We start from the raw sequence: 56,825 nt of genomic DNA, 5'->3' as shown, positions 1-56,825 counted from the left end.
CGGGAGACAGGCCTCCCGCGGCATCGGCGGCGGCCTGCGGGGTCTCCTCGACGGCCGTCTCGGGGAGGCCCGCCTTGGCGGCTTCCTCGCGACGCAGGAGCTTGTCGAGTCGGGATTCCGCTTCCTCTCGGATGGAGGCGACGCGGGGAGTGACCTCTTTCTGGATGAAGCCGGAGATGGATTCGCCGGGGTGGCGGATGATCTCCCGCAGCACCGACAGCGGCATCTGGTTCTTCTTCTTCTCCTCTTCGAAGATGATCTGCGCGAGGGTGACCGAAGTCAGATCTTCTTTCGTGCGGTTGTCTACAATCCGCACCTCGGTGCCCTCCTTGATCATCGCGGCGATCTCATCCAGCGTCACGTACCGGCTCTCCACGGTGTCGTAGAGTTTTCGGTTCGTGTACCGCTTGATGATCTTCGGCTCCTTGCTCGGAGCGCCTGCTTGCTCGGCCTCGCTCATCGGTCTCTCCGCCCCTTTTGGGCTCGACTCAAAGCCAGCTTCCATGTCTGAGTCTCGCAGGGGCGAACCTCGTACCAGAGGGGTTGGAGGCGAGCAAGCAGCGAGAACCCGACTCGCGGTACCCGCCCGGTGGCCCTATACTCGTCCCCGCCCCCAGGCCTGAATGATCGTCAAGTGCGCGCGGTGCCAGACACGGTTCAAGATCCCCGACGAGAAGGTGACCGAAAAGGGGGTCAAGGTCCGCTGCACCAAATGTCAGAACACGTTCCGCGTCACCCGCGAACATGGCGGGGAGGATGCCGGTGCGTCCTCGCCTCCCTCCTCGGCCGGGCAGGCCGACCCGTTCGCTGAGTTCGGAGCCGCTCCAGACCCGAAAGGCGTGGAAGTCACACGGCCCGGCTTCTTCGCCCAGGGCGTCGCCGCCACGCGCACGGAGCCCGCGTCGTCTGGAAATCCCTCCTGGAACAGCATGGATGGGGAGCTCGACGACGGAGTCTTCCGCGAGCCCACCCGCATCGGTCCGATGCCTCGGCCGCCGCTCCAGGCCCCGGAGTCGCCCGGCGCCGGCACGGCGCGCAATGGGGGCGCTGTTCCCTTGCCCGCACCGCCCGAGGCCGTTCGTCCACCAGTGGACACATCGACCGGGCTGTACGGTGGCGCGGTGCCGCCTCCCGTCGACGAAGGCGCGGCGATGTTCTCGGGCGCGGTGCCCCTGCCAGGTGGTTCGGGCCCGGGAGTCGCTTCGCCTCGCGGTGCGTCACCGGGTGCGATGACGCGTCGGCCCATGCCGCCGCCTCCGCCCGCCGCGCTGCGCCAGGGTGGAGGGGCAGCACCAGGCTCACTGGGGCCTGGCGAGGACGACCCGTTCGCGGACTTCATGTCCGCTCCGATGCCGGGAGGGGCGGAGGATCCATTCGACTCACTGCCCGCGCCCGTGACGGGGCCGAGCATCGCCGACCGTCGACCCGTGGCTCCCGCCGCGCGGGTGGCTCCGCCTCCTGCTCCTCCCAGCGTGGAGGAGGATCCGTTCGCGTCCATCGACATCGACGACGCGACGGTGACAGGGAGCCCGCCGGTCCAGGCTCCGCCGGCTCCACCCAGTGCGGAGGAGGATCCGTTCGCGTCCATCGACATCGACGACGCGACGATGACGGGACAGCCTCCGTTCTCTTCGTCGGCGCCCCCCGCGCGTGGGGCCCTTCCGAGTGCTCCGCCCGCCGCGACCGGGGCTCCGCCGGGTGCTCGTGCCGCTGTGGCGCAAGCTCCCGCGCAGCGTGCGGCCGCCGCGGGTGTGCCTGCTTCCGACGTGCGAGCGCCGCTCGGCTCCGCGCCCCGGCCGGGAGTACCTGGGGCCGCATCCGCGCCTCGTGCCGCTCCGGCGGGTGCGGCCGTGCCTTCCGGAGTCTTGGCGGGTGCGACGGGTGCTCCATCCGCGCCCCGTGGGGTTTCGGCGGGAGCTCCACTCACCGCATCGCCCGCGCGTGCCGCCCAGTCGGGAGCCGCCTTCCTGGGGACCGAGGGCGGGACCTTGCCTGGGCGTCCTCCTCACCAGGGGGCCGCCCCGTCGGCACGTCCGGCTGGCGGCGCGGCGCCGTACTCCGCGCCCGAAGACGCGACGGTCCCCGGCCGTCCTCCGCTTCAGGCCGCGCCGAGCGACGCGGACCCGTTCGCATCTCTCGACCTCGACGACGCGACGAAGCCCGGCCGTCCTCCGCCGCAGGCGGCCCCCAGTGGCGCGGACCCGTTCGCGTCACTCGACCTCGGCGATGCGACGGTGCCCGGTCGTCCTCCGCTTCAGGCGGCGCCGAGTGGCGCGGATCCATTCGCGTCACTCGACCTCGACGACGCGACGAAGCCCGGTCGTCCGCCACAGCCGTCCGCCGGCCTGGGCCCCGCTTCACCTCCCGATGCCCAGGACCTGTTCGGCCACGCCTCGGATGGCGACTTCGGTGAGCACGCGGGCGTACAGCCCTCCGACACCGGGCGCGCCGAGCTGTTCGGCTCCTCGTCCCATGATTCGCTCGGGCTCGATGACTCCCAGGCGCACTCGGCGGGCTCGCTCCTGGACGACGTTCCTCCTCCGGACGAGGGCCTGGACTTCGGTGGCGTCACCCTCGGCCGCATTGGCGGGGCAGGGGTGGGGCAGCGCGAGGTCCTCGAGTTGGATCCGCAGATGTCCACCGCGCCCGTGGTCTCCGTGGCCAAGCCCACGGCCCGGCCGGAGGACGTCGGAATCCCCCAGGGCCGCCCGCCGAGCCGCGCGCGCAAGGTGACGGCGCTGCTCGTCAACCTCGTGGTGGCCGCCGCGCTCGTGGTGGGACTGGGCGCGGTGGGCAGCGTCTATCTGAGCGAAGGGCGACTGGACCTGTCGGTGCTGTCGCCCGAAAGCCTGCGCGCCCTCTTCGTCCCCGAGCCCAAGCCGCTGGTGGCGCTCGACGTCTCCAACGGCCTGTACGAGACGCAGTCTGGACGCCCGCTCTTCTTCATCCGGGGCGACGTGGAGAACCGGACCGGCGCGGCGACCCATGTCCGCGTGCGCGGCGCGCTCTTCGACGGTGACCAGCGCGTGCGCTCCGTCGAGGGGCTCGCGGGCCTGGTGGCCACTCCCGAGGAGCTTCACGCCGTGGGCAACGCGGAGGCGGCTCAAGCCCTGCGCAAGCGCCTGGACGCGGGAGCAGCCTCCGTCGCGCCCGGGGCCCGCGCGCCCTTCCTCCTCGTGTTCCATGAGTATCCGGCGGCCCTCGGGAGCTTCCGGCTCGAAGTCTCGGTGGAGGCCGTCCCAGCGCCCGCCGCCGAGGCCGTCCCCGCCCCCACGGAGGCCGTGCCTTCCCAGGCACCCGCCCAGGCCGCGCCCACGGAGTAAGCGCCATGCCCTCGTTGGACGACGCACGCAACGTCGCCAGGTTCCTCCACGCCCTGGGTGGAGGCGCCGAGGTGCGCCGCAAGGCCGCCGCGAGGGAGCTGTCTCGCGGCGACCCGTTCGACGCGAACGAGCTGGTGGGGCACCTCATCTCCCTCTCGCGTCAGGGCTGGGAGCCCGCCACCTGTGTGCTGTCCGACTTCCTGGCCGCGCTGGCGCAGGAGGCGGAGCACATCCCCCACGTCACCGAGCTGCGCAGGCTCGCGCATGTGCAGGCGCTCGACACGGTGGCGGACCTGTTCGCGCAAGGCCCCGCGAAGCGGGAGATGAACCCGGACGCCGCCGCGCGCGCGGACGCCAACGCCTTCTCCCAGTCACTGGGGCACCTCAAGCAGCAGGCCCGGCTCACGAGAGACCCGGACACGCTGTCCCGCCTGGCCACCGTCAGCAACCCGTCCGTGCTGCGCAACGTCCTCATCAACCCGCGCCTCACCGAGGACCTGGTGGTGCGCATCGCCGCCCGCCGTCCGGCCCGCCCGGAGCCGCTGCTGGAAATCTGGCGCTCTCCCCGCTGGTCCGTGCGCCACACGGTGCGCCGCGCGCTCGTCTTCAACCCGTACCTGCCCCCCGAAATCGGCGCGAAAATCGTTCCGCTGCTCAACACCAGTGACTTGCGCGAGCTCCACGCGAGCGCCGGGCTGCACCTGTCCCTGAGGGAGCAGGCCGCGCGACTGCTGGCGGAAGGGGCGGCCTCGCTTCAGCCCGCGCCGGAGGAAGCGTCCGAGCCCGCGAGCGGAACCCGTCACCTGCACGACTGAATGGCGGCGAAAAGAGGAGGCGGGCGGACTAGCGGCGACGCGTTGAATCCGGCTCGCTGAACTCGGCGTCCGTGGAGCCCCGGCGCGAGGACGGCAGCGACTTCGCGTCGACCAGGTCCTCGCCCTTGGAGGCCTTGCGGAACGAGTAGACGAACTTGCCCACCGCGTTGCCGAGCTGGCCCATCCGGGCGGCCGAGAAGACCACCAGCAGGATGAAGCCGAGGAGGATGATTTCGCCGAGGTGAAGGCCCAACATGATGAACTCAGAGTGCAGCAAAGGGGTAGGGGAGGCAAGCCGCGCGTCCACCCGCTGACGCCCGTCCGCACTTCTGCTGCGCGGGAAGGCTCATCCAGCGCACACTGAGCCCATGCTCCTGCTTGCCCACCGAGGCGCCTCCGCCGACGCCCCCGAGAACACCCTGGAAGCCTTCACGGAGGCCGCCCGGCAGGGGGCCGACGGCGTGGAGCTGGATGCCATGGTGTGCGGCTCGGGCGAGGTAGTCGTCTGCCACGACGAGCGGCTGGAGCGCCTGGCGCGCCTTCCCTGGGAGGTGCGCCACACGCCCTGGTGGAAGCTGCGCCGCGCGGACGTGGGGACGGCGCTGGGCTTCGCTCCGGCGCGCATCCCCTTGCTGGAGGAGGTGCTGGAGGCGCTGCCGTCGCAGTTCGTCGTCAACATCGAGCTGAAGTGCGACCGGTTCGACGACGACGGCCTCTCCCGGAAGGTGGCGGAGCTGGTGCGTCGCCTGGGGCTGGCCGAGCGCGTGGTCATCTCCAGCTTCAACCCGCTGTGCCTCTTCCGCCTGCTCGCCGTCGCGCCCGAGCTGCGGCGGGGCTACCTCATCGACCCGGACCGGCGCTGGGGCGTGCACGCGTACGCGGTGAGCCCGCTCGTCTCGTCCCACTCGGTGCACCCCTACTACGAGGACTGCACTCCGGAGCGGGTCGCCACCTGGCGCGCCGCGGGGCTGCGGGTGGCCACCTGGACGGTGGACGACGCCACGAAGGCCCGCGCGCTGGAGCAGATGGGCGTCAGCTACCTCATCACCAACCGGCCCGGCGCGCTGCGAGAGGCCCTGCGCGCCGCGGCCTGACCGCCCGCGCCTAGAAGTCCAGGCCCAGCGTGGTGCTGAAGGCGAACACCGCGGGCAGGCCCCGGTCCTCGAGCGCGTTCGGATTGTCCGCGCGAGGCGTCTCGACGCTGCCGGTGCGGGTGAGCGACAGCTCCGCGCCCAACTGGAGCACGCCGCCGATGAAGCGCACGCCGCCGTAGATGCGCTGATTCACGTTGTCGCCGAAGGACACCTTCGCGTAGTTGGCCGTGCCGTCCAGCGCCTCGCGCGAGTCGTTGCCGAGCGAGTCCTCGTAGTCGCGCGTCGGGTCGAAATCGAGGCGGCTGGTGGTGGCTCCGACGAAGCCCAGGTCCAGGCCACCGTAGGGCGTCAGCGTCACCATGCCGCCCAGCGGGAACTGCTTGCCCACGCCGATGTCCAGGCCCATCACCGTCAGGCTCAGGTCCCGGGCGCCGAACAGCTTCGTCGCGTGCCCGCGCACGCTCACGTCCGGGAGCCACGTGAAGCCCTCGTTGACGGCCCACTTCACCTCGCCGGTGGCCACCACCTGGCTGCTCTTCTCCACCCAGCCCACGCGCCCGCCCAGCTCCAGCGAGAAGGGCAGGCCCTTGCGCACGTGGAAGGAGGGGATGAGCACCGTGGAGGGCTGGTCCACGTTCTCCGTGGGGATGCGCACGCTGTCCGGCAGCGACACCACGGACAGCTCCGCGTTGATGGCCCAGGCCGAGTGCCCCGTCGTCTCCGGCGGCATCAGGTTCGCCGAGGTGATCGCGGCGCCCATGACGCGGGCGAAGGCGCGGAAGTTCGCGTTGGCGGCGGCGTTGGAGCCATCCGCCGCATTCGGATCACCAAAGTCCGAGATGCGCAGGTCGTTGTCGTCCGCGTATGCGGTCGCTCCCGAGACACACGCCGCCAGGGCGAGCCACCGACTGAACGTCCGCATTCGAGTCACCGCCTCCCGGGAACCCGCCGGCCGGGGGCGCCCCACAGCGGCGGACGCTAACGCCAGCCCGCGAGGAGCGTCAACAAAACGGGCGGCCCTTCCGACGAGTCTCTTGAAGAGGACCCACCGGAGGGGCCGCCCGGAAGGCGGCGCCGCGTGTCGTCAGACGCCTACTGCGGCTGCGGCTTCACCCCACCGGGGCTCTGGCCGGTGACCTTCTGGGCCACCTCCGCCGGACGGCGGCGGATGACCAGGGTGCGGCGGCTGGCGAAGTCGGTGCTCTCGCGAGCCACCACCAGCACGTTGTTGTTGCCTTCCTTGAGGTTGAACTCGGTGGAGAACTTCAGGGTGTTCGGCTCGCCACCCTTCGGGTCCACGCCCTTGAAGTAGACCTTCTGGTCGTTGACCAGAACGTACACGTCCAAGAGGCCGTTGGGGTCCGTCACGACGCCGGACAGGGTGAACTTCTCCCCGTTGGCGACCAGGCCGCCCGCGGACGGGTCCGCGTCCAGCTTGATGTCCGGCGGACGGCGCGTCGTCGTCCAGGCCAGCTTCGGCGCGGTGGGCTTGCCCGCCTTCACCTCCTTGGCATCCTGGGCACGCACGAAGCCGAAGCGGCCCTTCTCCAGCTCCACGCGGTAGAAGCCCTTGTTCGCGGCCTCCACCGGCAGCACCGCGGTGGCGTTCAGCTTCGCCACCGTGCGGGCACCCTCCACGGGCGAGCCGAAGACCTCGGTCTTCTCCGTGACGCGCACCGCGCCCTTCTTCGCCTCCAGCGTGGCCACGGCCGCGTCCTTCACGGGCAGCTCCATCTTCTCCATGACGAACTCCTCCAGCGGCTCGTCGATGATGGCCAGCTTCAGCGGGAAGGTGTCGCCCTTGTAGCCCTTCTTCACCTCCACCTGGAACCGCGCCGTCTTCGTCTCGCCGGCCTTCAGCTCGCCCAGCTTGAAGCGACCCTTCTCGATGAAGATGTTCGCGTCCCCGCCATTCTTGATCTGCGTGAACGAGTCCATCGCGACGCCGGGGCCCACGTTCGTCACGTCGAGCAGCACCGCCACCGTCTCGCCGCGCTGAACCGTGCCGTCGCCGTTGCAGCTGGCGCAGTCATCCACCACCTGCCAGTTGAAGGCGAAGGACGGCCGCGGCAGCTCCGCGAAGTTCAGCTCCGACACGCGCGTCTCCGGCAGCGCGCCCTGGTCATCGAAGAAGCGCACCGTCACGTCGTCGCGGCGGCTGGTGAGGTCCTTGGGCAGGCGCACCTTCACCTTCCAGGACTTCTTCTCGCCCGGGTTCAGCGCGCCGAAGAGGAACTCGCGGCGGTCCAGGAAGGCGTTGTCGCTCTCCGTCCAGGCGCGCACGCGCTTGAGCGGCTCGGTGCCCTTGTTCTCCGCCGTCACCACCATCTCCAGCAGGTCGCCGGCGTGAATCTTCGTGTCCGGCGTCGGCGTCAGCGTGCCCGTCAGCTGCACGTTCTTCGGCGTGGGACCGGCGCTCCAGTCCACACCCAGCGCGGCGATGGCGGCGTTGATGCGGGTCTCCTCCTCGCGGCGCTTCTGCTCGATGAAGCCCTTGCCCTGCTGGAGCTGCTGCTCACGGGTGGCCGCCGGGGCCTTCAGCACGTAGTCCCGCGCGAACTGCACCTCGAAGTCCTCCTTGATCTCCTCCTGGGACTCCGCGTCCAGCTGGTCGTCCAGGTCCTCGCCCTGGCCCGCCACGTCGAGCAGCGGGTCGTTCTCCCCATGCGGCTTCTTGTCGGCGGCCTTGTCCGCGACGACGGCCTTCGGATCCTTCTTCGGCTCCTCCTTCGCGGCGGTGGCCAGCTTCTCCTGCTGCTTGGGGTCCACCTTCAGGTACTTGAGGCTCTCGCGCGGCTTCTCGCGGTCCAACACGTCCTCGCGCTTCTTCGCGACGGTGGCCGAGTCCGGGTTGCCGAAGTGCTGATCCAGGTCCGCCTCGCCCATGGAGCGGCGCGACGCGAACACGTCCACGCGCTCGTCGGTGACGCGGGTGGGGACGAGCTGGATGTCCGGGACGATGCCCACCTCCTGGATGGATTTGTCGCCCGGCGTCAGGTACTTGGCGATGGTCAGCTTCAGCGCGCTGTCATCCGGGAAGTCGTACAGCACCTGCACGCTGCCCTTGCCGAACGTCTGCCGGCCGATGATGACCGCGCGGTTGAGGTTCTTCAGCGCGCCCGCCACGATTTCCGACGCGGAGGCGCTGCCCGCGTTGACGAGCACCGCGATGGGATACGTGTCCTCGCCCTCGGTGGGACGCGCGCGCTTCTCCTCGCGCAGCTTGTCCGACAGGCCCACCGTCGCGACGATGGTGCCCGTGGACAGGAACGTGTCGGACACCTGGATGGCCTGTTCCAGGAGGCCGCCCGGGTTGCCGCGCAGGTCCAGCACCAGGCCCTTGAAGCCGCCCTTGGCGTCCGCCTGCTTGCGCAGGTCACCGAGCGCCGACTCCAAATCGCGGGTGGTGTTGCCCTGGAAGTTCTTCAGGCGGATGTAGCCCACGTTGCCGGAGAGCATCTTGTGCTGGACGCTCTCGATGGAGATCATCGCGCGGGCCAGCGTCATCACGCGCGGCTTGTCCCAGCCGTCGCGCTCCACGGTAATCGTGATGCGGCTGTCCACCGGGCCGCGCAGCTTGGACACGGCCTCGTTGAGGTCCATGTTGACGGTGGACTCCTCGCCAATCTTCTTGATGCGGTCATCCTTCTGGATGCCGGAGCGGTGCGCGGGCGTCTTGGGCAGCACCTTGACGACGGTGAGGTTGCCCTCGCGCATCTGGATGACGAAGCCCAGGCCGCCGAACTCGCCCTTGGTGGACAGCTTCATCTCCCGGTACAGCTCCGGGCGCAGCAGCACCGAGTGCGGGTCCAGGGTGGACAACATGCCGTTGACGGCCGCGTACTCGATGTCGCGCGTGTCCTCGATGGGACGCATGTTCTTCGACAGGAAGTCGAACACGTCCTTGAGGGCGAAGGACATCTTCCACAGCGAGTCGACGTGGCCGATGTCGAACTCGCGCGTCTTGCCGTTGACGTTGACCGACAGCTTGCCCGTCTCCGGGTTGCCGTCCACCAGCACGTCCGGAACGCTCTTCTCCACGTACTCGAGCGAGGAGATCATCATCTCCTTCGGCTTGATGCGCTTGGGGTCGACGTAGTTTTCCTTCACGTAGAGGATGACCTTGGTCAGCACGCGAAGGCTGTTGAGGTCGTGAGGTGCCTTCTCGCCCTTGGCGGAGGGCAGGCTGCCATCCCAGGTGCCTTGTCCCTGCCCGGCCTCGGCCGCTCCCATCATCAATGGAATCGGCGCCCGGTGGTTGCCCACGAGGGCCCAGGCGCCGAGGAGCACGGCAACAGCGGCGATGCGGCGGAGAAAACGCGGCATGTGATTCATCCAAGCTGGAGCGCGTCGCCGCGCCCCGGGGTGTGGCGTGAAATGCCTAGAAAATCCGAACGTTTGAAACGGTAGCTGGGCATTGAAGCGGCCGGGCAAGCCTAATCACGGCTTTCTGGTGCTTCAAGGCATCGACTCTCCGCTGAAGAGGCAGAACGTCCCTGGCGGGCACTGCGTTCCCGTCTTGGAGAGACCGACAGTCGGTGGAGGCGTTTATTTCAGGGCAACGCCCCCTGGCTGCTCGTGGGCGGAGGCGGCAGGACGTTCGCCTCGCGCAGCCCTCGGTACAGGAGCGTCCCGGCGACGATGGCCACGGGCAGGAAGAAGGTATTCACCACGGGGACCCAGAGGAGCAGGTAGACGCCCGCTCCCAGGCCCAGGCCCAGGGCCCGGCGCTGCCTCAGCATGCGCCTCACCTCGGCGAAAGGGTAGAGGTGACGTGTCATGGGGGCGGCCAGGTACTCGCCCGCCATCCAGGTCATGGTCCACAGGCCGCCGAGCACCGTCCACAAGACACTCCCCACCCCGGGGATGAGGTGGAGCGGCAGCAGGAGCGTCAGCCCGGCGAGCAGGAAGAACAGCCGCGCCAGCGTGTGCGCGAGCCCGGTGGCGATGCCCCGCACGAAGCTGGCCAGGGTGAAGGGCGGACCGTCGCCTCCCCCACAGAGGGCCTCGGTGGCCTCGGACAGGGGGTCCTGGAGGGGGGCGAGCAGGAGCGGAGGCACGACGTTGGCCCCCACCACCCAGAGCACCAGGCCCGACAGGACGAGCACCGTGTACCAGGCCCCCCGGCCGTACCAGGACTCCGGCTGGGTCCAGAAAGAGCCCAGGGCCCCCGGGGCGTAGTGCCACAAAAGCCACGCCAGACCCACCAGGGCCACCGCGGTGACGGCGGCGCACGCGGCGGACAGGACGAAAAGGCGCCGGGAGCGGAAGATGAGGCCGAAGGCCCGGCCGAGCAGGCCCAGCCCCTGGAAGAAGTCGGTCAGGCGGGGCTGCGGGGAGATGGAAGGGACGGGGGATGGGGGGGGCATGGCGGGGCCGGTGTGCAAATCGAAAGCGGCTCTGGAGTTACACGTTATATAGGGCGCGCTCATGTCCCTCGACCTCAAGCGCGCCAACTCCGAGCCGATCACCTCCGTCGACATGCTGGTGTCGGGTTTTCGGTCCGCCGAGAAGCCCCAGGGCCACCTTCGCCTCGGTTTGGAGCACGAAAAGCTGCTCTTCCCCGTGGGTTCCGACGCTCCCGTTCCGTATGACGGGCCGTCCGGAGTCGGGGCCCTGCTCAACCGGCTGGCCCCCGACGGCTATGTCCCCTTCCGGGAGACGCCCGAGTCGCCGGTCATCGCCCTCCAGCGGGAGCGCGGCGAGGCCACCATCTCCCTGGAGCCCGGTGGACAGTTCGAGCTGTCCGGCAGCCCCTTCCATACGGCGCGAGAGGCTCACGCGGAGAACCTGGCCCACCTGAAGCAGGTGAAGGCGGCGGCGGGGGAGCTGGGGCTGCGGCTGGTGACGCTGGGGTACCGCCCCACGGGCACGACGGGGACGATGCCGTGGATGCCCAAGTCGCGATATCTGGTGATGCGGCGCACCCTGCCGGAGCGGGGCAATCTGGCGCTGAACATGATGTTGATGACGGCCACCGGACAGGTGTCGCTCGACTGGACGGACGAGGCGGACTGTGTCCGGAAGACGGTGGTGGTGGCGCGGCTGTCGCCGGTGATGAACGCGCTGTACGCCAACAGTCCCCTGGTGGACGGCAAGCCCTCCGGCTACCTGTCCTTCCGCAACCGCGTCTGGGACGAAGTGGACCCGACGCGCTGCGGCTACCTGCCCGCGTTCTTCGACGGCTCCTTCTCGTACCGGGCCTATGTCGAGTGGGCGATGAGCGCGCCGCTGCTCTTCCTGCGTCGCGAGGGCCAGTACCTGCACCCGAAGCTCACCTTCCGACAGTTGCTGGAGCAGGGCTTCGAGGGACAGCCTCCGGACCTGGCGGACTGGACGGACCACCTCTCCACGCTCTTCCCCGAGGTTCGCCTCAAGAAGGTCGTCGAGGTGCGTGGCGCGGACTGCGGGAACGCGGCGATGACGGGGGCGCTGGGCGCGCTGTGGCGCGGCATCCTCTATGACGCCACGGCGTTGGACGAGGCGGAGAAGCTGCTGCCCAAGCTCACGTACACCGAGCACCTGGCCTTCCACGACACCGCGCGCCGCGAGGGGCTGGCTGGAAAGCTGGGCTCGCGCGAGCTGTACCGGCTGGCGGAGGAGATGGTGGGCATTGCCCGTCGGGGCCTGCTGCGCCTGGACGCGGCGGATGCTCCGCTGCTGGAGCCGCTGGCGGAGGTGGCCGCGTCCAAGCGCTCCCCCGCGGCGGTGCTGCTCGAGGCGTGGGAGAAGGACCCACGCCCCGAGACGGTGCTCTCATTGGCGAGCGTGTGAAGCGGGGCGGCTAGAAGCGGCCGCCCAGCGTGAGGTTGGCGTTGAAGAGGCCGCCGCGTGCCTCTTCGTCGGTGCCCGGGCGATTCACGATGTCCTCGCCGCCGACGAGGCGATAGGTGGCCCGTGCTCCGGCGAACAGGACCTCGCCGAGGCGGTAGTCCACGCCGAGAGAGAAGGGCGTCTCGGTGATCCAGTCGTTGCGGTAGACGTCATCGGCGCCGCTGGTGGGGTTGATATAGCTCACGCCGAAGCCGACGCCCGCGTAGGGGCGCCAGCGCTCGTTGAGGGTCGGCCCGGCCTTGACCGTGAAGCCCAGGTTGTTGCGCCACAGACCCTCGCCCTCGTCATCGACGCGGCTCGTGGAGATGGGGAGCCGCTGGAGCTCCCATCCGGCTTCGATACCCACGTACTTCCAGGGATTGACGTCGGCGGTGATGCCCAGCAGCGGTCCCACGCCGACGTCCTCGCCCAGCGAGCCCGTGAAACTGCCGAGGCCCAATCGCACGTCCAGACCCGCCGTCGGGTTCTGTCGCATGCCCAGCTTCTTGGCCACGTTCTGCGCCCCCACGGCCGCCACGGCTGGAGTCGCCAGTCCGCAGGCCACCACGGCAACACCTCCCACGATCCATCGACGCATCGCATACCTCCTCGAAGTCTTGGTCAGCGCAAAGGTGGGCATCCGTTGAGTCGGTTACAGAGAGAGACCACTGGGGGGGCGGTGGTCCGAAAGGTCCGCGAGGGGCCTGACGGAGAGGCGCTCAGCGGCGACCGAAGAGCTTCTTCAAGCCCTTCAGCAGTCCACCGGGGCGCGCCTCGGGCTCGCCAATCAACGGCGAGCGGGCGACGAGCGCCTCGCGTGCCGCGTCGTCCAGGTCCTCGAGGGAGAGGGAGACAGGCTGGCGGCGAACTCCGGGCAGCGTGGCTTCCAACGAGAGTGCCGCGTCGGCGGTGAGCGCGAAGTGCAGCTCCACCTCGCCCGCGCGCTCCACGTTGAGCGAGAGCCGGCCCAGGTACTCGTTCTCCGCGGCGAGCGGCGAGGGGCCCTGGAAGAGGGCGAGCTCCAAGGGGCCTGGTGTCACGGGGATGACGAGCGTCTTGCCGGCGGGCAGCCGTGTCGTGCGCTCGAGCACCCGGCGCAGGGTGCCGCCTCGCTCGGCGACGCCAATGGGGGCGGAGAGGACTTCGGAGACAGAGGCGCCGGGCTTGCCGCCTTCGGACAGGAGGATGCCGTGGCCGAGCAGCGCGGCACCCAGGGCCACGGCGCCTCGCGCGTCGACGTCGTCGCGCACGGGCACGCCCAGGCTCTCCTCGAGCCGGCGGCGGACCAGGGGCGTGCGTCCCTGCCCGCCCACGAGCAGCACGGCGTCGAGGCCCTGGGGCGAGAGGGCGTTGGAGTCGAGCACCTCGCGCACGACGGAGGTGACGCGCTGGGCGAGGTCCGCGGTGAGGGCCTCCATGCGCTCTCGGGTGAGTGGAGGCACGGTGCCCGTGGACAGCGGCACCTCCACCTGTTCGCGCTCGGAGAGGGCCACCTTCGCGGTCTCGGCTGCGGTGCGCAGGTGGCCCCAGTCGAGCGGGTGCTCGGGGCGGGGGATGCCTTGGGCGGCGAGGTCACTGGCGAGCGCTTCCGCGATGCGAGAGTCGAAGTCCAGGCCGCCCACCATCGGGTCGCCGCCGGTGGTGATGACCTCCAGGTCATCGCCGGTGACCTGCACCACGCACACGCCGAGCCCACCGCCGCCCAGGTCCACGACGAGCACGCGCTTGCGAGCCATGCCGCGTCCGTGTCCGTGGGCGAGGGCCGCGGCGGCGGGGGCGGTGAGGATGCGCTGGGCGTCGAGCCCCGCGAGGGTGGCCGCGTCACGGAGGGCCGCGCGCTGGCGGTCCGTGAAGTGGGTGGGGGCGCAGATGACGGCGCGGGTGGCCTTGCGGCCGACGAAGGTGGTGGCGGCGTGCTTCAGCTCGCGCAGGAGCAGGGCGGTGAAGAGGGTGGGGGCGACGAGTCGTCCACCCAGTTCCACGCAGGCATCACCGCTCGGGTCGGCGGCGACGGGGAAGGGGAGCTGCGGGGCCAGGGCGCGGAGTCGGGGCGAGCGCGCGCGCAGGCCGAGCAGGCGCATGAGGCCGTGTGCGGCACGGCGGGGGGCGCGCATGGCCTCGACCTGGGCGGCGGGGCCGACGAGCAGCTCGTCGTTGCCGTCCACCGCGACGAGCGCTGGCAGTTCGTTGCCGTCAGTGCCCGGGAGTGGAACGAGTCGAGCGACGCCTTCGTGGAAGACGGCGACGCGTGCGTGCGAGGTGCCCAGGTCGATGCCGAGCACCACCTCCGGAATGGAAGGTGAGGTGGAGGGCGTGGAGACAGGGACTTCGAGGAGCGCACGGCGGCGGTTGCGCGCGGTGTCGGCGTCCTGGAGGGCAGGTGGCTCGGTGGGCTCGGCGCGCGCCTCGGTGATGGGGCGCGGGGCCGTGGTGGAAGTCGGCTCCGTGGGAGCAGGGGAGGGTGTGGTGGCCCCTGGTGATTGGGAGACGGAGCCGGCGGGACCCGTGTTACCGGCTTGAAAGGCCGGAAACACGGGGGCTTGGTCGGCCGTGGTTGCTGGCGGAGTGGAGGTGGACTCGCTGGAGTTGGCGCGGGACTCGGTTGAGCCGAGTGTGGCGAGCTCCGTGGAGGCCTGGGCGGCGGACGTTGTCGGTACACCTGTTGCCGTTGTGGAGGCGGACTCTCGGGTGTCGGTGCGCGTCTCGGCCGAGCCGGGGGCGGAGGACGTCACCGCTGCGCCTGTCGTCGGTGCGGCGGCGGACTCTCGCGTGTCGGTGCGCGTCTCGGGCGAGCCGGGCGCGGAGGACGTCGCTACTGCACTTGTCGCCGGTGCGGAGGTGGACACGATGGCGTCGGTACGCGTTCCAACTGGGCTGGGCGCGGTAGACGTCGTCGGTACACCTGCTGCCGTTGCGGAGGTGGAGGCGCTGGAGTTGTCTCGCGTCTCGGTCGAGCCCGTCGCGGAGGGCTCGTCGGAGGATGCCGTCAGTGAGCCCTGGGGCGCTGCGGACGTGTCGGTGCGTACCTCGGACGACGCGTTTTCCGTTGCGTCCTGCGCGGTTGTCAGCCCCAGGGTTGGCGTAGCCGTTCCTGCCGCTGTGGCACCCGTGTCGGCGAGCGTCCCGGGCATCTCTTGCGCGGCTGTCGCCGTGGAGGACTGCGCGGTCGGTGCGGCCGATGGCTCTGCGTGAGCTGGGGCTTCCGTGGACGGACGGGCCTCGGTGTTGGCGAGTGGCTCTATGCGTGCCGATGTGTCTCGGACCGTCGCGAAGGGCTCGTTCTCGATGCGAGACAGCGCCGCAGCCAGGGACTCCACGTCGGTATCGACGTTGGCCGCGATGTGGCCCGTGTCGACCCGGGAGGCGGCGGACGTCGACTCGATACGCGCCAGCGGGTCCGTGGACGAGTCCGCGTCAGTGGCGAAGGAGGACTCGTCACGCTCAGCGAGTGACCAGGTCGAGGTCTCTTTCGTGGCGCCTGCCACGGTGCCGCCGGAGCGGATCGCGATGCCCCACGGGTCTGTGTCGCTCGTGGCCTCGATGTGCGACGAGCCAGCCTGCGCCCCCGTCGAGGGAGTCGACTCGACGCCAGAAGAGGGCACCTCCGCGTTAACCGGTGCCGCCGAGCGGTTCTCCGTCTCGGTGTGTTCGTCGCCGATGGCCAGTGGGCTGAAGGGCGCAGGCTCGTCCTCGCGAGCTGATGCCTGTTCGGTGGACGCGTCGTGGACGGTGGGGGCGGCCACTTCGGTGGGACTGGCCTCCCACGCTGGGACCTCTGGAGTCCCGAACCAGGGAACCTCGGACGACGTGTCCTCGACAGGGTCCGACGTGTCCGTGCCAGAGAGGTCCGAAGGAGCGTCAGCGGAGACACTCGCAGAGGCCTCCCCTTCGAAACTCGAGACCGCTTCATTCCCGTCAATCGACGAGGGCTCGAAGGTCGAGGCCGCGTTCCCCGTGGCTGTGTCGTGCTCCTGGCCGAAAGCGTCGGGATTCGTGTCCGCGCCAACCACGGGTGCGCTCACCGCGCTCGCTGATGACTCCTCATCGGAGTCGAACAAGCTCGCGGTGATGTCGAAGTCGAGTTCGCGCTCGTCGTCAGCTGCGAGAGCGCTGCCCTCAGTGGGCGCGGCACTCCCCGTCCAAGCGGGCGACGCGGCCTCTGGCGTATTCCCGAAGCCCGAAGGCTCATCCGCGACCGGCGTACTCGCGTTGAGCGCCGCCGCATCTGACGGCTCACCATCGACTTGCCGTGGCGCCGTCGGTTCCGCGTCGACTGACAGACCCGCGCCGGTGTCCCCGACGTGCTGCTCACTTGAGGCGCCGTGCTGGCCCAGTGCCGTGCTGGGCGTCTCACCGTCATCGCTCGTGGGAGCGAAGCGGCCGCCTTGAGATGCCTCCGTGGCCTCGTCGGGCTCAGGTGGAAAGAGTCCACCTTGCGCCAGGTCGTCGCTCTCCGGCGCGAGGGGTTGCGCCTCCGGTGCACTCCTGGCCGCTATGAGGGCGTCCTGGGATACCGCGGGCACCTGCACGGGCGGCTCGGGCGCGCTGGGCGCAACCGGCCTGGGCGCCTGCGTCTTGCGAACCAATCCGGGGACCGTCTGCTGCGGCTCGGGTGCGGCACGACGTGCGACGACGCGGTCGACGAGCGCCTTGCTCGCGGCGTCCAGCTTCACGAAGCGCACCGTCATCCCGGTGCGCCCGGCGCCCGAGTCCACCTGTGCCTTCACCACCACGCCCTCGCCGCGCAGCAACCGGCTGCCATCCGCGAGGACGAACTCGAACGCCAGCCCGGTGCCCTCGGGCTTCAACGCGCGCGTGGCGACGAATACACCTCCGCGCGCCACGTTCGAGCCGTACTTGTCGACGAACTCCTCCTCCGTGCTGTACGGGAGGCGGATGCGCAGCGGAAGCAGCTTGGACACAAGCCCGCTCATCGCAGGGGGATCCGCACCTCTCCCCCCGTCCCTTGCATGACCAGGTGCAGGGCACCTTCCCGCAGGGCCGGCGGGGGGAGCTCGAACAGGAGGACGACGTCGGCGCGCTCTTCAGGGGCCCACGTCCGGCGCAGGGGACGAGTACCCGCGAGCACCTGCGCGTCCCTCGCCAGCACGAACGACGCGCCCTTCGCGTCCACCACCGTGGCCGACTCCAGGTCCAGCGTCACGGGCTGCGGGCCCACGTTCTGGGTGACGAGCTGCACCCGGAGGAACAGCTCCTCCGTCGTCACGCTCAGCTTCCCAGAGCCCTTCGCGGAGTGGGAGGACTCCAGCCCGGTCAGCTTCACCGCCACCGTGTCCACGTGCACCGTGTTGTTGCCCTCGGGCACGCCCAACTGCCGGGGCGCGGCATCTTCCAGTCCCGCGGCGAGTCCCGCGAGCTGCGAGTTCGGCGCGCCCCGGGTGGCCTCGGGGCCCTGGGCCGGGCGGCCTCCCTGGTTCACCCGGTCCACTTCCTGCCGCAGCTTCTGGAGCGTGCGCTCATCCGCCGTGCCCAGGGACTCGGACGAGGGCTCATCCTTCGTGCAGCCCCCGATGAAGAGGGCCGCAGCCAGGAGGCACGCCACCGGCGCCAGGGCGAGGGGAGAGCGAGCGCTCACGCGTTGCCCGCTCCCTTCACCAGCTCGTACAGCTTCTCCAGCGCGATGGGCAGCTTCGACGCGTCGGGACCGCCGGCCTGCGCCATGTCGGCCTTGCCGCCGCCCTTGCCGCCGACTTCCTTGGCCATCTCGCGCACCAGGTCACCCGCGCTGAGGCCCTTGGCCACCACGTCCTTCGTCAACGCGACGAGGATGATGGCGCGGCCGTCCTTCTCGCCGCCGATGGCGATGACGCCAGAGCGCATGCGGTCGCGGAGCTGGTCCGCCATGCCGCGGAACACCTTGTCGTCCGCCGGGTCCACCCGAGTGGCGAGCACCTTCATCCCGTTGACGTCGCGCGCCTGCTCCAGCAGGTCCTTGCTGCCCGCCGTGTTCGCCTTCACGGCCACTTCCTCGACCTTGCGCTCCAGCTCCTTCACGCGCTTCTGCGCCGCCTCCACGCGCTTGACCACGTCCTTGGGAGACGTCTTCAAGAGCTCGGCGGCCTTGCGCAGCTCGTGCTCCTGCTCTCGCACGTGCTGGAGCGCGCCCACGCCCGTGAGCGCGATGATGCGGCGCACGCCGGACGCCACGCCGCTCTCGCTGGAGAGCTTGAACAGACCGATGTCGCCGCTGCGCCGCACGTGCGTGCCGCCGCACAGCTCGGTGGACTCCGGATGCACGGTGACGACGCGAACCGTCTCGCCGTACTTCTCGCCGAACATGGCCACCGCGCCGGACTTCTTCGCGTCCTCGAGCGCCATGACGCGCGTCTCGGCCGCGGCGTTGTCGCGAATCCAGCCGTTGACCAGGTCCTCGACCTTCTCCGCCTGCTCGGACGTGACGGGCCCGAAGTGCGAGAAGTCGAAGCGCAGGAAGTCCGGCGCCACGACGGAGCCCGCCTGCTTCACGTGCTCGCCCAGCACCAGCTTGAGCGCCTTGTGCAGCAGGTGCGTCGCGGAGTGGTTCGCGCGGATGGCCTTGCGGCGCTCCACGTCCACCGCGGTCTGCACCATGTCGCCGACCTTGAACGTCCCCTCGGTGACTTCCACGGAGTGGACGATGAGGCCCGGCACCGGACGCTGAGCGTCCTTCACCTGTGCCACCGCCTTGCCGCCGTGGCCGACGATGTTGCCGCTGTCGCCGAGCTGACCGCCGGACTCGCCGTAGAAGGGCGTCCGGTCCAGCACCAGTTCCACCTTGTCACCCTGCGAGGCCTGCACCACCTCCACGCCGTCGCGAATCATCGCGCGGATGCTGCCCTCGCCCTCGTGGCCTTCACCCTCGTAGCCGAGGAACTCGGTGGTCCCGAGCTTCTCCACGAGCTTCAGGTAGACGTCGCCGACGGCCTTGTCCTTGTTGAGCTCGCCGCCCTTGCCGCGCTCGGCTTCCTTCACCAGCTCCGCGTCGAAGCCGGGGATGTCCGCGTCCAGCCCGTGCTCACGCAAGATGATCTGCGTCAAATCCCACGGGAAGCCGTAGGTGCCGTGGAGCAGGAAGACGTCCGCGCCGGACATCAGCGTCTCGCCCGCCTTCTTCATCCGGGTGACGCTCTCGTCAATCATCTTCATGCCGCGGCTGAGCGTGCGCCGGAAGCTCTCCTCCTCGTGCTCGGAGACCTTGAGCAGGAAGGGCCGGCTCTCGCGCAGCTCGGGGTACGCGTCACCCATCACCTCGATGACGCGGTCGACGACCTTGAAGAAGAAGAGCTGGTCCAGCCCCAGCAGCGTGCCGTGGCGAATCGCTCGGCGCATGATGCGGCGCAGGACGTAGCCCCGGCCCTCGTTGGAGGGCTGCACACCGTCCGCGATGAGGAACGCCGCCGCGCGACCGTGGTCCGCGATGACGCGGTGGGAGGCGCCCGTCTCCTGCGAGTACGGCTTGCCGGAGACCTCGACGACCTTCGCGATGATGTTCTGGAACAGGTCCGTGTCGTAGTTGGAGCGCTTGCCCTGCACGACGGAGGCGATGCGCTCCAGGCCCGCGCCCGTGTCGATGGACGGCTTGGGCAGCGGAATCAGCGGCGCGTCCTTCTCCTTGCGCTCGAACTGCATGAACACGAGGTTCCAGATTTCGAGCCACCGGTCGCAGTCGCACGCGACGCCCTGACACTTCTTGCCCGCCGCTTCCTCGACACAGGGGATGTCGTCACCCTGGTGATAGTGGATTTCGGAGCAGGGACCGCACGGGCCCGTCTCGCCCATGGACCAGAAGTTGTCCTTCTTGCCGAGCTTGAAGATGCGGTCGCGAGACACGCCCTGCTTCGCCCACAGCTCGAACGCCTCTTCATCCCAGGGGATGCCGTCCTCGCCGTTGAACACGGTGATGGACAGCCGCGCCTTGTCGAGTCCGAGCGTCTTCGTCACGAACTCCCAGCCGTACGCAATCGCGTCCGCCTTGAAGTAGTCGCCGAAGGAGAAGTTGCCGAGCATCTCGAAGAACGTGTGGTGCCGGGCCGTGTAGCCCACGTTGTCGAGGTCGTTGTGCTTGCCACCGGCGCGCACGCACTTCTGCGACGTGGTGGCACGCTGGTAGTCGCGCCGCTCGCGGCCGGTGAAGACATCCTTGAACTGGACCATGCCCGCGTTGGTGAACAGCAGGGTCGGGTCGTTCGCCGGCACCAGTGAGGAGGAGGGGACGCGGCGGTGTCCACGCTCCTCGAAGAACTTGAGGAACGCCTCTCGAATCTCGGAGGCGGTCAGGGCGGAAGGCATGGTGTGGGTATATGCCACAAGAGGAGGCCGCGCAGGAGTTCTTGGAGGTTGCATGAGGGGGCGGACGGCCCGGGAGGTGGGACTCCGACAGCCCGCGTCCGCCTGGACGGCAGGAGGGGTGGGGGGCGGCGAACACGCCACCCGCGCCTTGCGTGGGGTCCGCCCCTCAGTGTTCGTTCGCGGCCTTCTGCTTCACCACCCGGGCCGGGGCTCCCGCCACCACGGCCATGGGGGGCACATCCGAGATGACCAGGGCGCCCGCGCCAATCACCGCGCCGTCTCCCACCGTCACCGGACCGATGATCTGCGCGCCCACGCCCACATAGACGTTTCGGCCGATGCGGGGGACTCCCGACTCGCCGAACCGGGGCTCCACGCTGACGTTCTGGGACAGGAAGCTGCCTTCGCCCACCTCCACGCCCGGCGCCACCACCACGCCCACGCCGCCGTAGCCCAGGCCCACGGAGGAGTGCAGCCTCGCGTCGATGTCGACGTGGCAGTGCAGGAGCCGGTCACCCACGGCGGCCACCATGCCCGGAAGCATGGGCACGCCCAGGCGCTTCAGCCGCCTCGCGGCCCGGTAGAAGGTCAGCGCGTCTGGACCCATGCCCCACCCCGCGCCACCCTCCAGCGGCCCGAAGGCCCTCCGACCTTGCGGCGGTCCACGCCCTCGCTCGCCATTCCCGTGAGGGAGGCGGGGAGATGGAGGCAAGCCGTCCAGGGTGAAGGGCGCGTCGTGGCCATTGCTCCGCGCCAATCTAGGGGGCCTCCTGGCCCGGGCCAGCCACTCGGCCACACGGTCCGGAAGAGCGTCCGCCAGCGAACCCCTGCTGGCCCATGACGGCCCTGGAGTGCCACCGAGCGGACAGTCGCCTCGGTGGCTCACGGAGGGTGTTTCAGGAGGCGGCTTCCTCGCGCAGGCGCTTCAGGGCCTCCTCGACGTACTGCACGCCCTTGGGCGTGATGGCCTTTCCCTTCTTGGTGTCCTGCGCGTAGCCAGCGTGCAGGCGCAGGGCCTTCGCGGCGTTGGGTGCGGCGTAGGTGACGCCCAGCTCGCCCCAGAAGCGGGACGTCGTTCCGGACGTCACTTCCATGTCCAGCGCCACCGCGCGGGCCAGGTAGAGCGGAATCAGTGAGCGCACCAGCTGATCCTTCAGCTTGCCCGCGGAGCGCAGCTCCTCGTAGCGAGGGTGGGCCTTGAGCGCTTCCATCAACTGGTTCACGGCCTGGCCCGTGTCCGCGGAGGACGCGGCCTGGGGCGCGGGGGCGGCCTCGCCCTTCTTCTTCGCTCGGGCCTTGCTCCGGGCCGCCGGACTCTTGCCCGACCTGGCGCTGGCGGCCTTGGTGGCGGGCTTCGCGGTCTTCACGCCCCGGGTCTTCTTCGCCGCCTTCGAGGCCCGTGGAGTGGGTGGGTCGGCGGCGACGGCTTCGGCGGCGGGGAAGCTCTCCGCCTCGGCGATGGGGCGAGGGCGCGGTGTACGCTCCACGCGCGTGGGCTCTGGCGCGCTGGGAGGCGCGACGGCCACGGGAGCGGGAGACGGCGCGTCCCGCCGCTCCACCTGACGGGGTGCGGGATGGGTGGCACCGTTGTGGGAAGGGGCCTGCGGGCGCGCATAGCCCAGGCGCGAACGCACCTCTTCCACCACGCCGCTCAACCCCACTTGCTGCAGCAGACCTTCCAACCGGGAAGCGAATGACACCGGGCATGCCCTCCTGGACGTGCGCACGTTACCCCAGGATGGCCCCATGTCGGATCCACCCCGCCTACGCAAGCAGGGGAGGTGGGTGCGCGTGGACCAGGCATCCTGCAACTGTTCGTCAGCGGGCAGACGGCGCTACACTCTCCGTCGTCCCTGCCATGCGGCTGCCTGCCCTCCCCCTCCTCATGTTGCTTGTCGCGCCCCACGTGGCCCTTGCTCAGGGGGACACCCGGCTTGCGTTCCTCGGGCGCCAGCTCACGCAGGGCAAGGATCCGCGCTCCCGCTCCCAGGCGGCCCTGGTGCTGGGGGCCACCGAGGATCCGGAGGCCGTGACACCGCTGTGCGGCGCCCTGAAGGACCCGAGCGAGCTGGTGCGCGCGGCGGTCGCCAAGTCCCTGGCGAAGCTGCAGGAGTCCTCGGCGCTCCCTTGCCTGGAGGCCCACAAGACGGAGGCGGACGCGGCGGTGCAGGCGGCCGTGCGCGAGGCGGTGAGCGCGCTGAAGGAGTACCAGGCGCGACCTCCGCGCTTCTACGTCTCGCTGGAGGGGATGAAGGACCTGACGCGCTCGCTGCCGGCGGAGCTGGTGAAGGCCACCGAGGCGCGGCTGCGCTCGCGGCTGATTCGCCGGGGGGCGCTCCTGGCGCCGGCCAAGGAGTCCAAGGCGGCGGCGAAGGGCGCGCTGAAGAAGCTGGGCGTTCATGGCTATCGCATCACCCCGGAGGTCCATGCGATGGAGGGGGGCGGGTTGCGGGTGGCCATCGTCTGCCTGAGCTACCCGGACTTGTCCTTGCTTGGGCAGGTGGATGTGAAGGCCGGGGGCGCGCAGCCCGCGGACCTCCTCAAGGCGCTGGTGCCGCGCGCGGTGGAGGAAGCAGCGGAAACCTTCGAGTGGAGCAACGAGACATGACGACGAGCACGACGGCGCATGCGGCGGCCCCGAAGCGGCGCTGGCGTAACTTCCTCCTGGATACGAGCTTCCAGCTCAAGCTGACCGCGTACATGGTCGGAGTGACGGTGGTGTTGTCGGCCCTGCTGGGCGTGTTCCTGGTGCGCTCCGCCTGGGCCCTGATGCGGGAGACGGCCACGGCGGTGGAGGCCCGCTCCAAGGCCGCCGAGGTCAGCCGCGAGCTGTCCGGCGCCACCCTGTCCAACGAGCTGCTGGCGCGGATGGACGACCCGACCTTCGAGGCCACCTTCCGGGAGAAGGCGCAGGGCATCGACGCGGCCTACGAGGCGGAGCGGGCCGCCATCGTCGCCCAGAGGGCGGAGCTGGAGTGGCGTCAGCGCGCGACGTGGTGGGTGCTGGGCGCCTTCCTGGTGGGGTTCATCGCCGTGGTGGCGCTGGCCACCATCGTCGTGACGCATCGGTTGGCCGGGCCGCTGCTTCGCATCCGGCGCATGGTGGGCGATGTGCTCGACGGCAAGCTGCGCCCGCCGCAATACGGCCTGCGTGACGGCGACGAGCTGCGGGACTTGTTCGACGCGACGAGGAGCATGATGCAGAAGCTGCGGGACCAGAGCGAAGAGGATGCTCGGGTGCTGGCGAAGGCGCTGGAGACGGCGGAGCGCTCCGGCGTGCCGGGAGAGTCGCTCGACGAACTGCGCGCGCTGGAGTCCCGCTTCCGCGCGCGCCTGGAGGCCTGAGTCTCGCGACGCCGTCCCCGGTCAGTGCTTCCGGGGACGCAGCTTGCGGAGCTCGGCTTTCATCTTCGCCATTTGTTGTTCGGCGTCCTTGCGAAGCTGGTCTGCTTCCTTGAGGGCCAGTTCCAGCTTGCTCCGCAGCCGGGCCTCTGCCTGACGACGTCGACGGGCCTCCGCTTGCCTGCGCAGGCGGGCCTTCTCCATCCGGGCCTTGAGCTGGTCAATCATCTCCGTGGACTCGAGCAACAGCGTCTCGCCGGTCCACACGAACATCTTGTCGCCACGGACCTCGAACTCGAGCCCCAGCACCTTCGAGGTGAACCGTCCCTGCTTCGGCTTGAGGGGAACGTAAGTCCTGGCCTTGGCGGATTTCAGCCGGAACCCCTCCAGCCGCTCCCGGCCCGCGTCGTAGATGAAGTACTCGCGGATGCCGAGCCGCGCGTTCCGCTCCACGTTGACCACGGCGTCCTTCTTCCGGTTGCCGCCCGAGTGGACCTCCATCACCCAGTCCAGGCCCTTGCCCTCATGGCTCACCAGCCACTTCTCGCGAGAGTGTGGCTCGACGTCGAACACCACCAGCAGGTCCGGCGCGAAGCGGCGCTCCCCGGGGTAATACACGGGCAGCTCCGAGCCGACGTACGCCGTGCGCCGCCGATTTCGGAAGTGATGCCTGAGCACATCCAACACGCGGTGCTTCGCGTCCTGATGCAAGTCCCCCTCGGGCGGAGACATCTCCCGGTACGTCACCTCCGCCGGCAGTGTCTCCACCACCTGCGCCCTCTCCTCGGGCCCCATCGCGTCCCACTCCTCCTGGGTGGGAGCCCGAGGGAAGGCGTCACCACGAACTCTGTCCGCGTGCCGTCCCATGCGCCGAAAGCGTGGGGTCGGCAGCCTCGCGCGTCAATGCCCGAGGTGGATGCGCAAGGCGTGCGCCATGCACTTCCGCGCGTGTCGCGAAGCAGGAATCGAGCAATGCGCGTGAACCGTGTCCCAGGACTCCATGAAGAAGTCCACGGGAGCGGACTTGTGAAGCCTCACGGTGGTGAGGCCACGTCCACGGTGAGCCCTGTCTGCTTGAGCACCGCATGGATGCGCAGGCGCGCCTGGGCCCACGGCAGCGCCTCCACGCGATAGCCGTCGAGCGCTTCCATGAGGTGCGCGCGGTAGCTCGGGTGGCCCGGGTCCGCGACGATGACGACGCCTCGGTCCGTGGTGGAGCGGATGAGTCGACCCACGCCCTGACGCAGGAGCAGCAACGCGCGCGGCAGTCGGTACTGGAGGAAGCCCTGGTACTCGCCACCAGAGCGGGACAGCGGCTCTTCGCGCGCGGCCACCAGCGGGCGCAGCGCGGGCTCCAGCGGAAGCTTGTCGATGAAGACGCAGCCCACGCCTCGGCCGGGGATATCCACGCCCTGCCAGAAGCTCTTGGTGCCCAGCAGCACCGTGCCCGTGTCGCGCTCCTGCCGGGCCGCCAGCGAGCGACTGTGCCCACGCGACTGCCGCAGTACTTCGATGCCCAGCGGCTCCAATCGAGTCCGCGCCTCCGCGCCCACGCGCTCCATGCGCCGCGTGGAAGCGAACAGGCCCAGCAGCCGTCCACCCATCGTCTGCGCGAGGCCCGAAATCCGCGTCGCGGCCCAGTCGATGAAGGCCTCCTCGTGCGCGCGCGGCGCATCGGTGACGAGCACCACCAACGCCTGCTCATGGAGCTGGAAGGGGGAGGGTGCGCGCAGCAGCCGTGGCGCGGGCCGGTCGCCGCGTCCATCCAACCCCAGTCGCTTCAACACGAAGGGCGTCCCCGAGCCCTGGCTCGTGGGCCCCAGCGTGGCCGACGTCAGCACCAGCGCGCGCTTGTTCGCCGCGAAGTCGCGCGACACATGGAAGGACACATCCACCGGCTGCGCACCCACGCTCCAGCGCTGCCGCCGAGGCTCGGCCGTCGCGGAGTAGCACCGCCCCGCCGCTGCTTCGCCCGAGAGCTCCTGCGCCAGCGTCGCCAGCTCGCCCAGCTCCGTGGTGGCTCCGGACAGCTCGCGCTCCAGCGGGGGCATCCTCGTGGCGAGCTCCGGCAGCGCTTCCAGCACTCGCACCGCGAGCAGCGTGTGCAGCGCCTGCAGCGCGCCGCGCACCAGCTCCAATCCGTCGCGCACCGGCTCCCACGTGGGCAGCGCGCGCACCGCCTCCGTCACGCGCAGCTCCGGGGCATACGCGCCCTCGTCGGGGTCCTCGCCCGCGGTGGTGGCCGAGGGCTCACACAGCTCCGTCACCCGGGCGCCCAAATCCCGCGCCTCATCCATCAGCCGGCGCAGCGCGTCCTCCACCTGGCCCATCAACGCGCGCGACTCCTCGCGACGCGACGCCGAAAGGGCCCGGCGCAGCTCCGCGAAGAGGCCGTGGCGTCCATCGCGTCCGTGCAGTCGCTCGGTGAGCCGCTGGAACGCGAGGTCCGACAGCTCCACGGTGAGGGCCGTGGTGGCCACGTCCTCCACCTCGTGTGCCTCGTCGAGGACCAGGTGCTCCAGCTTCGGGTAGCGCGCGGGCCACGCGAAGGCGAGCGACTGGTTGATGACCAGCACGTCCGCCTCACGCGCCTGGGCCACCGCCGAGTGGTAGAAGCAACGGTGGTAGTGCGGGCACTTCTCGCCGAGCGTCGTCGCGGCCTCGGAGCGCACCGCGGGCGTCAGGCCCATCAGCACGGGGAAGCGCTCGCGGAACCAGTGGCTCAGCCGGTCCATGTCGCCATCCACGCTGCGGCGCAGGTACGCGCGCAGGTACGCGCGAGGCGCGCGCGCGGAGTGCCCCATGCCCGGCTCCACGCGAGTGGCCTCCAGCGCGCGACGTCGGCACAGGTAGTTCGACTGTCCCTTGAGCAGCGCGTAGCCGAAGGTTCCGCCCATCGCCTTGTGGAGCCGGGGCAGGTCCTTCTCCAGCAACTGGTCCTGGAGCGTCTTCGTGTGCGGAGCCACGCCCACCTTGCGCCCGTTGCGCGCGGCGAAGAGGGCCGCGGGTGTCAGGTACGCGAGCGACTTGCCCGTCCCCGTGCCCGCCTCCACCGCCACCTGCTCACCGTCCGACAGCGCGCGCGCCACCGCCTGCGCCATCTCGAGCTGCGCGGCCCGACTCCTGAATCCTTCCTCCATCCGCTCCAGCGCACCGCCCGCACCCAGCACCGCCGTCACTTCCTCGGCCCGCACCGGATGCACCGGCGCCTCGGCCTCCGGCTCGGGGAGGGACGGGACACCCGCCGCGCGTCGCCGCTCGGGCTTCCCGCGCAGGAACCCTTGAGTCTCCAGGGCCAGCGACGCGGGAGCGGCACGACAGGCCTCGCTCAGTCGCGACAGCAGCTCCAGCAGCGGCCACTCCTCGTAGTCGAACGCGCCGCCGTCCGTCTCCGGAAGGCCCAGTCGCCGCGCGGCCCGGGGGTCCAACGTGGCCAGCAGGTCCGAGACATCCTCGCCCCGGCCCTCGCGCACGAAGCGGTCCATCGTCTGCACGAGCACGGCATGCACCGCCTCGCAGTCGGACAGCGCGCGGTGCGGCTGGCGGATGCCCAGCCCGGCCCAGCGCAGCAGCGACTCCAGCGAGTGGCTGGTCAGCTCCGGGTGCAGGTAGTGCATCAACTCGCACGAGTCGAGCACCGGCGCGCGGATGGGGCCCAGCAAGTCCGGCAGGAAGCCCTTCTCGAACGGTGCGTTGTGCGCCACCACCGTCCAGCCCGTGAGCCGACTTCGCAGCTCCTCGATGTCAGTCCCGAAACGGGGCCGGCCCGCGAGGTCCGCGTCCGTCAGGCCCGTCAGCCGCCGGATGGTGAGAGGCAGGGGCCGCGACGCCGAGTAGAGCCGCGCGAAGCGGTCCACCTCGCGTCCGTTCTCGAAGAAGAGACACCCCAGCTCGATGATTTCGTCGGCACGTGGATCCAACCCCGTGGTTTCGAGGTCGAGAAACACATGCCGCGTGAAGAGCTCCGCCGCGCCGCCCATGCAGGGCCGGGAGACTAACGCTTCCCCGCGCGCTGCCCAGATTTCGGCCTACGTCTTCAGTCCACCAGGAAAACGCCGGAAATCATCTTCCCCATGGCACACCCGTAGACGAGTTTTCCGGACTCCTTGGGTGTGAAGGAGATGTCCACCGGCTGGTTGAGCGGCAGCGGCGTGTTGATGTCGTAGCCGTCCATCACCACCTCGGTGGCGCATGTCTGGTCCGTCGTGCGCGTCACCACCAGCTTCACCGGCTCGCCCTTCTTCAGCGTCACGGGGCTGGGCTCGTAGCCCTTCTCCGTCACCGTCAGCTCCACCACTCGCACGCCGTTCTCCCGCTTCTCGGGGACGGTGGGCGCGGCGGGAGTCTCGGCCGCGGCGGGCGCGCCCTTGGTGCACCCCTGCTGCGTGGCACCCACCATGGCGGCTGTCGCGGCCAGCGCGAGCCAGGGCTTGATGATGCGGGAGAAGAAGGGGCGCATGCGGTGCCTCGAGCGAACGAAGGATTGGCGGAGTTGAGAGGGGCCTGCGCCCCCGACTTCAGGGCCCTCAGGCCTCGTCGGCGGGAGCGCTCGAGGGACCCGGCTCGAACTTGAGCAGGGCGTGGAGTGGGACGAAGACCTCGTGGCCCGGCTCACCCAGCAGCAGGTCGAACCGGCCCACGTGCATCAGCGGGAGCTGGAGGGTGATGCCGTTGCGCAGCACCAGCTTCACCGTGTCGCCCAGGTGGTCCAGGAACGCGCGCGGGTCCGAGTACGGACGCTTGTCCGGCTGACGCGCCACCGTGGACGGCTTCTGCGTCAGCTTGGCATCGCGCTCCAGGCTCGGCAGCAGTCGCTCCCACTCGGCGCGGCGCGCCAGCAGCACCACCTGCAGCTTCTCCAGCCGCCCGGTGCGCTCCAGCGTGAAGGCGATGGGCTCCTCGGCGACGAGCGTGTCCAGCAGCGAGCGCTCCGCCAGGACGACGGACACCTCTACCTTGCCGGAGATGAAGCCGCCGAGCAGCTCCGCTACCACGGCGTTGTCCACCTCGCCGCGCGCCTGCTTGATGGCCGCCTTGCGCTGGGTGCGCTCCTTGCGCGCCATGAACTCCGCCACCGTCATGCCGCTCTGGAGCACGCCGAAGGCATCCCCCAGCGACAGGTCCGGCGTCTGGCCCATCAGCTCGTAGACCTGGTCGAAGCGCTTCGCCTCCTCGGCGTGCAGCTTGCGCCAGATGCGCGCCTTCATCTTCCCTTCCAGCTCACCCTTGGCGATGCGCGCGGGCACATGCTCGCGCTGCGCCAGCGCGAGGATCTGCTCGGGCGTGGGCGGAGGCCGCGGCGTGGAGGAGCGGAAGCCTCCGGGCCGGCCACCGAAGCCTCCTGGACGGGCACCGGGTCCGCCGGGTCCTCCGGGTGCTCGCGGTGCCATCGGACGGGCGCCGGGTGTCACCCCCGCCGGACGCGGCGAGGGGGCGGGAGCCACGCCGGCGGGCCGGGGAGTGGGCGGGAGCGCCGGGGGGGTGGCCGGGGCCGTCGCCGTGGGGGCGGCGGGACGGGGCGCGGGATTCACTCCCGCGGGCCGGGGGGCGGGCGGGGTGGAGGGCGCCATGCCGGCGGCAGGCCGGGGCGTGGGCGTGGGGCGCGGTGTGGGCGCCGGAGGGGCGGATTCCGAGGGGGACGGAGTCTGGGCGGCGCTGCCGGGCGTCGAGGCCGGCCGCCGGATGACTTCGACCGCGGGAACCACCCGCCGTGTCTTCCGATCGTTCACAGTCGTACGTTACCTGATGCGAGGAGCCCGAGCATGCCCGGCTTCACGGCTGGAGGGAGGCTGAGAGGTCCACTTTCCACCCAGACGGCTCACGGACCATCCGGACCTCGTGGGTGCTGCCTGACGAGCGAACGAGCACGGTCGCCTCGTCGTTCGCCTCCCGGACCAGGGAGACCTCCGTAACATCCGGAGGAGGGGGGACATTCGCGAAGAAGAGGCCCAGGGGCTCGGGTTTCACCGCGCCCCCGGAGGCGTCAGCCACCGCCTGGGCCCGCTTCGTCAGGGCCGTCTGGGTGGGCTGGGACAAGGCGCCCCAGGCCGCGCGGAACTCGCCGCGCTTCACCAGCCGGTGGAAGGACGTATACGCATCTTGCGGTGTGCCGAAGCGGGGCTGGTTGCAGCCGGCCACGCCCACCAGGAGCAGGGCCAGCAACCAGGGCATCGTCGCGGTCAGGCGCATGGGGGTGGGGTTTAGGTCAAAGCGGCGCCGGGGGAAAGCCTTGGGTGCGTCCACCTCACGGAACGTGTTGCTGGACACGGTTTCGCCCCGCTCCCTTGGCCCCGTAGAGCGCCGCGTCCGCCGCGCGCAGCAGCGCCTCCGAGCTCTCCAGGTCCGCCGAGGGCACCGTGGCCACGCCCAGCGACGCCGTCAGGCGCACCTCCTGCCGCTTCCCGTCCACGCCCACGTGCTCCACCCGCAGCTCCGCGATGGCCTCGCGCACGCGCTCGCACACCCTGAGCGCGTCCGCCGTCCCCGTCTCCGGCAAGAGCGCGATGAACTCCTCCCCGCCATAGCGCGCCAGCACGTCCACTTCGCGCAGCCGCGAGCGCGTCGTCTGCGCCACCGCCTTGAGCACCTGGTCCCCGAAGGGGTGGCCGAAGGTGTCGTTGATGCGCTTGAAGTGGTCGATGTCCAGCATCACCAGCGACAGCGGGGACTGGTAGCGCCGCGAGCGCGCGAACTCGTCGCCCAGCCGCTCCTCGAAGCAGCGCCGGTTGAACAGGCCCGTGAGCGCGTCCGTGCGGCTCAAGGCGAGCAACTCCTCGCGCCGCCGCGCCAGCTCCTTGTTGGCCTTGTCCAGCTCCCGGTTCTTCTCCACCAGCGCGTCCTGGAGCGCCTTGAGCCGCAGCATCGACTTCACCCGCGCCGACAGCTCCAGCATGTCGAACGGCTTCACCAGGTAGTCGTCCGCCCCCAGCTCCAGCCCCTCCACCTTTCCCGCCGCCTGCCGCGCCGTCATCAGAATCACCGGGATGAAGCCGAAGCCCTCCTCCCCGGAGTTCGCCTTGATGATGCGGCACACCTCCACGCCGCCCAGCCCCGGCATCTCCACGTCCATCAGGATGAGGTCCGGCCTCGCCTCGCGAATGGCCGACAGCGCCTGCGTCCCGTCATGGGCTTCCTTGAAGACGTACCCGCGCGGCGCCAGCCCCTCGCGCACGTGCGCCACGTGTGCCGGGTCATCGTCGACGATGAGCACCGTCCGGCCGCTCAGCTCGCCGCCCGACCCCGTCCGCCGGGCTACCTCCGGCGTCCTCTTCCAATCACCCTCCGCCATGCGGTTGCGCCCCCAGTGCAATCATCCCGCTCTGCCAGAATGTTTCTGATTGTCTCCCGACGACTCCAGGAAGCCAAGGGGGAGGGTAAGTCCCCGTCTTCTGGAGGCTCAGGCGGGTTTGACGAGCCGGGCCCGGTACACAGGCTCCCCCGAGGTGAGATACCGCCGCTCGCGCGTCGAAGGCACCTCCTCCGGGTCATAGGGATGGAAAACGCCGGAACCCAAGGGGTTGTGGAAACCCACGGATTCCAGGATGGAAAGCATGTTGTGGGCGCGGTCCTCGACGTCGGTGCGCATGTCGAAGCGGCCGCCGGGGGCGAGCTTGGCGAGCAGGAGGGCGGCGAAGTCGGGCTGCACGACGGCGCGCTTGGCGTGAGCGCGCTTCCACCAGGGGTCCGGGAACTGGAGGTGGATGGCGGAGAGCGAGCCGTCCGCGAAGATGCGGGGGACGGCGAAGCGGGCGTCGGACTCGACGACGCGCAGGTTCTTCATCCCGGCCTTCTGGGCGCGCTCCTGGGTGTCGCGCGCGTACTTCTTGCGCCACTCGAAGGCGACGAAGCGGACGGTGGGGTTGCGGCGGCAGTACTCCAGCGCGTGGCCGCCGGCGCCGGAGCCGATTTCGAGCTCCAGGGGGCCGGGGAAGCCGAACTCGGCGTCCCAGTCCGGAGGAGTCTCCTGGGCGATGAGGTGGAGGCCGACGGGGTCTGGCAGCAAGCGGGGGCGTGGCATGAGGAGGGCGCTCCAAGCACGGGCAAGCGGGGTCTGGCCAGGGAAAAACACTGGTATAGGGGGGACATGAAGGTCTTCCAGTCGGTGGCGGAGGCGGGCCGGGCGCTGATCGGCCGGGCGCTCGCCCTGGGCAACTTCGACGGGGTGCACGTGGGCCACCAGGCCCTCTTCGCGGAGGCGCGCAAGCACGCTTCCCCCGCGGCGTTCACCTTCAACCCCCACCCGGGCAAGGTGCTCCAGCCGGACCTGGCGCCCAAGCTGATTACGCTCCTGCCCCGCCGCCTGGAGCTGCTCGCGGACCTGGGGCTGGAGGCCACGGTGGTGCAGGCCTTCTCGCGCGACTACGCGCGCACGGGGCCCGCGGACTTCGAGGCCGCGCTCTTCGACGCGCTCGGCGTGGCGCACGTGGTGGTGGGCAGCGACTTCACGTACGGCGCGGCGCGCGCGGGCCAGGTGGAGACGCTGCGCGAGGCGGCGGCCCGACGGGGCGCCCGCGTCCACGTGGTGACGCCCGTCACGGTGGACGGGGTGGTGGCCTCGTCCTCGAGGGTGCGCGAGTACATCCTGGAGGGACGGGTGTCCGCCGCGTGCCGGCTGTTGGGCCGCCCGTTTGACTTGGATGGCATGGTGGTGGCGGGCGCGGGGCGGGGGCGGACCATCGGCTTTCCCACCGCCAACGTGGACACGCAGAACGAGCTGCGGCCCGCGCCGGGCGTCTATGCCATCCGCGTGCGCTTCCTCGCCGGCGAGGGCGTGGGGACCTGGCACGGAGGGGCGGCCAACATCGGAATCAAACCGACTTTCGGTGGCACCGAGGTCACCATCGAGGCGCACCTGCTGGACTTCGCGGGGGATATCTACGGGCGGGAGGTGCGCGTGCAGTTCCTGGAACGCCTGCGCCCCGAGCAGCGCTTCGGCTCCGTGGCGGAGCTGGCGGGGCAGATCAAACGCGACGTGGAGGCCGCTCGCACGGTGATTGCGCGGGCCGGGGAATGACGCACGCATTTTTCCCGTGATTGTTCAACGGGTTGGCGAGTCGGGGGCCCCCAGAGGGCGCCTTGACGGATGTGCGCGGCTCCCCTCTAATTCGCTGTCAGGAACCGTGCCAAAGGTGCTGTGGGGCCCCGAGGCAACGCCCCTGTCTCCCAAGAGCGAGGCGGGCCCCCGCCCGTCTCATCCTTCTGTGCCACCAGGAAGAGGCTTCACGAATGTCCGGTCGATTGGGTGAACTGCTGGTCCGCGAGAATCTCATCTCCGTCCAGCAGCTGCGCAAGGCCCAGGAAGAGCAGCAGAAGAGCGGCACGCGCATCGGCACCGCGCTCATCAAGACGGGCGCCATCGAGGAGTCGAAGCTCACCGACTTCCTCTCCAAGCAGTACGGCGTGCCGGCCATCAACCTGAAGGACTTCGATGTCGACCCGGACATCATCAAGCTCGTGCCCAAGGAAGTGGCCGAGAAGCACCTGGTGATTCCCGTCAACCGCGCGGGCCCTTCGCTGATTGTCGCCATGTGCGACCCGTCCAACATCTTCGCGGTGGACGACCTGAAGTTCCTCACCGGCTACAACATCGAGACGGTGGTGGCGTCGGAGGTCTCCATCCGCGAGGCGATTGAGCGCTACTACGCGGAGAAGGGCCCCTCGATGGAGGAGATCGTCGGCGACGTCGGCGACGACATCGAGCTGGCGAAGGAGGAGACGGAGAACATCGACGAGATGGCGAAGGCCGCGGATGACGCGCCCGTCGTCAAGCTGGTGAACCTCATCCTCATGGACGCCATCAAGAAGCGCGCGTCCGATATCCACATCGAGCCGTACGAGAAGGACTTCCGGGTCCGCTTCCGGATCGACGGCGTGATGTACGAGGTGATGCGCCCGCCGATGAAGCTGCGCAACGCGATTACGTCGCGTCTGAAGATCATGGCCTCGCTGGACATCTCCGAGCGACGCCTGCCGCAGGACGGCCGCATCAAGATCAAGATTGGCGGCGGCAAGGAGATGGACTTCCGCGTGAGCGTGTGTCCCACGCTCTTCGGCGAGAAGGTCGTGATGCGTCTGCTCGACAAGAGCAACCTCCAGCTCGACATGACGAAGCTGGGCTTCGACGCGGAGCCGCTGGCCTGGTTCAAGGAAGCCATCGACCGGCCCTACGGCATGGTGCTGGTGACGGGCCCCACCGGTTCCGGCAAGACGACGACGCTGTACTCCGCGCTCTCCAGCCTCAACGACGTCGGCACCAACATCTGCACCGCCGAGGACCCGGTCGAGTTCAACTTCGCCGGCATCAACCAGGTGCAGATGCATGAAGACATCGGCCTGAACTTCGCCGCGGGCCTGCGCTCGTTCCTCCGCCAGGACCCGGACATCATCATGATTGGTGAGATCCGCGACTTCGAGACGGCGGAAATCGGCGTCAAGGCCGCGCTCACCGGCCACCTCGTGCTCTCCACGCTGCACACCAACGACGCCCCTGGCACGGTGAGCCGTCTGCTCAACATGGGCATCGAGCCGTTCCTCGTGACGGCCTCGCTCAACCTCATCCTCGCCCAGCGTCTGGCGCGCCGCCTGTGCCCCGCCTGCAAGAAGCCGGCGGACAAGGTGGACGAGCAGGCCCTCATCGACGCCGGAATTCCTCCGGACAAGATGGGCACCTTCACGGTGTACGAGAAGGTCGGCTGCCGCGACTGCAATGACCGTGGCTACCGGGGCCGCGTGGCCATCTACGAGGTCATGCCCTTCTGGGACGGCCTCAAGGAGCTGGTCATCAACGGCGGGTCCGCCGCGGAGCTCAAGCAGGAGGCCATCCGTCTGGGCATGAGCAGCCTTCGCATGAGTGGCCTGAAGAAGGTCATGGACGGCTTCACCACCCTGGAAGAAGTGGTCGGCAACACCGCCCCGGACCGTTTCTAGTCACCCCCTCCTCCCCCAGCCTCACCGAAGGACACCCCCACCGTGGCCAACCTGCACCAGCTCCTCAAGGCGATGGTCGAGAAGGGCGCTTCCGACCTCCACATCACCACCGGTTCGCCACCGCAATTGCGCGTGGACGGTGAGCTCGTTCCCTTGAAGACGGCGCCGCTGACGCCCGTGGAGACCAAGCAGCTCTGCTACTCCATCCTCACGGACGCCCAGAAGCACAAGTTCGAGGAGGACAACGAGCTGGACCTGTCCTTCGGTGTGAAGGGCCTGTCGCGCTTTCGCGCCAACATCTTCATGCAGCGTGGCGCGGTGGCCGGAGCCTTCCGCACCATTCCCTTCAAGATTCTGACCTTCCAGGAGCTGGGCCTGCCGAACGTCGTGGCGGAGCTGGTGAAGAAGCCGCGCGGCCTCATCCTGGTGACGGGACCCACGGGCTCGGGCAAGTCCACCACGCTGGCCTCGATGATCGACAAGATCAACACCGAGCGTCATGAGCACATCATGACCATCGAGGACCCCATCGAGTACCTGCACCCACACAAGAACTGCCTCGTGAATCAGCGCGAGGTGGGTGCGGACACGCGAAACTTCAAGACGGCCCTCAAGTACATCCTGCGTCAGGATCCGGACATCGTGCTGGTGGGCGAGTTGCGCGACCTGGAGACGATTGAAGCCGCGCTCACCATCGCCGAGACGGGCCATATCTGCTACGCGACGCTGCACACCAACAGCGCCGTGCAGACCATCAACCGCGTCCTGGACGTGTTCCCGCCGTACCAGCAGCCGCAGGTGCGCGCCCAGCTCTCCTTCGTGCTGGAGGGCGTGATGAGCCAGGCGCTGGTGGCCAAGGCGGGCGGTCCGGGCCGCATCCTCGCCCTGGAGGTCATGATTCCCAACCCCGCCATCCGGAACCTCATCCGCGAGGACAAGGTCCACCAGATCTACTCGTCCATGCAGGTGGGTCAGGCCAAGTACGGCATGCAGACCTTCAATCAGGCCCTGGCGGCGCTGCTGCTGCGCCGGCTCATCTCCCAGGACGAGGCCTTCGGGCGTTCCAGCGACCCGGAAGAGCTGCGCAACATCCTCGCCACGGGGGGGGGGGGGATACCGGGTGCCCAGCGGCCAGCCGGAGGAGCGGCGGGTCGTTAGTTCCTGGTTTTGAGATTCAGCGGTTAGACTCGCGCGGCGTTCGCGGAGGCCAAGCTCATGGCGGCAACTGCAGTCCAGAAGTCATCACCTTCCAAGAAGAACACCGCCCAGTTCCTCTGGGAGGCGAAGACCAAGAGCGGGGAGACGAAGAAGGGCGAGATGGAGGCCATGGACAGCGAGGCCGTCAACGCTCGTCTGAAGTCCCTGGGCCTCAATCCCGTCAAGGTGCGCAAGAAGAGCGCCTTCGACGGCGAAATCTCCATCCCGGGCATGGGTGGTGTCACCGGCAAGGACATCCTCGTCTTCACGCGCCAGTTCGCGACGATGATCGACGCGGGTCTTCCCCTGGTGCAGTGCTTGGACATCCTCGCCAACCAGATGGACAACGCCGCCTTCAAGAAGGTGGTGCTGGCCATCAAGGGCAAGGTGGAGCAGGGCAGCACCTTCGCGGATGCGCTCAAGGAGCACCCCAAGGTCTTCGACGAGCTCTACATCCAGCTCTGCGCGGCCGGTGAGGTCGGCGGTATCCTCGACACCATCCTCAACCGTCTGGCGGCCTACCGCGAGAAGGCGGAGAAGCTCAAGCGCAAGGTCAAGGGCGCGATGACCTACCCGGCCATCGTCATCCTCGTCGCCATCGGCGTGACGGCGCTCCTGCTCCTCAAGGTGACGCCCGTCTTCGCGGCGATGTTCGCGGACTTCGGCTCGGCGCTGCCGGCGCCCACCCAGTTCGTCGTGGACCTGTCCGCCTGGGCAGAGGCGTATTGGCTGCACGTCGTCAGCATCATCGCCGCGGTCGTCTTCTCTTTCACCTGGAGCTACCGGCAGCCCCGGGGCCGCAAGTTCTGGGACAAGGTCTTCCTGAAGCTGCCGCTGTTCGGCCCGGTGCTCCGCAAGGTGGCCGTGGCGCGCTTCACGCGCACGCTGGGCACGATGATCTCCTCGGGTGTGCCCATCCTCGACGCGCTCGACGTGACGGCGAAGACGGCCGGTAACCGCACGGTGGAAGAGGCCATCTACTACGTGCGCGGCAAGATTTCCGAAGGCAAGAACATCGCGGGCCCCCTGCTCGAGACGAAGGTGTTCCCCTCCATGGTGGTGCAGATGATTGGCGTCGGTGAAGCGACGGGCGCCATGGACACCATGCTCAACAAGATCGCCGACTTCTACGACGACGAAGTGGACACCGCCGTCAGCTCGCTGACGGCGATGATTGAGCCCTTGTTGATGGTGTTCCTCGGCGGCGTGGTCGGTGGCTTCCTCATCGCCATGTACCTGCCCATCTTCTCCATTGCCGGTGCCATCAAGTAGCTCCGCGGTCGCCAGGGCGCGCGCGGACGAAGCCGAGAGGCTTCGCGCGCGCCTAGTCTGGCTGGTGTTGTTCAGGACGGTGGCGGCGAGCCTGTCGCTCGTCATCACCGTGGGTCGCCTGCTGCTCCAGCCCCTGGAGGAGCCGAGCCGGGCGGACACCCTCTCCCTCTCCGTCATCGTCGCCGCGTACATCTCCACGGTGGTGGTGGGCATCCGGCTGCGGCGGGAGAAGGCCGGGCGGCTGGACGCGTGGGTGCAGGTGCTGGGTGACGTCGCCATCGCCACGGGGCTGGTGTACCTGAGCGGTGGTTCCGACTCGCCGCTGACGTTCCTCTACAGCCTGGCCGTCATCGGCGCCGCGGTGGTGCTGGACTGGCGGGGCGCGCTCTGGGTGGCGGCGGCGGCGGCGGTGTGCTTCGCCGGGCTGGTGGTGATGCAGCGGCTGTCGGACGTCGCGCCCCTGGGGCCGCTCTTGCCCAGCCGGGGCTTCTTCGTGCTGGGCAGCAACCTGCTGGCGCTGGCGCTCATCGCCGTGCTGGCGGGCTACCTGTCCCGGCAGCTCTCCGCCACGGGTGGCGCGCTGTCCGCGCGCGAGGCGGACCTGCGCAGGCTGGGAGGGCTGCAGCAGCAGATCCTCTCCTCGATGCCGTCGGGGCTCATCACCTGTGACAGCCAGAAGCGCGTCACGTACGTCAACGCCGCCGCGCGCGGCATCCTCCAGTTGGAGGACGAGGTCGGCGCGGGGCAGCCGCTGGAGTCGCTGCTCCCCGGAGTGTCGGGGCTGGCGCCACGCTCGTCGCGAGGCGAACTGGTGGTGGGCACGGATGGGGGCCGCCGGCGCATCATCCTCGGGATGTCGGTGACGCCGCTGGAGGGCGAGCAGGGCGCGCTGCTCATCGTCTTCCAGGATTTGACCGAGCTGCGGCGGATGGAGGAGGACCTGGAGCGCTCGGACCGGCTGGCGAGCCTGGGGGCCCTCTCCGCGCAGCTGGCGCACGAGCTGCGCAACCCGCTGGCGGCGATGCGGGGCTCCGCGCAGTTGCTGGCGCAGGAGTGCTCGCGGGACGTGGTGGTGGTGAAGCTCACCAACATCCTGGTGCGCGAGTCGGACCGGTTGGGGCGATTGGTGGAGGACTTCCTGCGCTTCGCGAGGCCGCCGGAGCCGGTGCGCCGCGAGGTGCCGTTGGACGCGCTCCTGGCGGAGACGGTGGACATGTTGAGGGCGGACCCCCTGGCGCGGGACGTGCGGGTGGAGGTGTCCGCGCAGGAGCGGCTGATGGCCGCGGTGGACCCGGACCAGTTGAGGCAGGTGCTCATCAACCTGGTGCGCAACGGCTTCCAGGCGGCGGGACCCAAGGGGGAGGTGAAGGTGGGGCTGGCGAGGAGCGAGAAGGAGGCGCAGATTCGCGTGTGGGACTCGGCGGGAAGCATCACCGAGGAGATGATGGGCCACCTGTTCGAGCCTTTCTTCACCACGCGGGACGGAGGCACGGGCCTGGGCTTGTCGACCGCGCACTCCATCGTCAGGGCGCATGGCGGGTCCATCCGCGTGCGCTCGGACCCGGCCGAGGGAACGGAGTTCGTCGTGGGGTTGCCACTGTGACGACCGCGCATGCGGCGGAGAGCGGAGTGAGAGGCCACGTCCTCGTCGTGGACGACGAGCTGTCCATGCGGGAGTACCTGGAGCTGCTCTTGCACCGCGAGGGTTACGCGGTGACGAGCGTGCCCGGGGTGAAGCCCGCGTGCGAGGTGCTCGCGCGAGACGGGGTGGACCTGGTCATCTCCGACATGAAGCTGGGGACGGGCAGCGGCCTGGACGTGCTGCGCACGGCGCGGGCGCGCAAGGAGCCTCCGGAGGTCGTGCTGATTACGGCCTACGGGACGCCGTCCGCCGCCGTGGAGGCGATGCGCGAGGGGGCGTACGACTACATCTGCAAGCCCTTCGACAACGAGGAGCTGCGGCTGCTGGTGCAGAAGGCGCTGGAGAAGCGCACGCTTCGGCAGGAGAACTCCACGCTGCGCGCGCGGCTGTTGCCCGGCCTGGGCATGGCGGTGGGGCACAGCGCGCGGATGCAGGCGGTGTGGGCCCTGGTGGAGAAGGTGGCGCCGGGGCGCAGCACGGTGCTGGTGACGGGGGAGAGCGGCACGGGCAAGGAGCTGGTGGCGCGGGGCATCCACATGCGTGGCAGCCGGGCGGCGCAGCCCTTCCTGCCCTTCAACTGCGCGGCGCTGAACGAGGGCACGCTGGAGAGCGAGCTGTTCGGCCACGTGAAGGGGGCCTTCACCGGGGCGGTGCACGAGCGCGCGGGGTTGCTGGTGTCCGCGGGCGAGGGCACGGTGATGTTGGACGAGGTGGGGGAGATGCCGCTGGCCACGCAGGTGAAGCTCTTGCGTGTGCTCCAGGAGCGCAAGGTGAAGCCGGTGGGCAGCGCGGCGGAGGTGCCCTTCCAGGCGCGAGTCATCGCGGCGACGAACCGGCGGTTGGAGACGGAAGTGAAGGCGGGGCGCTTTCGCGAGGACCTCTTCTACCGGCTCAACGTGATTACGCTGGAGCTGCCGCCGTTGCGGGAGCGCGCGGGGGACATCTCGCTGCTGGCGGGACACTTCCTGTCGAGGATGGCGGAGGAGCTGGGGCGGCCGGGCCTGCGCTTCGCGCCGGAGACGCTGGCGTTGCTGGAGCGCTATGCGTTTCCGGGCAATGTGCGGCAGTTGCAGAACATGGTCGAGCGCGCGGCCACGCTGTCGGACTCGGACCTGCTGGGGCCGTCCACGCTGCCGCCGGCGGTGCGCGGCGAGTCTGAGCCGGTGTCTCGTCCGGGGGACGCCGGCGAGCCTCAGTTGAGCGGTGGCTTCAATCTGGAGCGCCATCTGGACGACAGCGAGCGGCGCTATCTATTGGCGGCGCTGAAGCAGGCGGGTGGGGTGAAGACGCGAGCGGCGGACCTGCTGGGTCTGTCGTTCCGCTCGTTCCGCTACCGGCTGGCGAAGCACGGCCTCACGGACGAACTGGAGGAGCCCGCCAGTTCTCCGCCAGCGCGTGAGGCGAAGTAGGGCGCGTCACGCCGGGGGGCGCGAGGCGAAGAGCACTTGCGTGGTGGAGAAGCGGTTGAGCACGGGAACGTGTTCGAGCACGCGCTCCAACGTTCCGTAGACGTTCTCCAGGACGCCAGGGAAGCTGGGGAAGAACACAGGGAGGTTCTCCAGCCGAGTCTCTACGAGGCCCGCGTGCTGGGTCCATTCGCGCGCGTGGGTGAGCGTGAGCTGGAAGAGACCCTTCTCGATGGGGTCCCGGAGATAGACGAGGTTGGCGGGGTGGAGGGGATTGGGCTCCACGCAGATGACCCGGCCTCCCGGACGGACGACGCGCCGCATCTCCGCGAGCATGGAGGGCTGCGAGGCCGCGTGGTGCAGGACGTCCACGCAGAAGACGGCGTCGAATGTGCCGTCCTCGAATGGCAGTTGCTCCCCCACCGCGGGCTGGAGCCGCACGCGCTCCTGGAACCGGGGCGCGAGCCGCTCGCGGGCTTCTCTCAGCGGGGCCTCCGCGATGTCCACGCCGGTGTACTGGCAGTCGTCCGGCATGCGGTCCAGGAAGTAGGTGAGCTGGAGTCCCTTGCCCACGCCCACCTCGAGCACCTTGCGGCAACTTGCCAGTTGCCGGGCGAGGAACGCGAACTTGCAGCGCATGGTTCGAGGGAAGGAAGGATGGCCGAACAGCCGCGTCGCGATGCGCCCCGGGTCTGTTTCGAAGAAAGCCTTCTGCTGCCCGTGATGCTCGTGGAAGGAGCTCACCGAGAACCTCGTGGGAAACCAGGGAGAGGGAAAGAGGGACTCAGCCGACCTGGGCGACCGAGTCCTTGGAAGCGAGGGTTCCCATCGACTGAGGCTGCCCGGAAGCGGAGGGGATGGCGAGATAGCTCAGCCGCTTGGTCTCCAGGGCCAGTTGGCTGGTGCTCTCCAGAATCAACCCGAGAAAGGCCAGCAACGAGCCCAGCAGGACCAGGCCCGTGGCCAGGATGGCCGTGGGGAAGCGCGGCACCTGACCCGTCTGGAGGAACGTGGAGAAGACGGGAATGGCCAGCAGCAGGGCCAGGAGGATGGTGACCACGCCGAGGCCGCCGAAGAACTGCCGGGGGCGGTGCAGTCGCTGGAGGCGAAGGATGTGCGAGAGAATCCGGAATCCGTCCCGCCAGGTGTTGAGCTTGCTGGCCGTGCCTTCCACTCGCTTCGAGTAGCGCGTGGCGATCTCCCGCACGGGCATGCGCAACTGGAGTGCATGGATGCTCATCTCCGCTTCGATTTCGAAGCCCTCGGACATGCACGGAAAGGACTTCACGAAGCGGCGAGACAAGATGCGGTAGCCCGAGAAGATGTCGGACTGCCCCTTGTCGAAGAGCCGGGCCACCACCTGGTTGAAGAGCCAGTTTCCAGCGACGTGGCCGGCGCGGTAGGCCTCCTTCTCGCTGTGGATGCGCGTGCCGATGACCATGTCGAGGGACTCCTCGACGAGCAGCCCCACCAGTCGCGATGCAGCCGACGCGTCATAGGTCCCGTCTCCATCGGCCACGACGTAGATGTCCGCGTCCACGTCCGCGAAGGCACGTCGGATGACGTTGCCCTTGCCTCGCCGCGTCTCGCTCCGGACCAGGGCTCCCGCCTCGCGAGCCACGTCACTGGTGCGGTCCGTGGAAGCGTTGTCGTAGACGAAGATGGCCGCGGAAGGCAGGGCTTGCCGGAAGGCGAGCACCGTCTCCCGGATGGCCGGTGCCTCGTTGTGGCAGGGGAGAATGACCGCGATGCGCGGGGGGGACTGAGGCATGGCACCTGTTTCCGTCGGGGGGTCGTGGGACGCACCGTTCGGCGTGGACCCCAGTGTACCGCAGGAACTCTTCGCGCCGAGCCCTCGTGCAAGCCCGTGGAACCGCCGGGCTGCCTGGCGACTCTTTCATGGACAATCCTTGTCTGTGCGGACCATCCTCGACGGGCCCCCGATGATTCCCGCTCGATACCGCGCCCCGCTCGTCCCCCTCGCCGCCGCTGGCGTCTGCGTGCTCGCCTACTGGGCGTTCTGGGAATCTCAGTTCAATGGCTTCATCTTGAACCTGGGCACCATCAATTTCCCTACGAATCGGTGGCTGACGTTGGCGGCCATCATCGCCTTCCTGGGCATCCCCCTCGTCTGCTTCGTGGCTGTGGCGGGCTCGAGGATGATGACTCCCGAGCGTCTCGAGGCCTGGCGCGAGGCCTGGCGCGAGTACCCTGACCGGCGCAGCGTGTTGTTGGCCGGGGTGCTCGGCACCCTCGTGCCCCTGGCGATTCAGGCGTCCGTGCTGGGCTACACGCCGGTGACCGACGACGAGGCGTCGTATCGATTCGCCGCGGAGTTGCTCAGTTCGTTTCGGCTCTGGGTGCCTTCCCCGCCGATGAAGCTGTTCTTCGACAACGGCTTCCTCATCAACGACGGGAAGATGTACAGCCAGTACTTCCTGGGCTGGCCCTTCCTGCTGGCGTTCGGGGTGAAGCTGGGGGTGCCCTGGCTGGTGAATCCCGTGCTCTCCGGAGCGACTGCCATTGCGCTGTTCCTGGTCGCACGTGGTTGGTGGGGGAGCGCCTGGGGCAGGGTCGCCGTGCTCCTGTACCTGGTGTCTCCGATGACGATGATTGGGGCCGCCACGCTGATGTCGCACACCGCGGCCATCTTCGCGTTGGCATGGATGCTCTACTTCGTCCAGCGCTTCGACACGGGTGCGAGTGCATGGGTTGCGTTCCTGTTCTGCCTGGCGTTCTGGACGCGTCCCGCCGTGGCCGTGGGACTGGGGGGACCGCTCCTCGTCATGTGGGGCTTGCGTGCCTGGCGACAAGGCGGCGCGGCGCGCTGGAGGCACGCGCTGTCCTTCGTGGTCGTCGCCATTCCGCTTGCGGGCCTCTTCCTGCTGGCGAACCGGGAGACCACGGGCTCACCCTGGATGACCGGGTACCACGCCGGAGTGCGCTACGCGCAGGAGAACGCCTACCGCTTCGTGTCCTTTGGTCCATCGCAGGTGCGGGGCGACGACTTCTTCTATTTCTTCACCGACCACTCCTCGGTGCTGGCGGGAGGGCGAATGGTGTTGGCCCTCTTCCGCTTGAACCTGGACTCGTTCGGTTGGCCACTGGGGTTCATCCTCGTCTTCCTGGCCCGAGGCGCTCCCGCGCGCTGGTTGGCGGCGACGGTGCTGGCCTTCTGCCTCGCCCATCTTCCGGTCGCGGACCCCGGCGTCGATACCTTCGGGCCCGTGCACTATTCGGAACTGATGCTGCCGCTGGTGCTGCTCTCCACGGGAGGCTTGAAGACCCTCTGGCACACAGCTCGGCGCTGGGAGGCCGCGGCCTTCGTGCCCTTCCTCCTCGTGGGCCTCGTGGCGGTCTGCGCGACGATGTACCTCCCGCCTCGCATCTACACGCTGCGCAAGCTGACCACCGATGTCCGCCGTCCGAGGCTGGCAGTGGAGCGGCGTGTTCCCGACGACTCGGTCGTCTTCGTTCGTCCGGGCTTCGCGCCGCCCTGCACCTCGGCACCGGCCAATCACTTCGTGTTCTTCCGGCCCAACAACAGTCCGGACCTGGATGACCGGGTGTTGTGGGTGAATCACATCAGCGTGGAGCGGGACCGGCAGTTCATGAGCAAGGTGTATCCGCGGCGCACGGGCTTCATGCTGGTGGTCGACAAGCAGTGCAATCCGCAGATCATCCCCTTGGAGGCCGCGACTCCCGCCGCGTTTCCTCCGACGGTGAGGGAGCTCCCAGGGGACTTTCCCGAGGAGGCCCCGTGACGGCACATCCTTCATCTCCGCGAGGCCTCGCATGTTGAAGCAGGAGGCCCGCTGGCTGGGGCGCGAGCTGGCGGCGGCTCCGCTGGAGCAGGTGTCCCCGCTGCTCAACATCGGCAGCTCCACCCGCTACTTTCGCGAGGTCCAGCAGCCCTGGATTGAGCAGGAGTTGTTCGCGCCGCTGCGTCGCCGAGGCGGCTCCGTCATCCATCAAGACATGAAGGCGGACGAGGGAGTGGATGTCGTGGGCGCACTGACCGACCCCGCGTGTCGCGCGAGGCTCGGGGCGTTGGGCGTGCGCTCGGTGTGCTGTACGAATGTGCTCGAACACGTGAGTGAGCGGCGTGCCTTCGCCAGTGAGTTGATGGAGTGGGTGGCTCCCGGAGGGCTGCTCGTCCTGTCCGTCCCCCGTGCCTTTCCCTGGCATCCGGACCCCATCGACACGATGTATAGGCCGACGGTGCCGGAGCTGTCCCAGCTCTTTCCTGGCATGCAGGTGATGTCATCCGACATCGTCCGCTGCGGAAGGCTGGGCAGTCTGGTGGCCCAGGACGTGCCGGGCGCGCTCCGGCGGTTGTTGCAGCCAGGGCAGGGCGCTGGGACTGAGGCACCGCGAGCGTCGCTGGTGCAGTGGCTGTGGCCGTGGTTGGTGCGTCCCTTCGAGGTCACATGTGCGGTCTTGAAGCGCGTCTGACCGTGAGCCGAGGGCTGCGCTCAATTTCCGCGGACGAGTGATTCGAGGGTGCGCTCGTACTCGGTGATGAAGCGCTCCAGCCCCCAGCGCTCGCGGGCCCAATGGGCGACCTCGGTTCGCGAGGGTGGCTGCGCCAGGGTGGCGCGCACGGCCTCCACCAGCGCCTCCTTGCCTTCCACCAACGCGACACCCGGCGCGTCGGCGACATTGGCGACGAACGAGGGGTCTTTCGACACGACCGCGGGCAGCCCCGTCAGCATCCCTTCTTGCAATGTCAGGGGCAGTCCCTCTCCAACGGAGGGCAGCAGCAGCACGTCCGCGCAGCCATAGAGCAGGTGCATGCGAGCATGGTCCACCTGTCGCAAGTGCACCGTGTCCGGAAGGTCCGCGATGTCGCTGGCCAGGGGGCCATCTCCGGCGACCACGAGCGTCACGCCTTCGGCGGCGAGCTGGCGCTGGACTTCCGCGACCCGGGTGACCCCCTTCTTGGGGACGAGGCGTGCCGCGAAGAGGACGAGGCGTCCCTGCTCTGGGAGGCCGAACTCGCGCCGCGCCGCGAGCCGCTCGGCTTGAGGGATTGGCTGGAAGCGTGGCTCGAAGCCCAGGGGGATGATGCGCAGCGGCTTCCTCACACCGACCTTCTGGAAGTAGTCGACGACGTGGGGGCTGTAGGTCACCACCTCGCTGGCGGCGCTCAGCAGGGTGCGCCCCAGCGTCCGGTAGGCCGCCGCCTGCACCCAGTCCAGCACGCCGCCATAGGGCACCTCGCCGACATGCTGGGTGACGAGCAGCGGCTTGCGCCGTCCTCGCGTCAGCGCCGTGGTCAGCGAGGATGAGAAGTAGAGGCAGTCGTGGACGTGGATGACGTCCGCCCAGCGCACCTGCTCATCGAGCTGCCGCCAGCCGGATGGCGCCCAGAGCGGCATGGGGACATGGAGGTTCTTCTCGAGCCAGTTCCACGCGGGGACGCGCACGAAGGGCCCCGTCGTTCCGGGTTCCAGCGGAGTGGAGGCCGCAATCCACCGCACGTCATGCCCGCGACGCTGGAGCCCCTGGAACAGGGTGTCGATCATGATTTCGATGCCCCCTGGGTGCGGGGGCATGAAGTTGGAGACCTCGAGGATTCGCATGGACCTGGACCCTGACGGCACCCGCTCGTCGGGGCACGTGGCGGCGCGAGTATAGGCAAAGGCCTTCGGGCGTCCTCGCAAGACTTGCCTTGTAGAGAAGCCCAGGCGGCACGGACCGACATGGAGCCGCCCGGCAGCCGCCTTGCCCTCGGTGCGAGCAAGGCATGCGCCACCCTCTGGAGATGAAGCCAGTAGTATGGCCCGCGTGACGCCGATGGACTCCACTGACCTCCGCCCGATTCCGCTCCAGCCCCGAACGCAGGTGATGCTCGTCGCAGTGATGGCGGTGCTCGTCTATGTCGGCACCCTGTTCAATGGGTTCGTCTACGACGACGCGCAGTTGGTGGTGGACAACCCCTGGCTGGGCTCGTGGAGCGCATTGAGCAATGCGTTCCAACACCCGCTGTTCCCGTTCGATGACGGGCCCACCGCCGCGTCGGACCGGAGCCCCGCGGAGAGCTACTTCCGGCCGCTCGCGCACGTGCTCTTCTTCGCGCAGCGCGCTGTTTTCGGCACCTCGGCGTGGGGCTTCCACCTGGTGCTCACGCTGCTCCATGCGGCGGCATCCGTCCTGGTCCTCTGGCTGTCGCGGGCCTGTCTGCGACGCAAGGACGCGACGCTGTCGCCTGCGGGGACCTGGGCCGCGCTGGCGGGTGCGCTCTTGTTCGCGGTGCATCCGGTGCACGCGGAGTCGGTGGCCTGGGTGAGTGGCTGCATGGACGTGGCGGCGACGCTGCTGGTGCTGTTCGCCGTACGAGTCATGGTGCAGGGGCCGTCCTCATGGGGACGGGGCGTGGGCGCGGCTCTCCTGTGGCTCGCGGGCCTGCTGTTCAAGGAAGTGGCGGTGGTGTTCCCCGTGGTGCTCTGGGCCACGGACCGGGCGACGGGGCTCCCCGTGACGCCGCCGGGCCCGCGTGGGTGGCTGCGCCGGTATGCTCCCTTGGGACTGGGCGGGCTGGGTTACGCGGCGCTCCGGATGAACGCCGTGGGCCTGTCGCTCCCCGTGCCGACAGGGGCGGGGCGCACGGGGCTGTATCCGCTCCACATGCTGGCGCTCGCGGGGAAGCTGGGAGGCAAGCTCTTCTGGCCCCATCCGCTGGTGCTGACGGTGCCCTCCCGCGTTCCTCCGGAGGCGAGCGAGGTGGTGTTGGGCTCCGTGTTGCTCCTGGCCTTGCTGGGGCTGCTGTGGCGGATGCGCCGTGAAGCGGCGGCTTCATTCGCGGGAGGGGTGTGGTTGCTAGCGCCGTTGCTGCCCATCTTCTTCATGCAGCTTCGCGGCGTGGAGGCCTACGCGGAGCGCTTCCTCTACCTGCCCTCGGTTGGCTTCTGCCTGCTGGCCGCGGCGGGGTTGAAGTGGCTGTTGGAGCGCTGGCCGGGGCAGGCGAGGGCGTTGGCCCTGGTGGCGGGAGGGAGCGTCGCCGTGTTCGCCGCGTTGACGCTGGCCCGCATCCCCGCGTGGCATGACGACATCTCGCTCTGGGAGGACACCCTCGCGAAGACGCCCGGCGAGCCCAGACTCCATGCCTATCTGGGGGCGGCCTACTTGAAGGCACGTCGAGTGGAGGAGGCGCTCCCGGAGCTCCAGGCCGCTGCCTCGGCGTTGCCCAGGGCCTACCAGCCACAGAGCGACCTGGCCGTGGCCTATGCCCTCATGGGGCGGATGGACCTGGCGATTCCCCAACTCGAGCGGACGCTCCAGCTTCGTCCCAACGAACCGGTGGTCCTCCACAATCTCGGGCTCGCCCTGCGTCGGGCCCGTCGACTGGAGGAGGCGGTGGCGCGCTTCCAGGAGGTGCTGCGGCTGGCGCCCCGGCGCGCGGACTCGCACCTGGAGCTGGGCCGCACGCTGCTTCAACTGGGGCGTCCAGGGGAGGCCGTGCCCGCGCTCGAAACGGCGCTGAGCCTCCAGCCCGAATCGGAGGCCGCGCGTCAGGGGCTGCGTCAGGCCCGACTGGCGGCGGGTGCCACGCCGTGACTCGCGCCCGCGCCCGAGGGGCACGGGACGGCCTGCCGCGCGGGTTCAGCGGAAGTCGCGGCGCTCGAAGATGAAGATGGCGGCGGCGGTGAACAACGCGGCCCAGCCGAGGCCGTAGCCCACGCCCGAGAAGAACGTCGACGCATCGACGGACAGGGCATAGGTCGCCTGGGGACGGAAGTTCATCCGCTCCAGGTTGGGCAGCATGTAATAGAGCGCCATCGCCAAGGACTTCACGGCGCCATCATTCATCCAGCGGGCGATTTCGAAGAGGTCATTGGCCAGGTGCCCGGCGAAGTAGATGCCGGTGGTCGCGATGGCCGACACCGCGGGGCCCGCGAAGCTGGAGAAGAGGATGCCCGCGCTGGTCAACACGAGCAGCTCGAACCACAGGCCCGCTGCCGCGACGAATTGAACGGAGTTCAGCTCCACCTGGAACAGCACGAGCTGGCTCACGAAGATGAGCATCATCGCCGTCATCAGCACGGCGAGCGTCAACATGTTGCCCGCCAGCCGCGCCAGCAGGAACTGGGTGCGCGACACGGGCTTGCTCACCACGAGGAAGATGGTGCGTCGCTCGATTTCGCGGCTGAGCAGGCCGCTCGACAGGAAGATGGTGAGGAAGACGAGGATGAGGCTCATCATCCCCAGTCCGAAGTCGGTGAGCACGCGGTCGAACGTGGCGACCGTCACTTCCGTCACCAGGGTCGACGACAACAACACCACCGCGGCGAACGCGCCCACCACCACCGTGACGCGGTTGCGGCGTGCCTCCCGGAACCCGTTCCAGACCATCGCGCCAAACGCGCTCATGTGTTGATCTCCCCACCGACACTCGTCGTTCGTCCGGAGTCCTTGAGGGCGTCCATGAAGAGCTGCTCCAGGGAGAACTTCGCCGCCTGGAGGCTGTTGACGCGACCCCCCGCCGCCAGCACCTGGCTCAGCAATCGCTGACTGTCCGTGTCGGACACCTGCAACAGCACGCGGCCATCCAGGGCCTGGGAGGACTCCAGGGCCACGCCGAGGTTCTTCACCTGGTCCATCTTGAGCCCTTCCACCACCAGCTCCACCGTGGGCACCTGCGCGGACAGCAGCTCCCGCACGCTGCCCTCGCGCACCAGCCGACCCCCCACGAGCACGGCGAGCCTGTCACACAGGGCTTCCACGTCCGGGATGATGTGGCTGCAGAACAGGACGGTGGTGCCTCTGTCCCGCTCGGCGAGGATGAGGTCTCGCATCTGTCGGCGTCCCACCGGGTCCAGGCCGCTGGTGGGCTCGTCGAGGATGAGCATCTTCGGCCTGGCCACCAGCGCTTGCGCGAGCGCCACGCGTTGGACCATGCCCTTGGAGTAGCGGCGAATCTGGAGCTTCTCCGCTGCGCCCATCTCCACCGCGCCGAGGACTTCCTTCACCCGGACATCCAACTCGTGGCCGCTCATGCCGGACAACTGCCCGGCGAGCGTCACGAACTCGCGCCCGGTGAGGTACTCGTACGGCGCGGGATTCTCAGGCAGGAAGCCCACCAGTCGCCGCGTCGCCGCCCGGTCCACGGGCTGGCCGAACAGCAGCGCCGTGCCGCCACTGGGGCGCACCAGGTTCATCAAGATCTTGATGGTGGTGGACTTGCCGGCGCCGTTGGGACCGAGCAGGCCATAGATTTGTCCTGGCCCTACTTCGAGGTCCAGTCCCTGGAGGGCTCGAACGGTGCGGTTGAACCAGAAGCCGACCTTGTACGTCTTCGACAGGCCTCGGACTTGGATGGGCGGGGCGTCAGGGCTGATGGCAGTCATGGCTCTTGGCTCTTGGTGTCCAGGGGCTTGGGAACGATGCGTTCCCCGCCCTCTGTCTTCTCGTCGTAGATGATCTCCAACCGGAACCGCGCGGAGGTGGAATAGCTGCGGCCGTCTTCTCCCAGGTAGAGCTGGCCACCCAGGGGGTCGACCGGCAGTTCGCTCAGGTCCCCGGCGGAGACGAGCGCTTCCAGGTTGGGGGGCAGCTTGCCCGTCCGGACCTTGTGGCGCTCGATGGAATCATCAATCCGCTGGAGCAACTGCTCCTGGAGGATCTCCTTCACCCGGCGCTCGTAGTAGGCGCGCGTCTCCTCGTCTTCCGCGCTGTCACGCATCAGCTGCGCCAGTCCCATGCTGGTGCTGAAGTCGCCTGCCTGCGCGTACAACCGGGTGGCCAGTCCCGAGTACCAGGCCGGTGACTCGGGCAGCCGCGCGAGTTCCTCGATGATGGCAGCGGCCTCCTTGTAGCGCCGCTCGAAGAACATGAGGTTGTAGGCGAGCTGGAAGTGGATCCGCTTGTCCTCGGGCGTGTTGGCCATGCCCTTGCGCAAGATGGCCGTGGACTCCTTGACGTTCGCGTACTCCTCACGCCCCAGATGGACGGGGATGGTGATGCCCGCGAAGGTGTAGACCTTGGCGAAACGCGGATCGAGGTCCGTCGTGAGGTCCGCGTAGTAGTAGACGTCGCGGTACTCGGTCAGCCTCCTGGCCGAGCCGACCCGGTTGATGGTCAGCAGCCAGAAGTAGTCGGTGACCAGCCCGAGCTGCGCTTTGAACAACGCCTTGATGAAGCCGGCGCGAGGCAGGATGGGGCGGTCACCCAGATAGAGCGGCGGGTGGGGCTGGCTTGAAAGCAGCACGACCAAGGCCAAGCCAGCAGCCAGTAGCATGGGAGACAGCTTGCGCATCATTCCCTTCGAAAGCAGAAACAGGACACCCGAGCATCCCCGGATGTCCCGTTATACATCGGCGGCGCTTCACCCGACTACAGGGTCAGCACCTACAGGATTACGGGCAGCTCACGTCGTTGTACGCGTTGCCGGGCTCGCCGCCACCGATCTTGTTGCTGTCGATGCCGCAGGTGCCGGCGAGCGTGGTGGCAGAGGTGGCCAGAGACGTGATGCCCCACGTGTCGGCGTTCTTGTCGTTGTCGACGTTGCCCGTGGCGATGGCGGAGAAGTCGCAGTTCGGGCAGGTGCCCGTCACGCCGGCGGTCAGCGCCGGGGCGCCAACGGTCGGGACCTCCGTGAAGCGCGCGATGTCCTGGCCGATGCAGCCGCCGGTGTAGTCGCGAGCGTTGACGGCGACGGACGCGGCGCACGCGCCGTTGATGCCGTAGCTGAAGCGGTTGCCCGGCTCGGGATCAAAGCCGACGACCTTGAAGTCCGTGACGTACTTGTCCTTCTCGCCGAAGTACGCCTTCTGGGCCGTGAAGATGGCCTTCAGGTTCGTCTTGGCCTCGGACTGCTTGGACTTGGCCTGGAAGCGGATGAAGTTCGGGATGGCGATGGCGGCCAGGATGCCGATGATGGCGACCACGATCATCAGCTCGATGAGGGTGAAGCCACCCTTCTTCTTCAGGAGACGGTTCAGCATGTCGGGAGTGCTCCGCAGGTGCAGAGGGGGGTTGAACGACTGCCTGCGTTCATAGCACGAACGGTGCCATGGCCAACAGTTGCCCCAACCCGATGAATTCTCACAAACGGGCGTGTCGGATCCCGTCCGCTCGTTCCCCTGGTTGCCAAAAATTGTCACCGCGCCTGACGGAAATCGTCGATCCGCGATGCTGTCCTCCCCGGGCCGCGACGCTAGGATGCCCGGCTCCGTGACGGACTTCTCCCTCGTGCCGGGCTGGGCCGGGCCGCTCTTCACCGCCTTCCTCCTGGTCCTCGGCCTGTGTATCGGCAGCTTCCTCAATGTCGTCATCGCCCGCGTCCCCGAAGGACTGAGCATCGTCCGCCCCGGCTCGCGCTGCCCCAAGTGCGGGCATGTCCTGTCGTGGTACGAGAACATCCCCGTCCTCTCGTGGCTCGCGCTGAGAGCTCGGTGTCGTTCGTGTCACGCGCCCATCTCCCCGCGCTACGTGCTGGTGGAGTTGCTCACCGGGCTGCTCTTCCTGGCGTGCCTTCGGAGGTTCGGGTGGACGTATGAGTTGTTTCCCGCGCTCGTGCTCGTGGGGCTGCTGATACCGCTCACCTTCATCGACCTGGCGCACTGGATCCTGCCGTTCTCACTCACGGTGCCGGGCATCGCGGCGGGACTGGTTCTCGCGGTGCCCAGGGGCGCGGACGCGGTGGTGGACGCCACTCTGGGGGCCGTCATCGGCTTCCTCGCCTTCCGCCTGATGGAGTATGTGGGCTGGAAGGTGTTCCGGAAGGAAGCACTGGGCGGTGGCGACAAGTTCCTCGTCGCGCTGCTGGGCGCCTTCCTGTCCTGGCGGGCCCTGCTGGGCATCCTCTTCCTGTCCTCGCTGCAAGGCGCGGTGGTGGGAATCGCCATGCTCGGACTCACCGGGCGCGCGGGACCGTCGACTCCTCCAGACGCCAAACCCATGAAGGCTCCCGAGGGCGTGGCCCCACCTCCAGACGCTCCGGGTGTCACGCCTCCTGAGGGCGCGGCCCCTGTTTCAGCTCAGCCTCTGGGGGACGAACGTGTCACACCGCACGAAGGCGCGGCGCCCCCCTCTGTCCCACTGAGCAACGCGCCTCCCCTCGGAGTCGGCGCGACGACGGCAGCCCCTGAGAACATCGAGGAGTCCGAGCCCGAGTCCACGATGACGTGGGAGTTCACCCGGCCGGGGATTCCGCTCTGGAAGCGCGTGTTGCTGGTGCCCTGGTGTCTGCTGTTCCAGCCGATTCCCGACGCACCCATGGATGACGAGACGGGCGAGGAGGAGGAGTGGGTGCCCGGACCCACCAACATCCCCTTTGGTCCCTGGTTGGCGCTGGCGGGGCTGGAGGTGATGCTGCTCGGGCCCTGGCTGGCGCGCGTGCTGCCCATGGACATCGCCATGCTGCTCGGGGGCGCGCCGTGAAACGCGCGGACGGGCGATGAAGTGGCGCATCGCCAGCGTGGCGTTCCTGCTCAGCTCGCTCTGCACGGGACTCTCCTGGCTGTCGCTCCAGCCCGTCCTCATCCGGTTGCTGGAGCTGGGCCGCCGGCTCGTGTCTCCGGGCACTCCGGACGCGGAGGTGCTGGCACAGGTGCGGGGCTTCCTTCCGCTCGCGCTGGGGTTGGACCTGGTCGCGCTCACGCTGCTGGCGTACGTGGTGTTGGACCTGACGGTGGGCCGTCCGCTGCGCTCCGCCGAGGCCATGGTGGAACAACTGGGGCGGCTGGAGCTGGATCCGCACCTGACGCCCACGCAGGGCGGGCCGCTGCTGTCGAGGATGCAGCGCGCGTTGCAGCGGCTGGCGGAGGCGCTGCGCTCGGAGCAGGCCCTCACGCGCTCCCAGGTCGAGTCGCTGCGGGACGCCAACCTCCGCCTGTCGCGGGCCCAGACGGAGCTGGTGTCCGCCGAGCGGCTGGCCACGGTGGGCCGGCTCGCCGCGGGCGTGGCGCACGAGGTGGGGAACCCCCTGGCCGGCATCCTCGGCTACCTCTCCCTGGCGCGGATGAAGGCGCCCACGGCGGAGCTGAAGGACTACCTGGAGCGCATCGACCACGAAGTGCAGCGCATCGACCGCATCGTCCGGGGCCTGCTGGACCTGGGGCGTCCGGAGACGTCGTCGCCAGGCCCGGTGGATGTCGGCTCGGTGGTGGAGACGTGTGTGCGGCTGGTCCGCGCCGCGCCCGAGCTCGCCGGCGTGTCGGTGGACCTGGCGCTGGAGCCGGGAGTGTTCGCCCGGGCGGAGACAGGGCCGCTGTCGCAGATCCTCATCAACCTCCTGCTCAACGCCGCGCAGGCGATGGGAGGGAAGGGGAGTGTGAGCGTGGTGACTCGCCGGGAGGAGGGTGCCGTCCATCTGGTGGTGAGGGACCAGGGGCCGGGGATTCCTCCCGAGGTCATGCCCCGGTTGTTCGAGCCCTTCTTCACCACGAAGGGACGGCAGGGCACCGGGCTGGGGCTGGCGGTGTCGCTGCGGCTGACGCAGGTGATGGGCGGGCGCCTCGGCGCGGAGAACCTGCCTGAAGGTGGCGCGCGCTTCACCGTGTCCCTGCCCGCCGTGTGAGCGGGCGCCGTCCGGCCAGAAGCTATCTCCCTCCCCAGGACTGGGGGATGATGCCGGCAGGTCCCCATGTCCCTGTTCCGCACCATCCTCGTCGCCGACGACGAGCCCTCCATCCGGCACATCCTCACGTTGGTGCTCACCGACAAGGGCTACGACGTGCGCGCCGTCGCGGACGGAGAGGAAGCGCTGCGAGAGCTGGCCACGCGCGACTACGACGTCCTCGTCTCCGACGTGCGCATGCCTCGCAAGGACGGGCTGACGCTGCTGCGCGAGGCGCAGGCCGCGCACCCGGCGCTCACCGTGGTGGTGATGAGCGCCTATGGCTCGCAGGAGCAGGCGCTGGAGGCCGTGTCGGCGGGCGCGTATGACTACGTCCAGAAGCCGTTCAAGCCCGAGGAAATTGTCTTCGTCCTGCGCAAGGCCGAAGAGCGCGAGCGGCTGCTGCGTGAGAATCGCCGGCTCAAGCAGGGCGGTCTGCCCTCCGCGCCCCAGGGGCACATCCTCGGGAGCAGCGAGTCGCTCCATGCGCTGCTCAAGCAGGTGGCGCGCCTGGCGCCGGTGGACACCACGGTGCTCATCAGTGGGGAGAGCGGGACGGGCAAGGAGCTGATTGCCCGGGAGCTGCACACGCGCAGCCCGAGGGCCGCGCTGCCCTTCGTCGCCGTCAACTGCGGCGCCATTCCTGGTGGGTTGCTCGAGAGCGAGCTGTTCGGCCACGCCAAGGGCGCCTTCACGGATGCGCGCACGGCCAAGCGCGGCCTCTTCTCGGAAGCGGACGGCGGCACGCTCTTCCTGGACGAAGTGGGCGAGCTGCCGCTGCCCGCGCAGGTGAAGCTCCTGCGCGTGCTGCAAGAAGGCGAAATCCGCCCGGTGGGCGAGAACCGCGTGGAGAAGGTGGACGTGCGCGTGGTGGCGGCCACGCTGCGGGATTTGGGCAAGCTGGTGGAGAAGGGCGAGTTCCGCGAGGACCTCTACTACCGCCTCAACGTGGTGAACGTGAGGGTGCCGCCCCTGCGCGAACGCCGCGAGGACGTGCCCCTGCTGGCGAATGCCTTCATCCACCGCTTCAACCGCGAGCTCAACCGCGAGTCACCCGTCGAAGGACTGTCCCCGGAGGCGGAGGCGTTGATGTCCGCCTATGCCTGGCCGGGCAACGTGCGCGAGCTGGAGAACGCCATGGAGCGGGCGGTCCTCCTGGCGGATGGCCCGCACATCCTTCCATCCAACCTGCCCGAAAGGCTGTGGGCCGCTCCCGCACCCGGACCGACGGGCTCCAACGCCGGAGCGATGCCACAGGTCGGTAGCGACCTGTCGCTCAAGCGAGCCATCCGGGAGCTGGAGGAGTCCTACATCCGGTTGGCCCTGAGACGGACGAAGGGGAACCGGACCCGAGCGGCGGAGGTCCTGGACATCAGTCACAGGGCGTTGCTGTACAAGATCAAGGAGTACGGCATCGACCCGGACGCGGAGGCCGAGCGGGGCTGAAGCAAGGGAATCCGCCGGGTGGCATTTGACGGAACGCGTCCGGAGCCGGAAAATCGGGCCTCCGCGACCGTGGTGGGGGGCCCGGCGCAGTTTGGACGCAGGGGTCCCGGCCGAACGGAGAGCAGGCGGGCTCCGGGTACTTTTTAGGAGGGGTTGACGGCCAGTGCTACGCTGGACGCCTCTCGACGGAGTCAAGCATGGCGAAGGGCAAACTGGCACTCGGTCTGGACATCGGATCGACCTCCATCAAGATGATCCTGCTCAAGGAGCAGCGCAAGCGGGGCGAGGTGGGCTTCGCGCTGCAGAGCTTCGGCATGAAGCCGCTGCCTCCCGAGGCCATCGTGGATGGCGCGCTGATGAACTCCACCGCCATCGTCCAGGCGGTGCAGGAGCTGATGTCCGAGCTGAAGGTGAAGGGCAAGGACGTCGCCATCGGCGTGTCCGGCCACTCGGTCATCATCAAGAAGATTCAGATGCCCCGCATGTCCCAGGAGGAGCTCGAGGAGAGCATCCAGTGGGAGGCCGAGCAGTACATCCCGTTCGATGTGAAGGACGTGAACATCGACACGCAGATCCTCGACGGGGGCGGCAACGACGCCACCGGGCAGATGGACGTGCTGCTGGTGGCCGCCAAGAAGGACATGATCAACGACTACACCACGGTGGTCTCCGAGGCGGGCCTCGCCCCGGTGGTCGTGGATGTGGACGCCTTCGCAGTGCAGAACATGTTCTCCGTCAACTACGACCTGCCGGAGAAGGAGACCGTCGTCCTCATCAACGCGGGCGCCTCGGTGGTGAACATCAACATCATCGCCAACGGCGTGACGGTCTTCACCCGTGACGTCACCATCGGTGGCAACCAGTTCACCGAGGAGATCCAGAAGCAGCTCAACGTCTCCTACGAGGAGGCGGAAGCGCTGAAGATCGGCGGCAACCGCGCGGACGCGGATGCCGTGGTGCCCCAGGAAGTCGAGCGCGTGCTGTCCAGCGTCGCCGAGCAGGTGGCCGGTGAAATCCAGCGCTCGCTGGACTTCTACGCGGGCACCGCGGCGGACTCGAACTTCACCAAGGTCTACCTGTCCGGTGGCACGGCGAAGATTCCGGCCCTGTTCAAGACCATTGAAGCGCGCACCGGGGTGCCGGTGGAGATCCTCAACCCGTTCCGCAAGATTGAAGTGGACAACCGCAAGTTCGACCCCGCGTTCATCATGGACGTGGCGCCCATGGCCGCGGTGGCCGTGGGACTGGCGCTCCGGCGTCCTGGCGACAAGCTGGCCTAGACCGTCCACTTCCTGGAGACGACGCACATGATGATTCGCATCAACCTGCTTCCCGTCCGGAAGGTTCAGACCCAGCAGAAGGGCCGGCAGATCCTGGTCCTCTTCGCGCTGGCGCTCATCGGCGCCGCCGTGGGCAACTACCTCTGGTACGACGACCGCGACAGTGAGTTCCAGCGCAACGCCCAGGCCATCGAACAGACTCGCGCGAAGATCGCCGAGCTGGAGAAGGTCATCGGCGAGGTGAGGAACATCAACGCCCGCAAGACGGAAGTTGAGAAGAAGCTCGCCGTGCTGGACTCGCTGCGCAAGGGCCGTAACGGTCCGGTCCGGATGATGGACGCGCTGGCTTCCGCCACGCCGAAGAAGGTCTGGGTGAAGGGCTTCGTCGAAGCCGCCAGCGCGGTGGCCATCGACGGCTC

General features: G+C 69.0%; 45 protein-coding genes and 1 pseudogene (2 of these 46 running past the window's edge). 21 read left to right on the top strand and 25 right to left on the bottom strand.

From position 1 onward, the window contains the following. Positions 1-460: the 5' portion of a polyhydroxyalkanoate synthesis regulator DNA-binding domain-containing protein gene (locus G4D83_RS14975; RefSeq protein ID WP_163865414.1), read on the bottom strand. It extends 197 nt beyond the left edge of the window; 460 of the gene's 657 nt are visible here — the first part of the coding sequence; the start codon lies at positions 458-460; its stop codon lies off the left edge, out of view. Positions 461-623: 163 nt separating this feature from the next. On the opposite strand from G4D83_RS14975, the pseudogene G4D83_RS47210 reads away from it, so the two are divergent. From G4D83_RS47210 to G4D83_RS14965, 3 genes and pseudogenes are all read left to right on the top strand, one after another. Further along, a pseudogene (locus G4D83_RS47210) lies at positions 624-722 on the top strand (zinc-ribbon domain-containing protein); the annotation flags it as partial. Between the two features lie 117 nt (positions 723-839). Beyond that, the gene (locus G4D83_RS14970; protein ID WP_420826637.1) at positions 840-3,323 is read left to right on the top strand and encodes a hypothetical protein; all 2,484 of its coding nucleotides are present in this window, start codon (positions 840-842) and stop codon (positions 3,321-3,323) included. Positions 3,324-3,328: 5 nt separating this feature from the next. Further along, positions 3,329-4,138: a hypothetical protein gene (locus G4D83_RS14965; RefSeq protein WP_163865412.1), complete on the top strand. Its 810-nt coding sequence runs from the start codon at positions 3,329-3,331 to the stop codon at positions 4,136-4,138. Between the two features lie 28 nt (positions 4,139-4,166). Here the strand turns inward: G4D83_RS14965 and G4D83_RS14960 are convergent, their stop codons facing one another. Beyond that, positions 4,167-4,394, bottom strand: coding sequence for a twin-arginine translocase TatA/TatE family subunit (locus G4D83_RS14960; protein WP_163865411.1), 228 nt, complete (start codon positions 4,392-4,394; stop codon positions 4,167-4,169). Positions 4,395-4,506: 112 nt separating this feature from the next. Between G4D83_RS14960 and G4D83_RS14955 the strand changes: the two genes are divergently transcribed. Further along, complete coding sequence (locus G4D83_RS14955; protein ID WP_163865410.1) at positions 4,507-5,232, top strand: glycerophosphodiester phosphodiesterase; 726 nt, start codon at positions 4,507-4,509, stop codon at positions 5,230-5,232. A 10-nt stretch (positions 5,233-5,242) separates the two neighbouring features. Here the strand turns inward: G4D83_RS14955 and G4D83_RS14950 are convergent, their stop codons facing one another. The 3 genes from G4D83_RS14950 to G4D83_RS14940 form a co-directional block, all read right to left on the bottom strand. Continuing rightward, a complete protein-coding gene (locus tag G4D83_RS14950) occupies positions 5,243-6,154 on the bottom strand; it encodes a hypothetical protein (RefSeq protein WP_163865409.1) in 912 nt (303 codons plus the stop codon). A gap of 170 nt (positions 6,155-6,324) precedes the next feature. Further along, on the bottom strand, positions 6,325-9,567 hold the full coding sequence (locus G4D83_RS14945; protein ID WP_163865408.1) for an MXAN_5808 family serine peptidase: 3,243 nt from the start codon (positions 9,565-9,567) through the stop codon (positions 6,325-6,327). Between the two features lie 218 nt (positions 9,568-9,785). Then, positions 9,786-10,601, bottom strand: coding sequence for an EI24 domain-containing protein (locus G4D83_RS14940; protein ID WP_163865407.1), 816 nt, complete (start codon positions 10,599-10,601; stop codon positions 9,786-9,788). Positions 10,602-10,662: 61 nt separating this feature from the next. On the opposite strand from G4D83_RS14940, the gene G4D83_RS14935 reads away from it, so the two are divergent. After that, positions 10,663-12,006 carry a glutamate--cysteine ligase gene (locus tag G4D83_RS14935; RefSeq protein WP_163865406.1) on the top strand — a complete coding sequence of 448 codons (1,344 nt, stop codon included), beginning with the start codon at positions 10,663-10,665 and terminating at the stop codon, positions 12,004-12,006. Between the two features lie 10 nt (positions 12,007-12,016). Here G4D83_RS14935 and G4D83_RS14930 read toward each other — a convergent pair whose 3' ends face one another. From G4D83_RS14930 to G4D83_RS14900, 6 genes are all read right to left on the bottom strand, one after another. Beyond that, complete coding sequence (locus G4D83_RS14930) at positions 12,017-12,643, bottom strand: outer membrane beta-barrel protein (RefSeq protein WP_176438092.1); 627 nt, start codon at positions 12,641-12,643, stop codon at positions 12,017-12,019. A 121-nt stretch (positions 12,644-12,764) separates the two neighbouring features. Then, positions 12,765-16,967, bottom strand: coding sequence for a TIGR02266 family protein (locus tag G4D83_RS46080; RefSeq protein WP_240356333.1), 4,203 nt, complete (start codon positions 16,965-16,967; stop codon positions 12,765-12,767). Positions 16,968-16,975: 8 nt separating this feature from the next. Beyond that, positions 16,976-17,641, bottom strand: coding sequence for a hypothetical protein (locus G4D83_RS14915; protein WP_163865404.1), 666 nt, complete (start codon positions 17,639-17,641; stop codon positions 16,976-16,978). Continuing rightward, a complete protein-coding gene (gene alaS / locus G4D83_RS14910; RefSeq protein WP_163865403.1) occupies positions 17,638-20,334 on the bottom strand; it encodes an alanine--tRNA ligase in 2,697 nt (898 codons plus the stop codon). Before alaS ends, G4D83_RS14915 begins: the two co-directional genes overlap by 4 nt. A gap of 166 nt (positions 20,335-20,500) precedes the next feature. After that, positions 20,501-20,941, bottom strand: a complete 441-nt coding sequence (locus G4D83_RS14905; protein WP_163865402.1) for an acetyltransferase — start codon at positions 20,939-20,941, stop codon at positions 20,501-20,503. A 289-nt stretch (positions 20,942-21,230) separates the two neighbouring features. Then, the gene (locus G4D83_RS14900) at positions 21,231-22,034 is read right to left on the bottom strand and encodes a hypothetical protein (protein WP_163865401.1); all 804 of its coding nucleotides are present in this window, start codon (positions 22,032-22,034) and stop codon (positions 21,231-21,233) included. A gap of 158 nt (positions 22,035-22,192) precedes the next feature. Here G4D83_RS14900 and G4D83_RS14895 point away from each other — a divergent pair, with 158 nt between their 5' ends. Both G4D83_RS14895 and G4D83_RS14890 read left to right on the top strand, forming a co-directional pair. After that, positions 22,193-22,942 carry a HEAT repeat domain-containing protein gene (locus G4D83_RS14895; protein WP_163865400.1) on the top strand — a complete coding sequence of 250 codons (750 nt, stop codon included), beginning with the start codon at positions 22,193-22,195 and terminating at the stop codon, positions 22,940-22,942. Continuing rightward, a complete protein-coding gene (locus G4D83_RS14890; RefSeq protein ID WP_163865399.1) occupies positions 22,939-23,679 on the top strand; it encodes a sensor histidine kinase in 741 nt (246 codons plus the stop codon). Before G4D83_RS14895 ends, G4D83_RS14890 begins: the two co-directional genes overlap by 4 nt. A gap of 21 nt (positions 23,680-23,700) precedes the next feature. Here G4D83_RS14890 and G4D83_RS14885 read toward each other — a convergent pair whose 3' ends face one another. From G4D83_RS14885 to trmB, 7 genes are all read right to left on the bottom strand, one after another. Beyond that, a complete protein-coding gene (locus G4D83_RS14885; RefSeq protein WP_240356332.1) occupies positions 23,701-24,471 on the bottom strand; it encodes a Uma2 family endonuclease in 771 nt (256 codons plus the stop codon). A 239-nt stretch (positions 24,472-24,710) separates the two neighbouring features. Continuing rightward, a complete protein-coding gene (locus tag G4D83_RS14880) occupies positions 24,711-27,656 on the bottom strand; it encodes a helicase C-terminal domain-containing protein (RefSeq protein ID WP_163865397.1) in 2,946 nt (981 codons plus the stop codon). A 56-nt stretch (positions 27,657-27,712) separates the two neighbouring features. Beyond that, positions 27,713-28,135, bottom strand: coding sequence for a cupredoxin domain-containing protein (locus tag G4D83_RS14875; protein WP_163865396.1), 423 nt, complete (start codon positions 28,133-28,135; stop codon positions 27,713-27,715). A 67-nt stretch (positions 28,136-28,202) separates the two neighbouring features. Then, a complete protein-coding gene (locus G4D83_RS14870; protein ID WP_240356346.1) occupies positions 28,203-29,066 on the bottom strand; it encodes a hypothetical protein in 864 nt (287 codons plus the stop codon). A 382-nt stretch (positions 29,067-29,448) separates the two neighbouring features. Continuing rightward, positions 29,449-29,865 (bottom strand): hypothetical protein, encoded by a 417-nt coding sequence (locus G4D83_RS14865; RefSeq protein WP_163865394.1) that lies wholly within the window; start codon positions 29,863-29,865, stop codon positions 29,449-29,451. Positions 29,866-29,920: 55 nt separating this feature from the next. After that, complete coding sequence (locus G4D83_RS14860; protein ID WP_163865393.1) at positions 29,921-30,964, bottom strand: diguanylate cyclase; 1,044 nt, start codon at positions 30,962-30,964, stop codon at positions 29,921-29,923. Positions 30,965-31,072: 108 nt separating this feature from the next. Continuing rightward, complete coding sequence (gene trmB, locus G4D83_RS14855) at positions 31,073-31,693, bottom strand: tRNA (guanine(46)-N(7))-methyltransferase TrmB (protein WP_163865392.1); 621 nt, start codon at positions 31,691-31,693, stop codon at positions 31,073-31,075. A 66-nt stretch (positions 31,694-31,759) separates the two neighbouring features. Between trmB and G4D83_RS14850 the strand changes: the two genes are divergently transcribed. From G4D83_RS14850 to G4D83_RS14825, 6 genes are all read left to right on the top strand, one after another. Beyond that, positions 31,760-32,689 carry a bifunctional riboflavin kinase/FAD synthetase gene (locus G4D83_RS14850; RefSeq protein WP_163865391.1) on the top strand — a complete coding sequence of 310 codons (930 nt, stop codon included), beginning with the start codon at positions 31,760-31,762 and terminating at the stop codon, positions 32,687-32,689. A 212-nt stretch (positions 32,690-32,901) separates the two neighbouring features. Continuing rightward, on the top strand, positions 32,902-34,602 hold the full coding sequence (gene pilB, locus G4D83_RS14845; RefSeq protein ID WP_163865390.1) for a type IV-A pilus assembly ATPase PilB: 1,701 nt from the start codon (positions 32,902-32,904) through the stop codon (positions 34,600-34,602). Positions 34,603-34,644: 42 nt separating this feature from the next. Next, positions 34,645-35,760, top strand: a complete 1,116-nt coding sequence (locus tag G4D83_RS14840) for a type IV pilus twitching motility protein PilT (RefSeq protein ID WP_163865389.1) — start codon at positions 34,645-34,647, stop codon at positions 35,758-35,760. Between the two features lie 57 nt (positions 35,761-35,817). After that, on the top strand, positions 35,818-37,071 hold the full coding sequence (pilC, locus tag G4D83_RS14835) for a type IV pilus assembly protein PilC (RefSeq protein WP_163865388.1): 1,254 nt from the start codon (positions 35,818-35,820) through the stop codon (positions 37,069-37,071). A 61-nt stretch (positions 37,072-37,132) separates the two neighbouring features. Then, positions 37,133-38,674 (top strand): two-component system sensor histidine kinase NtrB, encoded by a 1,542-nt coding sequence (locus G4D83_RS14830; RefSeq protein ID WP_163865510.1) that lies wholly within the window; start codon positions 37,133-37,135, stop codon positions 38,672-38,674. Between the two features lie 26 nt (positions 38,675-38,700). Continuing rightward, positions 38,701-40,122 (top strand): sigma-54-dependent transcriptional regulator, encoded by a 1,422-nt coding sequence (locus G4D83_RS14825; protein ID WP_275902371.1) that lies wholly within the window; start codon positions 38,701-38,703, stop codon positions 40,120-40,122. Between the two features lie 6 nt (positions 40,123-40,128). Here G4D83_RS14825 and G4D83_RS14820 read toward each other — a convergent pair whose 3' ends face one another. Further along, positions 40,129-40,863 (bottom strand): class I SAM-dependent methyltransferase, encoded by a 735-nt coding sequence (locus G4D83_RS14820; RefSeq protein ID WP_163865386.1) that lies wholly within the window; start codon positions 40,861-40,863, stop codon positions 40,129-40,131. Positions 40,864-40,903: 40 nt separating this feature from the next. Continuing rightward, complete coding sequence (locus G4D83_RS14815; protein WP_163865385.1) at positions 40,904-41,890, bottom strand: glycosyltransferase; 987 nt, start codon at positions 41,888-41,890, stop codon at positions 40,904-40,906. A 172-nt stretch (positions 41,891-42,062) separates the two neighbouring features. On the opposite strand from G4D83_RS14815, the gene G4D83_RS14810 reads away from it, so the two are divergent. Together G4D83_RS14810 and G4D83_RS14805 are read left to right on the top strand one after the other, a co-directional pair. Beyond that, complete coding sequence (locus tag G4D83_RS14810) at positions 42,063-43,883, top strand: ArnT family glycosyltransferase (protein ID WP_163865384.1); 1,821 nt, start codon at positions 42,063-42,065, stop codon at positions 43,881-43,883. A 31-nt stretch (positions 43,884-43,914) separates the two neighbouring features. Further along, complete coding sequence (locus tag G4D83_RS14805) at positions 43,915-44,574, top strand: class I SAM-dependent methyltransferase (RefSeq protein WP_163865383.1); 660 nt, start codon at positions 43,915-43,917, stop codon at positions 44,572-44,574. A gap of 20 nt (positions 44,575-44,594) precedes the next feature. Here the strand turns inward: G4D83_RS14805 and G4D83_RS14800 are convergent, their stop codons facing one another. Further along, the gene (locus G4D83_RS14800) at positions 44,595-45,704 is read right to left on the bottom strand and encodes a glycosyltransferase family 4 protein (RefSeq protein ID WP_163865382.1); all 1,110 of its coding nucleotides are present in this window, start codon (positions 45,702-45,704) and stop codon (positions 44,595-44,597) included. A gap of 196 nt (positions 45,705-45,900) precedes the next feature. Between G4D83_RS14800 and G4D83_RS14795 the strand changes: the two genes are divergently transcribed. After that, a complete protein-coding gene (locus G4D83_RS14795) occupies positions 45,901-47,679 on the top strand; it encodes a tetratricopeptide repeat protein (protein ID WP_163865381.1) in 1,779 nt (592 codons plus the stop codon). A 45-nt stretch (positions 47,680-47,724) separates the two neighbouring features. Here G4D83_RS14795 and G4D83_RS14790 read toward each other — a convergent pair whose 3' ends face one another. The 4 genes from G4D83_RS14790 to G4D83_RS14775 form a co-directional block, all read right to left on the bottom strand. After that, positions 47,725-48,492 (bottom strand): ABC transporter permease, encoded by a 768-nt coding sequence (locus tag G4D83_RS14790; protein ID WP_163865380.1) that lies wholly within the window; start codon positions 48,490-48,492, stop codon positions 47,725-47,727. Further along, complete coding sequence (locus tag G4D83_RS14785; protein ID WP_163865379.1) at positions 48,489-49,469, bottom strand: ABC transporter ATP-binding protein; 981 nt, start codon at positions 49,467-49,469, stop codon at positions 48,489-48,491. Before G4D83_RS14785 ends, G4D83_RS14790 begins: the two co-directional genes overlap by 4 nt. Further along, a complete protein-coding gene (locus G4D83_RS14780; protein WP_240356331.1) occupies positions 49,466-50,341 on the bottom strand; it encodes a tetratricopeptide repeat protein in 876 nt (291 codons plus the stop codon). The genes G4D83_RS14785 and G4D83_RS14780 overlap by 4 nt, the downstream gene beginning before the upstream one ends. 136 nt (positions 50,342-50,477) lie before the next feature. Beyond that, positions 50,478-51,050 (bottom strand): prepilin-type N-terminal cleavage/methylation domain-containing protein, encoded by a 573-nt coding sequence (locus G4D83_RS14775; protein ID WP_240356344.1) that lies wholly within the window; start codon positions 51,048-51,050, stop codon positions 50,478-50,480. Positions 51,051-51,252: 202 nt separating this feature from the next. Between G4D83_RS14775 and G4D83_RS14770 the strand changes: the two genes are divergently transcribed. The 5 genes from G4D83_RS14770 to G4D83_RS14750 all read left to right on the top strand — a co-directional run. Further along, positions 51,253-52,503, top strand: a complete 1,251-nt coding sequence (locus tag G4D83_RS14770; protein ID WP_420826634.1) for a prepilin peptidase — start codon at positions 51,253-51,255, stop codon at positions 52,501-52,503. 16 nt (positions 52,504-52,519) lie between these two features. After that, on the top strand, positions 52,520-53,641 hold the full coding sequence (locus G4D83_RS14765) for a sensor histidine kinase (RefSeq protein ID WP_163865376.1): 1,122 nt from the start codon (positions 52,520-52,522) through the stop codon (positions 53,639-53,641). Positions 53,642-53,707: 66 nt separating this feature from the next. After that, positions 53,708-55,126: a sigma-54-dependent transcriptional regulator gene (locus G4D83_RS14760; RefSeq protein ID WP_163865375.1), complete on the top strand. Its 1,419-nt coding sequence runs from the start codon at positions 53,708-53,710 to the stop codon at positions 55,124-55,126. 197 nt (positions 55,127-55,323) lie between these two features. Further along, positions 55,324-56,406 (top strand): type IV pilus assembly protein PilM, encoded by a 1,083-nt coding sequence (pilM, locus tag G4D83_RS14755; RefSeq protein WP_141642888.1) that lies wholly within the window; start codon positions 55,324-55,326, stop codon positions 56,404-56,406. Between the two features lie 27 nt (positions 56,407-56,433). Next, positions 56,434-56,825, top strand: the 5' portion of a protein-coding gene (locus tag G4D83_RS14750) for a PilN domain-containing protein (RefSeq protein WP_163865374.1). It continues 292 nt past the right edge of the window; the window shows 392 of its 684 coding nt (coding positions 1-392); its start codon is at positions 56,434-56,436; the stop codon falls past the right edge of the window.

The organism is Myxococcus eversor (assembly GCF_010894455.1).
In the GTDB taxonomy this organism is placed as follows: domain Bacteria; phylum Myxococcota; class Myxococcia; order Myxococcales; family Myxococcaceae; genus Myxococcus; species Myxococcus eversor.
This window is presented reverse-complemented; position numbering and strand designations above follow the sequence as displayed.

What these genes read in the sequence shown, in the direction of transcription:
- G4D83_RS14965 (WP_163865412.1), top strand. Translation starts at nt 3,329, where the DNA reads ATGCCCTCGTTGGACGACGCACGCAACGTCGCCAGGTTCCTCCACGCC.
- G4D83_RS14960 (WP_163865411.1), bottom strand. Translation starts at nt 4,394, where the DNA reads ATGTTGGGCCTTCACCTCGGCGAAATCATCCTCCTCGGCTTCATCCTG.
- G4D83_RS14955 (WP_163865410.1), top strand. Translation starts at nt 4,507, where the DNA reads ATGCTCCTGCTTGCCCACCGAGGCGCCTCCGCCGACGCCCCCGAGAAC.
- G4D83_RS14950 (WP_163865409.1), bottom strand. Translation starts at nt 6,154, where the DNA reads ATGCGGACGTTCAGTCGGTGGCTCGCCCTGGCGGCGTGTGTCTCGGGA.
- G4D83_RS14945 (WP_163865408.1), bottom strand. Translation starts at nt 9,567, where the DNA reads ATGAATCACATGCCGCGTTTTCTCCGCCGCATCGCCGCTGTTGCCGTG.
- G4D83_RS14940 (WP_163865407.1), bottom strand. Translation starts at nt 10,601, where the DNA reads ATGCCCCCCCCATCCCCCGTCCCTTCCATCTCCCCGCAGCCCCGCCTG.
- G4D83_RS14935 (WP_163865406.1), top strand. Translation starts at nt 10,663, where the DNA reads ATGTCCCTCGACCTCAAGCGCGCCAACTCCGAGCCGATCACCTCCGTC.
- G4D83_RS14930 (WP_176438092.1), bottom strand. Translation starts at nt 12,643, where the DNA reads ATGCGTCGATGGATCGTGGGAGGTGTTGCCGTGGTGGCCTGCGGACTG.
- alaS (WP_163865403.1), bottom strand. Translation starts at nt 20,334, where the DNA reads ATGCCTTCCGCCCTGACCGCCTCCGAGATTCGAGAGGCGTTCCTCAAG.
- G4D83_RS14905 (WP_163865402.1), bottom strand. Translation starts at nt 20,941, where the DNA reads ATGGGTCCAGACGCGCTGACCTTCTACCGGGCCGCGAGGCGGCTGAAG.
- G4D83_RS14895 (WP_163865400.1), top strand. Translation starts at nt 22,193, where the DNA reads ATGCGGCTGCCTGCCCTCCCCCTCCTCATGTTGCTTGTCGCGCCCCAC.
- G4D83_RS14890 (WP_163865399.1), top strand. Translation starts at nt 22,939, where the DNA reads ATGACGACGAGCACGACGGCGCATGCGGCGGCCCCGAAGCGGCGCTGG.
- G4D83_RS14885 (WP_240356332.1), bottom strand. Translation starts at nt 24,471, where the DNA reads ATGGGGCCCGAGGAGAGGGCGCAGGTGGTGGAGACACTGCCGGCGGAG.
- G4D83_RS14880 (WP_163865397.1), bottom strand. Translation starts at nt 27,656, where the DNA reads ATGGGCGGCGCGGCGGAGCTCTTCACGCGGCATGTGTTTCTCGACCTC.
- G4D83_RS14875 (WP_163865396.1), bottom strand. Translation starts at nt 28,135, where the DNA reads ATGCGCCCCTTCTTCTCCCGCATCATCAAGCCCTGGCTCGCGCTGGCC.
- G4D83_RS14870 (WP_240356346.1), bottom strand. Translation starts at nt 29,066, where the DNA reads ATGGCACCGCGAGCACCCGGAGGACCCGGCGGACCCGGTGCCCGTCCA.
- G4D83_RS14865 (WP_163865394.1), bottom strand. Translation starts at nt 29,865, where the DNA reads ATGCGCCTGACCGCGACGATGCCCTGGTTGCTGGCCCTGCTCCTGGTG.
- G4D83_RS14860 (WP_163865393.1), bottom strand. Translation starts at nt 30,964, where the DNA reads ATGGCGGAGGGTGATTGGAAGAGGACGCCGGAGGTAGCCCGGCGGACG.
- trmB (WP_163865392.1), bottom strand. Translation starts at nt 31,693, where the DNA reads ATGCCACGCCCCCGCTTGCTGCCAGACCCCGTCGGCCTCCACCTCATC.
- G4D83_RS14850 (WP_163865391.1), top strand. Translation starts at nt 31,760, where the DNA reads ATGAAGGTCTTCCAGTCGGTGGCGGAGGCGGGCCGGGCGCTGATCGGC.
- pilB (WP_163865390.1), top strand. Translation starts at nt 32,902, where the DNA reads ATGTCCGGTCGATTGGGTGAACTGCTGGTCCGCGAGAATCTCATCTCC.
- pilC (WP_163865388.1), top strand. Translation starts at nt 35,818, where the DNA reads ATGGCGGCAACTGCAGTCCAGAAGTCATCACCTTCCAAGAAGAACACC.
- G4D83_RS14815 (WP_163865385.1), bottom strand. Translation starts at nt 41,890, where the DNA reads ATGCCTCAGTCCCCCCCGCGCATCGCGGTCATTCTCCCCTGCCACAAC.
- G4D83_RS14810 (WP_163865384.1), top strand. Translation starts at nt 42,063, where the DNA reads ATGATTCCCGCTCGATACCGCGCCCCGCTCGTCCCCCTCGCCGCCGCT.
- G4D83_RS14805 (WP_163865383.1), top strand. Translation starts at nt 43,915, where the DNA reads ATGTTGAAGCAGGAGGCCCGCTGGCTGGGGCGCGAGCTGGCGGCGGCT.
- G4D83_RS14800 (WP_163865382.1), bottom strand. Translation starts at nt 45,704, where the DNA reads ATGCGAATCCTCGAGGTCTCCAACTTCATGCCCCCGCACCCAGGGGGC.
- G4D83_RS14795 (WP_163865381.1), top strand. Translation starts at nt 45,901, where the DNA reads ATGGCCCGCGTGACGCCGATGGACTCCACTGACCTCCGCCCGATTCCG.
- G4D83_RS14790 (WP_163865380.1), bottom strand. Translation starts at nt 48,492, where the DNA reads ATGAGCGCGTTTGGCGCGATGGTCTGGAACGGGTTCCGGGAGGCACGC.
- G4D83_RS14785 (WP_163865379.1), bottom strand. Translation starts at nt 49,469, where the DNA reads ATGACTGCCATCAGCCCTGACGCCCCGCCCATCCAAGTCCGAGGCCTG.
- G4D83_RS14770 (WP_420826634.1), top strand. Translation starts at nt 51,253, where the DNA reads ATGCTGTCCTCCCCGGGCCGCGACGCTAGGATGCCCGGCTCCGTGACG.
- G4D83_RS14765 (WP_163865376.1), top strand. Translation starts at nt 52,520, where the DNA reads ATGAAGTGGCGCATCGCCAGCGTGGCGTTCCTGCTCAGCTCGCTCTGC.
- G4D83_RS14760 (WP_163865375.1), top strand. Translation starts at nt 53,708, where the DNA reads ATGTCCCTGTTCCGCACCATCCTCGTCGCCGACGACGAGCCCTCCATC.
- pilM (WP_141642888.1), top strand. Translation starts at nt 55,324, where the DNA reads ATGGCGAAGGGCAAACTGGCACTCGGTCTGGACATCGGATCGACCTCC.